The sequence below is a fragment of the Microbacterium soli genome (assembly GCF_039539005.1).
Lineage (GTDB): Bacteria > Actinomycetota > Actinomycetes > Actinomycetales > Microbacteriaceae > Microbacterium > Microbacterium soli.
This window is the reverse complement of sequence record NZ_BAABCP010000002.1, coordinates 168,508-226,178: the sequence shown is the minus strand read 5'-3', so window position 1 is coordinate 226,178 and position 57,671 is coordinate 168,508. Positions and strand designations below refer to the sequence as shown.

General features: G+C 67.8%; 48 protein-coding genes and 4 tRNA genes (2 of these 52 only partly in view). 31 read left to right on the top strand and 21 right to left on the bottom strand.

Going from position 1 to position 57,671, the window contains the following annotated elements:
• From ABD770_RS13205 to ABD770_RS13190, 4 genes are all read left to right on the top strand, one after another.
• On the top strand, nucleotides 1-1,268 hold the 3' portion of the coding sequence (locus ABD770_RS13205; protein ID WP_344820134.1) for a TRAP transporter large permease. Its footprint begins 40 nt before the window's first position; 1,268 of the gene's 1,308 nt are visible here — the last part of the coding sequence; its start codon lies beyond the left edge, outside the window; its stop codon occupies nucleotides 1,266-1,268.
• Nucleotides 1,269-1,331: 63 nt separating this feature from the next.
• A complete protein-coding gene (locus ABD770_RS13200; protein WP_344820133.1) occupies nucleotides 1,332-2,141 on the top strand; it encodes an enoyl-CoA hydratase-related protein in 810 nt (269 codons plus the stop codon).
• 109 nt (nucleotides 2,142-2,250) lie between these two features.
• Nucleotides 2,251-2,823, top strand: coding sequence for an MFS transporter (locus ABD770_RS13195; RefSeq protein ID WP_344820132.1), 573 nt, complete (start codon nucleotides 2,251-2,253; stop codon nucleotides 2,821-2,823).
• 33 nt (nucleotides 2,824-2,856) lie between these two features.
• Nucleotides 2,857-3,648 carry an MFS transporter gene (locus ABD770_RS13190; protein WP_425562771.1) on the top strand — a complete coding sequence of 264 codons (792 nt, stop codon included), beginning with the start codon at nucleotides 2,857-2,859 and terminating at the stop codon, nucleotides 3,646-3,648.
• A 543-nt stretch (nucleotides 3,649-4,191) separates the two neighbouring features.
• Here ABD770_RS13190 and ABD770_RS13185 read toward each other — a convergent pair.
• Nucleotides 4,192-4,863, bottom strand: coding sequence for a hypothetical protein (locus ABD770_RS13185; protein ID WP_344820131.1), 672 nt, complete (start codon nucleotides 4,861-4,863; stop codon nucleotides 4,192-4,194).
• A gap of 138 nt (nucleotides 4,864-5,001) precedes the next feature.
• On the opposite strand from ABD770_RS13185, the gene dxs reads away from it, so the two are divergent.
• Nucleotides 5,002-6,945, top strand: a complete 1,944-nt coding sequence (gene dxs / locus ABD770_RS13180) for a 1-deoxy-D-xylulose-5-phosphate synthase (protein WP_344820130.1) — start codon at nucleotides 5,002-5,004, stop codon at nucleotides 6,943-6,945.
• An 82-nt stretch (nucleotides 6,946-7,027) separates the two neighbouring features.
• Here dxs and ABD770_RS13175 read toward each other — a convergent pair whose 3' ends face one another.
• The 4 genes from ABD770_RS13175 to ABD770_RS13160 all read right to left on the bottom strand — a co-directional run bounded on the left by ABD770_RS13175 (nucleotide 7,028) and on the right by ABD770_RS13160 (nucleotide 12,224).
• Entirely contained in the window at nucleotides 7,028-9,169 is a 2,142-nt protein-coding gene (locus ABD770_RS13175; RefSeq protein ID WP_344820443.1) for a 3-hydroxyacyl-CoA dehydrogenase NAD-binding domain-containing protein, read from the bottom strand.
• 8 nt (nucleotides 9,170-9,177) lie between these two features.
• Nucleotides 9,178-10,383 (bottom strand): thiolase family protein, encoded by a 1,206-nt coding sequence (locus ABD770_RS13170; RefSeq protein ID WP_344820129.1) that lies wholly within the window; start codon nucleotides 10,381-10,383, stop codon nucleotides 9,178-9,180.
• 73 nt (nucleotides 10,384-10,456) lie between these two features.
• Nucleotides 10,457-11,650 (bottom strand): HRDC domain-containing protein, encoded by a 1,194-nt coding sequence (locus ABD770_RS13165; protein WP_425562770.1) that lies wholly within the window; start codon nucleotides 11,648-11,650, stop codon nucleotides 10,457-10,459.
• Nucleotides 11,643-12,224 carry a DUF3000 domain-containing protein gene (locus ABD770_RS13160; RefSeq protein WP_344820128.1) on the bottom strand — a complete coding sequence of 194 codons (582 nt, stop codon included), beginning with the start codon at nucleotides 12,222-12,224 and terminating at the stop codon, nucleotides 11,643-11,645. Before ABD770_RS13160 ends, ABD770_RS13165 begins: the two co-directional genes overlap by 8 nt.
• Nucleotides 12,225-12,249: 25 nt before the next feature.
• Here ABD770_RS13160 and ABD770_RS13155 point away from each other — a divergent pair, with 25 nt between their 5' ends.
• Nucleotides 12,250-13,425: an alpha/beta hydrolase family protein gene (locus tag ABD770_RS13155; protein ID WP_344820127.1), complete on the top strand. Its 1,176-nt coding sequence runs from the start codon at nucleotides 12,250-12,252 to the stop codon at nucleotides 13,423-13,425.
• A 65-nt stretch (nucleotides 13,426-13,490) separates the two neighbouring features.
• On the opposite strand, the gene ABD770_RS13150 is transcribed toward ABD770_RS13155, so the two are convergent.
• Both ABD770_RS13150 and ABD770_RS13145 read right to left on the bottom strand, forming a co-directional pair.
• The gene (locus ABD770_RS13150; RefSeq protein WP_344820126.1) at nucleotides 13,491-13,922 is read right to left on the bottom strand and encodes a SufE family protein; all 432 of its coding nucleotides are present in this window, start codon (nucleotides 13,920-13,922) and stop codon (nucleotides 13,491-13,493) included.
• Nucleotides 13,923-13,940: 18 nt separating this feature from the next.
• A complete protein-coding gene (locus ABD770_RS13145; RefSeq protein ID WP_344820125.1) occupies nucleotides 13,941-14,837 on the bottom strand; it encodes a sulfurtransferase in 897 nt (298 codons plus the stop codon).
• A gap of 135 nt (nucleotides 14,838-14,972) precedes the next feature.
• Between ABD770_RS13145 and zapE the strand changes: the two genes are divergently transcribed.
• Nucleotides 14,973-16,073, top strand: a complete 1,101-nt coding sequence (gene zapE, locus ABD770_RS13140) for a cell division protein ZapE (protein WP_344820124.1) — start codon at nucleotides 14,973-14,975, stop codon at nucleotides 16,071-16,073.
• Between the two features lie 17 nt (nucleotides 16,074-16,090).
• Here zapE and ABD770_RS13135 read toward each other — a convergent pair whose 3' ends face one another.
• Nucleotides 16,091-16,699: a YceI family protein gene (locus ABD770_RS13135; RefSeq protein WP_344820123.1), complete on the bottom strand. Its 609-nt coding sequence runs from the start codon at nucleotides 16,697-16,699 to the stop codon at nucleotides 16,091-16,093.
• Nucleotides 16,700-16,897: 198 nt separating this feature from the next.
• Between ABD770_RS13135 and ABD770_RS13130 the strand changes: the two genes are divergently transcribed.
• The gene (locus ABD770_RS13130) at nucleotides 16,898-18,133 is read left to right on the top strand and encodes an ammonium transporter (RefSeq protein ID WP_344820122.1); all 1,236 of its coding nucleotides are present in this window, start codon (nucleotides 16,898-16,900) and stop codon (nucleotides 18,131-18,133) included.
• 20 nt (nucleotides 18,134-18,153) lie between these two features.
• Nucleotides 18,154-18,759, top strand: coding sequence for a type II toxin-antitoxin system PemK/MazF family toxin (locus tag ABD770_RS13125; protein ID WP_344820121.1), 606 nt, complete (start codon nucleotides 18,154-18,156; stop codon nucleotides 18,757-18,759).
• A 37-nt stretch (nucleotides 18,760-18,796) separates the two neighbouring features.
• Here ABD770_RS13125 and ABD770_RS13120 read toward each other — a convergent pair whose 3' ends face one another.
• Nucleotides 18,797-19,618: a hypothetical protein gene (locus ABD770_RS13120; protein ID WP_344820120.1), complete on the bottom strand. Its 822-nt coding sequence runs from the start codon at nucleotides 19,616-19,618 to the stop codon at nucleotides 18,797-18,799.
• 66 nt (nucleotides 19,619-19,684) lie between these two features.
• A tRNA-Val gene (locus ABD770_RS13115) sits at nucleotides 19,685-19,757 on the bottom strand.
• A 204-nt stretch (nucleotides 19,758-19,961) separates the two neighbouring features.
• Between ABD770_RS13115 and ABD770_RS13110 the strand changes: the two genes are divergently transcribed.
• The 3 genes from ABD770_RS13110 (at nucleotide 19,962) to ABD770_RS13100 (ending at nucleotide 20,259) form a co-directional block, all read left to right on the top strand.
• Nucleotides 19,962-20,034, top strand: a tRNA-Gly gene (locus tag ABD770_RS13110).
• Nucleotides 20,035-20,089: 55 nt separating this feature from the next.
• Nucleotides 20,090-20,160: transfer RNA gene (locus tag ABD770_RS13105), tRNA-Cys, on the top strand.
• A 27-nt stretch (nucleotides 20,161-20,187) separates the two neighbouring features.
• Nucleotides 20,188-20,259: transfer RNA gene (locus ABD770_RS13100), tRNA-Val, on the top strand.
• Between the two features lie 278 nt (nucleotides 20,260-20,537).
• Here the strand turns inward: ABD770_RS13100 and ABD770_RS13095 are convergent.
• The 4 genes from ABD770_RS13095 to ABD770_RS13080 form a co-directional block, all read right to left on the bottom strand.
• A complete protein-coding gene (locus ABD770_RS13095) occupies nucleotides 20,538-21,602 on the bottom strand; it encodes an ABC transporter substrate-binding protein (RefSeq protein ID WP_344820119.1) in 1,065 nt (354 codons plus the stop codon).
• A gap of 89 nt (nucleotides 21,603-21,691) precedes the next feature.
• Entirely contained in the window at nucleotides 21,692-22,543 is an 852-nt protein-coding gene (locus ABD770_RS13090; protein WP_344820118.1) for an ABC transporter permease, read from the bottom strand.
• Nucleotides 22,543-23,361, bottom strand: a complete 819-nt coding sequence (locus ABD770_RS13085) for an ABC transporter ATP-binding protein (RefSeq protein ID WP_344820117.1) — start codon at nucleotides 23,359-23,361, stop codon at nucleotides 22,543-22,545. Before ABD770_RS13085 ends, ABD770_RS13090 begins: the two co-directional genes overlap by 1 nt.
• A gap of 203 nt (nucleotides 23,362-23,564) precedes the next feature.
• The gene (locus tag ABD770_RS13080; RefSeq protein ID WP_344820116.1) at nucleotides 23,565-24,626 is read right to left on the bottom strand and encodes a LacI family DNA-binding transcriptional regulator; all 1,062 of its coding nucleotides are present in this window, start codon (nucleotides 24,624-24,626) and stop codon (nucleotides 23,565-23,567) included.
• A 281-nt stretch (nucleotides 24,627-24,907) separates the two neighbouring features.
• On the opposite strand from ABD770_RS13080, the gene ABD770_RS13075 reads away from it, so the two are divergent.
• The 5 genes from ABD770_RS13075 to ABD770_RS13055 all read left to right on the top strand — a co-directional run bounded on the left by ABD770_RS13075 (nucleotide 24,908) and on the right by ABD770_RS13055 (nucleotide 36,039).
• Nucleotides 24,908-25,804 (top strand): creatininase family protein, encoded by an 897-nt coding sequence (locus ABD770_RS13075; protein ID WP_344820115.1) that lies wholly within the window; start codon nucleotides 24,908-24,910, stop codon nucleotides 25,802-25,804.
• Nucleotides 25,805-25,838: 34 nt separating this feature from the next.
• Nucleotides 25,839-26,504: a class II aldolase/adducin family protein gene (locus ABD770_RS13070; protein WP_344820114.1), complete on the top strand. Its 666-nt coding sequence runs from the start codon at nucleotides 25,839-25,841 to the stop codon at nucleotides 26,502-26,504.
• Nucleotides 26,501-27,778 (top strand): Tm-1-like ATP-binding domain-containing protein, encoded by a 1,278-nt coding sequence (locus tag ABD770_RS13065; RefSeq protein ID WP_344820113.1) that lies wholly within the window; start codon nucleotides 26,501-26,503, stop codon nucleotides 27,776-27,778. Before ABD770_RS13070 ends, ABD770_RS13065 begins: the two co-directional genes overlap by 4 nt.
• Before the next feature lie 40 nt (nucleotides 27,779-27,818).
• Complete coding sequence (locus tag ABD770_RS13060) at nucleotides 27,819-28,892, top strand: zinc-dependent alcohol dehydrogenase (RefSeq protein WP_344820112.1); 1,074 nt, start codon at nucleotides 27,819-27,821, stop codon at nucleotides 28,890-28,892.
• A 163-nt stretch (nucleotides 28,893-29,055) separates the two neighbouring features.
• The gene (locus ABD770_RS13055; RefSeq protein ID WP_344820110.1) at nucleotides 29,056-36,039 is read left to right on the top strand and encodes a PKD domain-containing protein; all 6,984 of its coding nucleotides are present in this window, start codon (nucleotides 29,056-29,058) and stop codon (nucleotides 36,037-36,039) included.
• Between the two features lie 39 nt (nucleotides 36,040-36,078).
• Here ABD770_RS13055 and ABD770_RS13050 read toward each other — a convergent pair whose 3' ends face one another.
• Both ABD770_RS13050 and ABD770_RS13045 read right to left on the bottom strand, forming a co-directional pair.
• On the bottom strand, nucleotides 36,079-37,740 hold the full coding sequence (locus tag ABD770_RS13050; RefSeq protein WP_344820109.1) for a class I adenylate-forming enzyme family protein: 1,662 nt from the start codon (nucleotides 37,738-37,740) through the stop codon (nucleotides 36,079-36,081).
• Entirely contained in the window at nucleotides 37,737-38,585 is an 849-nt protein-coding gene (locus tag ABD770_RS13045; RefSeq protein WP_344820108.1) for an SDR family oxidoreductase, read from the bottom strand. The genes ABD770_RS13050 and ABD770_RS13045 overlap by 4 nt, the downstream gene beginning before the upstream one ends.
• 171 nt (nucleotides 38,586-38,756) lie before the next feature.
• Here ABD770_RS13045 and ABD770_RS13040 point away from each other — a divergent pair, with 171 nt between their 5' ends.
• From ABD770_RS13040 to ABD770_RS13030, 3 genes are all read left to right on the top strand, one after another.
• Nucleotides 38,757-39,785, top strand: a complete 1,029-nt coding sequence (locus ABD770_RS13040; RefSeq protein WP_344820106.1) for an MsnO8 family LLM class oxidoreductase — start codon at nucleotides 38,757-38,759, stop codon at nucleotides 39,783-39,785.
• 149 nt (nucleotides 39,786-39,934) lie between these two features.
• Nucleotides 39,935-41,872: a threonine--tRNA ligase gene (gene thrS, locus ABD770_RS13035; RefSeq protein WP_344820441.1), complete on the top strand. Its 1,938-nt coding sequence runs from the start codon at nucleotides 39,935-39,937 to the stop codon at nucleotides 41,870-41,872.
• Nucleotides 41,872-42,441 (top strand): HIT family protein, encoded by a 570-nt coding sequence (locus tag ABD770_RS13030; protein ID WP_344820105.1) that lies wholly within the window; start codon nucleotides 41,872-41,874, stop codon nucleotides 42,439-42,441. Before thrS ends, ABD770_RS13030 begins: the two co-directional genes overlap by 1 nt.
• Before the next feature lie 18 nt (nucleotides 42,442-42,459).
• Here the strand turns inward: ABD770_RS13030 and pdxY are convergent, their stop codons facing one another.
• Nucleotides 42,460-43,311 (bottom strand): pyridoxal kinase PdxY, encoded by an 852-nt coding sequence (gene pdxY, locus ABD770_RS13025; protein WP_344820104.1) that lies wholly within the window; start codon nucleotides 43,309-43,311, stop codon nucleotides 42,460-42,462.
• A gap of 31 nt (nucleotides 43,312-43,342) precedes the next feature.
• Nucleotides 43,343-44,650, bottom strand: coding sequence for an aminotransferase class I/II-fold pyridoxal phosphate-dependent enzyme (locus ABD770_RS13020; protein WP_344820103.1), 1,308 nt, complete (start codon nucleotides 44,648-44,650; stop codon nucleotides 43,343-43,345).
• 79 nt (nucleotides 44,651-44,729) lie between these two features.
• Between ABD770_RS13020 and pdxS the strand changes: the two genes are divergently transcribed.
• From pdxS to ABD770_RS12970, 10 genes are all read left to right on the top strand, one after another.
• Entirely contained in the window at nucleotides 44,730-45,632 is a 903-nt protein-coding gene (gene pdxS, locus ABD770_RS13015; protein WP_344820102.1) for a pyridoxal 5'-phosphate synthase lyase subunit PdxS, read from the top strand.
• A complete protein-coding gene (pdxT, locus tag ABD770_RS13010) occupies nucleotides 45,626-46,222 on the top strand; it encodes a pyridoxal 5'-phosphate synthase glutaminase subunit PdxT (RefSeq protein WP_344820101.1) in 597 nt (198 codons plus the stop codon). Before pdxS ends, pdxT begins: the two co-directional genes overlap by 7 nt.
• 161 nt (nucleotides 46,223-46,383) lie before the next feature.
• Complete coding sequence (locus ABD770_RS13005; RefSeq protein ID WP_344820100.1) at nucleotides 46,384-47,148, top strand: YebC/PmpR family DNA-binding transcriptional regulator; 765 nt, start codon at nucleotides 46,384-46,386, stop codon at nucleotides 47,146-47,148.
• 74 nt (nucleotides 47,149-47,222) lie between these two features.
• A complete protein-coding gene (ruvC, locus tag ABD770_RS13000; RefSeq protein WP_344820099.1) occupies nucleotides 47,223-47,813 on the top strand; it encodes a crossover junction endodeoxyribonuclease RuvC in 591 nt (196 codons plus the stop codon).
• A 28-nt stretch (nucleotides 47,814-47,841) separates the two neighbouring features.
• The gene (gene ruvA / locus ABD770_RS12995; protein ID WP_344820098.1) at nucleotides 47,842-48,450 is read left to right on the top strand and encodes a Holliday junction branch migration protein RuvA; all 609 of its coding nucleotides are present in this window, start codon (nucleotides 47,842-47,844) and stop codon (nucleotides 48,448-48,450) included.
• Nucleotides 48,443-49,483 carry a Holliday junction branch migration DNA helicase RuvB gene (gene ruvB / locus ABD770_RS12990; RefSeq protein WP_344820097.1) on the top strand — a complete coding sequence of 347 codons (1,041 nt, stop codon included), beginning with the start codon at nucleotides 48,443-48,445 and terminating at the stop codon, nucleotides 49,481-49,483. Before ruvA ends, ruvB begins: the two co-directional genes overlap by 8 nt.
• Nucleotides 49,484-49,552: 69 nt before the next feature.
• Entirely contained in the window at nucleotides 49,553-49,957 is a 405-nt protein-coding gene (locus tag ABD770_RS12985; protein ID WP_344820096.1) for a preprotein translocase subunit YajC, read from the top strand.
• Between the two features lie 36 nt (nucleotides 49,958-49,993).
• Nucleotides 49,994-51,748: a protein translocase subunit SecD gene (secD, locus tag ABD770_RS12980; RefSeq protein WP_344820095.1), complete on the top strand. Its 1,755-nt coding sequence runs from the start codon at nucleotides 49,994-49,996 to the stop codon at nucleotides 51,746-51,748.
• Nucleotides 51,748-52,737: a protein translocase subunit SecF gene (gene secF / locus ABD770_RS12975; RefSeq protein ID WP_344820094.1), complete on the top strand. Its 990-nt coding sequence runs from the start codon at nucleotides 51,748-51,750 to the stop codon at nucleotides 52,735-52,737. The genes secD and secF overlap by 1 nt, the downstream gene beginning before the upstream one ends.
• A 64-nt stretch (nucleotides 52,738-52,801) precedes the next feature.
• The gene (locus ABD770_RS12970) at nucleotides 52,802-55,054 is read left to right on the top strand and encodes a RelA/SpoT family protein (RefSeq protein WP_344820092.1); all 2,253 of its coding nucleotides are present in this window, start codon (nucleotides 52,802-52,804) and stop codon (nucleotides 55,052-55,054) included.
• Here ABD770_RS12970 and ABD770_RS12965 read toward each other — a convergent pair.
• The 3 genes from ABD770_RS12965 to ABD770_RS12955 form a co-directional block, all read right to left on the bottom strand.
• Nucleotides 55,033-55,614: a hypothetical protein gene (locus ABD770_RS12965; RefSeq protein WP_344820091.1), complete on the bottom strand. Its 582-nt coding sequence runs from the start codon at nucleotides 55,612-55,614 to the stop codon at nucleotides 55,033-55,035. The two genes, ABD770_RS12970 and ABD770_RS12965, sit on opposite strands and share 22 nt — an antisense overlap.
• 68 nt (nucleotides 55,615-55,682) lie before the next feature.
• Entirely contained in the window at nucleotides 55,683-56,969 is a 1,287-nt protein-coding gene (locus ABD770_RS12960) for a DUF349 domain-containing protein (protein ID WP_344820440.1), read from the bottom strand.
• Between the two features lie 117 nt (nucleotides 56,970-57,086).
• Nucleotides 57,087-57,377 (bottom strand): hypothetical protein, encoded by a 291-nt coding sequence (locus tag ABD770_RS12955; protein ID WP_344820090.1) that lies wholly within the window; start codon nucleotides 57,375-57,377, stop codon nucleotides 57,087-57,089.
• A 106-nt stretch (nucleotides 57,378-57,483) separates the two neighbouring features.
• Between ABD770_RS12955 and ABD770_RS12950 the strand changes: the two genes are divergently transcribed.
• A protein-coding gene (locus tag ABD770_RS12950) for a replication-associated recombination protein A (RefSeq protein ID WP_344820089.1) crosses the window boundary here: on the top strand, nucleotides 57,484-57,671 show its start. It continues 1,144 nt past the right edge of the window; 188 of the gene's 1,332 nt are visible here — the first part of the coding sequence; the start codon lies at nucleotides 57,484-57,486; the stop codon falls past the right edge of the window.

Below are 57,671 nucleotides of genomic sequence, written 5' to 3'. Positions count from 1 at the left end.
CGCTCGCCATCCCGTCCGTCGTGGGCGTCCTCGCGCTACGGCCGCGGGCCGTCGTCACTATGCTGCAGACGATGCCCTACGACGAGGTCGCATCATGGTCGCTCAGCGTGATTCCGCTCTTCGTGCTCATGGGCTTGCTGCACTGGCGGTCTGGCATCACCGATTCGCTCTACGGGGTTGCGAACAAATGGTTGGGCTGGCTACCCGGCGGTCTTGCCATCAGCACCAACTTTGCCGGCACCGGCCTTGCCGCGATGAGCGGATCCACGATAAGCACTACCTACGCGCTCGCACGCATCGGTATTCCTCAAATGCTCAACCAAGGGTATGACAAGAGGCTCGCAACGGGAGCAGTGATCGTCGCGGGTCTTCCGGGCCAGCTCATCCCGCCGAGCGTGTTCTTGATCGTCTACGCCGGCATCGCTGAGGTGCCCGTCGGCCCCCAGCTGATGGCCGGCTTCGGCCCGGGCATCCTTGTCGCGCTGCTGATGGCCGTCATGATCCTTGCATTCTCCATCCTGAGACCCTCAATGGCCGGTCGCGGCAAAGGCGCGGATCGTGAGCCTTCCACGTGGAAGGACCGCTGGACGAGTCTTGGGAAGATCTGGCCGCTGCCGGTGCTCATGGTCATCATCATCGGCGGAATGTTTAGCGGAATCCTCACGGCGACCGAAGCAGGGGTGGCCGGAGCGCTTGGAGCGCTGGTCATTACGCTCTTCGCTCTCCGAGGCAAGAAGCCGATGAAGGCCGTGCGAGTCGCAGCAGTTGAGAGCGTTTCCTCGGTGGGTTCGATCTTCATTTTGATCATTGGCGCCGCGATGTTCGGCACCATGCTCTCTCTTACGGGACTTGGGGTCGCATTCACCGACTGGGTGATCGCTATGGGGCTCGGGCGGGTCGAGTTGCTTCTGGTCATCATGGTCGCGTACCTGGTCCTAGGGATGTTCATGGATCCGCTGTCGATCCTTCTACTGACCGTGCCGATGCTCATTCCGACTCTGGAAGCAATGGACATCTCGTTGCTTTGGTATGGGGTGTTCTGCGTGTTCCTCGGCGAACTTGCAATCCTCACTCCACCGGTCGGCATGCTCTCGTTCATCGTGCACAAGATCGTGCAATCGCCGGACGTGAACATGGGGCAGAAGATCACCTTGGGGAACGTCTTCGCGTCGGTAGGCTGGTTCCTTCCGATGGCGATCGTCGCCTGCATCATCTTGATCTTCGTTCCCGATATCGCGCTTTGGCTACCGGAGATGATGGCGCGGTAGTCCGAGGACTGCATCTTTGAGAGCCACGAGATTCGACCCAGAAATATGAGAGGAAAGCACTCCATGAATGATCAAGTCCAGCCCGGCGACGAGGTGCTCGTCGAGCGCCGCGGTCACACGATGCTCATCACGATCAACCGGCCGGAGGCGCGCAACGCGTGCAACCAGGCGGTATGGATCGGCGTGGGCGACGCGCTCGAGGAGGCGGAGCGCGACGACGACATCCGCGCCATCGTCATCACCGGTGCCGGGGACAAGTCGTTCTCCGCCGGCGCGGATCTGAAGGCGATCGCCCGGGGCGAGCAGATCGTCCCCGACGGGAAGTACGCGGAGTGGAGTTTCGCCGGCTTCGCCAACCATCCGGTCAAGAAGCCGACGATCGCCGCGGTGAACGGCACCGCGCTCGGCGGCGGCATGGAGCTCGTGCTGGCGGCCGACCTCGTCGTCGCGAGCGAGACCGCCATCTTCGGCCTGACCGAGGCGAAGGTCGGCCTCGTCGCGGCGGCCGGCGGAGCGTTCCGCCTGAGCCAGCGCATCGCGCCGGTCGTCGCCATGGAAATGCTGCTCACGGGCACGCCCATCGACGCGGAGCGCGCACTCGCGCTCAACCTCATCAACCGGGTGGTCCCGCAGGCCGAGGTCGTCGACGCCGCCATCGCCCTCGCCGAGCAGATCGGGGAGAACGCCCCGCTCTCGGTCCAGGCGCACAAGCGCCTCGCGCTCGGCTACACGGTCGACGGCGAACGCCCCGCGGATGCCGCTGGCTGGGCGGCGACCGAGGTGCTGATGAGGGAGGTTTCGGCTTCGGAGGACGCCAAGGAGGGCCCCCGGGCCTTCGCGGAGAAGCGCAAGCCGAACTGGTCGGGACGGTAGTCCCACCGAACTGGTCGGGACGGTAGTCCCACGGCGTTGCCCCGCGATCGCTGGATCGGGGGCAACGCCGTTCTCAATGAAGAAAGGCGGGACGTCGAACATGCGTGTCGTGCCTGCGCCCCCGTGGCTCATCACCGGGGTTATCGCGCTGAGCGGGCTGGCGGCCTCGCTCAATCAGACACTCGTCATCCCGCTCCTGCCGGGCTTCCCACGCGCCCTCGGCATCACGGGCGACGATGCCGGCTGGCTCATCACCGTCACCCTCATGATCGGCGCCGTCAGCGTGCCGGTCATGTCCCGCCTCGCGGACATGTACGGCAAGCGCCGAGCGTTGCTCACCTCCCTGATCCTGCTGACCGTCGGATCCGTGATCTCCGCGTTCGGAGCCGACTTCGTCACTCTCCTGATCGGGCGCGGCTTCTCCGGCTTCGGCATGACCCTCATCCCGATCGGCATCAGCGTGCTGCGCGACGTGCTCCCCTCCAACCGGCTCGGAACCGCGGTCGCCCTGCAGAGCGCCACGCTGAGCATCGGGGGCGCCATCGGCATGCCGCTCGCGGGGGTCCTCAACGACACCCTCGGCTGGTCCTCCGTGTTCTGGGTCACCGCGGGCGTGACGGCCGCCCTCGTGATCGCCACGATCGTGTTCGTGCCGACCACGCCGATCCGCACCGGCGGCTGATTCGATTACGTCGGCGCGGTCTTCTTCACCGTCGTGATCGCGGCGCTGCTGCTCGTGATCTCCAAGGGGCGCACGTGGGGATGGACGAGCGCTCCGAGCCTCGCCTGCGTCGCGGTCGTGGTCGTCGGGCTCGCGCTCTGGATCCCGTTCGAACTGCGGAGCGCGAATCCCCTCGTCGACCTGCGATCGACCCTGCGCAAACCGGTCATGCTCACGAACGTCAGCGGGCTCCTCGTCGGCTTCAGCATGTTCGTCAACAACCTCTTCGCGATGCAGCAACTGCAGCTCCCGCCGGCCACCGGCTACGGCATGGGTCTCTCGGTATCCGAGAGCGCGCTCTGGCTCTTCCCGATCGGCATCGCGTCCGTGTTCCTCTCCCCGGTCAACGGCTACCTGCTCGGCAGGTTCGGCGGAAGGCTCGTCCTCGGGATCGGCGCGGGAATCGCGATTCTCGGCTTCGTCATCCGCATCTTCGCCTACGGGAGCCCGCTCGAGATCACGATCGGATACAGCGTGACGACGCTCGGCATCTCGATGGCGTACGCGGCGATGCCGATGCTCATCATGTCCGCGGTGCCCCAGAGCGAGACGGCGTCGGCGAACGGTTTCAACGCGCTCATCCGCATGGTCGGCACGTCCACGTCCAGCGCCACCGTCGCGGCCGTGCTCGCCGGTACGGTCCTCATCGAGGGCGTGCTGTATCCGCGGTGGTCCGAGATCGCGGCGGTCAACGTCCTCGCGCTCGTGCTGATGGTGTCCGTGGTGGTGCTCGCGTGGTTCCTGCCGAGGTACGCGCGACCGGGCGGCTCGACCCGAGGGTCGTGATTCGCGGCGCCCCGACGAGCGCACGCCTCTCCGAGCCCTGCGGCCGAGCGCCGCCGCCCGAAGTCCTGCACGTCTCGCCGGTGGATCGTGTCCAGGCTCATCCCGTCTCCGCCCAGTGAGATGACAGCGGCAATACCGCGCCACGATCGTACTGGCCGAAAGCAGGCCGGCTATGGGGCTGATGATGAGTACACTGTGTGTCGTCCTGGTCGAGGCCCAGGTATGCGGTCGGGTCGAGGCGCCCCTTTCGCAGGCGCCGGTCGGCGATCCCGGCAAGCCGGTGCCTGAGGGTGAATATCGCATCCCCGGGGCCAGCCATCAGCCGCTGTCATGAACGCAACGAACCTTCATACGGTTTCATGGTTGCTGGCATGATCTCAATTCTCACTTTCGTGTCAGATCATGACCTCCGACAAACCCAGGCCGATTCACATAGTTTGCGAAGCACGTTCCAGTACGTTCTCCGCTCGCTGGTCTGATCCGCGGCGAGACACGGCGCCCCGTCCGGCTCATGCCGGGCGGGGCGCGCTGCTTCGACGTGGGCTACGAGAACATCTGGCGGAGGACGTCGACGTCTCCCGCATCGATCTCGCTCTGGATCTGCGCTCTTGTGTCGGCATTGACGAACATGCCGGACAACGTGTCCTGCCAGATCTTCCGCAATGTGGCGACGTCACCCGCGTCGGCGGCCGCACCCATCGCCTCGATGGCCTGCTGGTACGGGATCTGGGCGAATCCCGGCTCCGCGTCGCGCGGGTTGTAGTAGGGCACCACGGGCACGGCGGGGTCGTGGAAGATCCGCAGCACCTGGTCGGGGTGGATCGTGCGCGTGTGGTTGAGCTCCGCCAGCGAACCGGCGTTGCGGATGCAGAGGCGTTCCCCGATCGCATCCGGTGCGTCGCCCGCGGCGACCGTGTACGTGACGATCCGTCCTTCGGAGTCGTGGCCGACCGCACCGGCCGCGAGTGCGCGCGCACCGCGGTCGTGGACGTCCCCGACGAGCCGCTGATCCGTGCCCGCCGTGGTCCAGCCGAGCGCATCGCAGCTGTCCGGGTCCGGCGGCGGCTCGACCTCGGGAGTCGGAGCCGTCACGACCTCCGCGGCCTCCGCCGGCGGCGGCGCGGAGGTCGCCGCGGGAGTCGGAGGCGCTGTGCACGCGGTCAGGGCCAGCGCGACGGCGGTGGCGGAGAGGACGGCCAGTGGACGAATGCTCATGCCTGCCACCCTGACATGACAGCCGACGGCCGGAGGCGCGGCCCGCCGCATGCCGAACACTCAGCGACTCGGAGATAGACTGAACGGGTTCGCGCGGATCGCCGGCCCGCGCCATCGTCGAATCGCGGAGGAGCGCCCATGCCGATCCTGCCGACCATCACCGGTCCCAGAGACCTCGATCGACTCGCCCCGGAGGAGCTGACCGAACTCGCCGCTGAGATCCGGACCTTCCTCGTCGAGAACGTCGCCCGCACCGGCGGGCACCTCGGGCCCAACCTCGGTGTCGTGGAGCTGACCATCGCACTGCACCGGGTGTTCGCGTCGCCGGAGGACCCGATCATCTTCGACACCGGCCACCAGTCCTATGTGCACAAGCTGCTCACGGGCAGGCAGGACTTCTCCCTGCTGCGATCCCGGGGCGGTCTGGCGGGGTACCCGCAGCGCGCGGAGAGCCCGCATGACGTCGTGGAGTCTTCGCACGCCTCCAGCTCGCTGAGCTGGGCGGACGGCGTCTCCCGCGCGCTGACCGCGACCGGCAGGGGGGACCGTCATGTGGTGGCCGTCGTCGGCGACGGGGCGCTGACCGGCGGCATGACCTGGGAGGCGCTCAACAACATCTCCGACGACAACGAGCGCAACCTCGTCATCGTCGTCAACGACAACGGTCGCTCCTACGCGCCGACCATCGGCGGCATGTCCCGGTACCTCAACAGGGTGCGCACCGCGGCCGCGTACCGCGAGATGCATCGCAAGTCGGATCGGCTCTTCCGCGCATTCGGTCCGTTCGGCAGGGCGCTGTTCCGCGGAGTCAGAGGCGGGACCCGCGGGTTCCTGTCGCGCTTCACGAACAACGTCGCGCTGTACTCCAACCTCGACATCAAGTACCTCGGCCCGGTCGACGGGCACGACATCCCCGCCCTGCTGGAGACCCTCAGTCTCGCGAAGGACTACGGGGCACCCGTGATCGTCCACGTCATCACGGAGAAGGGACGCGGCTACCAGCCCGCCCGCGATGACGTCGCCGACCAGTTCCACGCGGTCGGGCGGATCGACCCGAAGACGGGCGACGCGCTGACCGCGTCGACGGGCCGGTCGTGGTCCTCCGTGTTCGCCGACGCGCTGGTGGAACTCGGAGGCCGAGACGAGAAGATCATCGCCATGACCGCGGCTATGCTGCGCCCCACGGGCCTCGCGCCGTTCGCCGAACGCTACCCGAATCGCGTCTACGACGTCGGCATCGCCGAGCAGCACGCCGTCGCCTCGGCAGCGGGACTGGCGTTCGGGGGGCTTCATCCCGTCGTGGCCGTCTACGCGACCTTCCTGGGCAGGGCGTTCGACCAGGTGCTGATGGATGTCGGGCTGCACCGGGCCGGAGTGACGTTCGTGCTGGATCGTGCCGGGGTGACCGGCCCCGACGGGCCCAGCCATCACGGCATCTGGGACCTCGCCATGCTGCAGATCGTGCCCGGCATCCGCATCGCCGCCCCGCGGGACGCGACACGGCTGCAGGAGCTGCTGGGTGAAGCGACGGCCGTCGACGACGCTCCCACGGTGATCCGATACCCGAAGGGCACCGTGCCGGAGGGTCTCCCCGCCATCGAGCGCATGGCGGACGGCGTCGACGTGCTCGCGAGGGACGAGACCGAGGACGTCCTGCTGGTCGGGATCGGGCCGTTCACCGCTCTCGCACTGGATGTCGCCGCGCGGCTGCGCGCGCAGGGGATCGGTGCGACGGTCATCGACCCGCGCTGGGTCATCCCCGTGCAGCCCTCCGTGCTGGAGCTCGCAGCACGCCACCGGCTGGTGATCACGCTCGAGGACGGCATCCGCGTCGGCGGTGTCGGTACGCGCGTCCGGCAGGTGCTGCGCGAGGCGGGCATCGACACGGCGGTGGACGAGCTGGGCGTGCCGGACGAGTACATCGCTCACGCGACTCGTGACCAGATCCTGCATGATGCCGGTCTGACGGCCGCGAAGATCGCTCAGGACGTCGTCGCCCAGGTGCTCGGAAAGCGCGTCCCCGTGGCGCGTCAGACGGGAGAGACCGGCGCCATCGAACTGCCGATCCACGACCGCGGCTGAGTCTCACGTCTCGGAAGAGGAACCTCCGCAGAGCGCAGAAGGGGCCGCCCCGAGAAGGGCGACCCCATCCAACCAGCGCTGATCAGTCGTCGATCCCGCGGATCGGCGGAGTGTGGAAGGTGCCGCCGAACACGCGCTCCGAGGCTCCCTCGCGGTCGAGGTACGGCGAAGCGCCGCCGTCGATGAACGGCCAGCCGGCGCCCAGGATCAGGCACAGGTCGATGTCCTGGACCTCCGGAACCACGCCCTCGTCGAGCATGATCCGGATCTCCTGCGCCAGACCGTCCTGCACCCGACGCAGGATGGTCTCGGCGGATGCCGGAGAGGAGCCGGTCTGGCCCTTGAGCGCCTTCTCCGCGGCCTTCGTCCAGCCCGTCACCCGTCCGCCCTTGTCCTTCTCCACCACCGCGTCCAACTCGGCGAGAGCGTGGAAGTTCTCATTGGCGTAGAAGCGGTCGGGGAAGGCGCGGACCATGGTGTCCTGCACGTGCGCCGCGACCTTCCAGCCGACCAGATCGATCAGCTGGAACGGGCCCATCGGGAGCCCGAGGGGCCCGAACGCCTTCTCGACCGCGACGACCGGCGTGCCCTCGTACACGGCGCGCGCGGCTTCTCCCATGACCTTGGCGAGCAGGCGGTTCACGACGAAGCCGGGCGCATCGGCCGTCAGCACGGCGTTCTTGCCCAGGCCCTTCGCGACCACGAAGGCCGTCGAGAGGGCCGCATCCGTGGTGGCATCCGTCTTCACGATCTCGATGAGCGGCATGACCGCGACCGGGTTGAAGAAGTGGAAGCCCACCAGACGCTCCGGATGCGCGAGCTGGGAGCCGATCTCCGCGACCGAGAGCGAGGATGTGTTGGTCGCGAGGATCGTGTCATCGGTGACGATCTGCTCGATCTCGCCGAACACCGCCTGCTTGACGGCAACCTCCTCGAAGACCGCCTCGATCACGAAGTCGCAGTCCGCGTACAGGCTCTTGTCGGTGGTTCCGGTGACCAGGCCGCGCAGCTTGTTGGCCGTGTCGCCGTCCAGACGGCCCTTGGCCTCGAGTTTGCCGATCTCGTCCTGGATGTACGCGACGCCCTTGTCCACGCGAGCCTGGTCCAGGTCGGTGATGAGCACGGGCACCTGCAGCTTTCGCACGAACAGCAGGGCGAACTGGCTGGCCATGAGGCCCGCACCGATGATGCCGACCTTCGTGACTTTCTTCGCGAGCGCCTTGTCGGGCGCACCGACAGGGCGCTTCGCACGCTTCTGCACCAGATCGAAGGCGTACATCGAGGCCGCGAACTGGTCGCCGGTCACCAGTTCGGCCAGTGCCTCGTCCTCGCGGGCGAAACCCTCCTCCTTCGTGCCGCTCTTCGCCTTGTCGAGCAGTTCGAGCGCCGCGTAGGGCGAGCGCGGCACGGTGCCGATCTTCGACTCGAGCATGCCGCGAGCCATCTTGATGGCGACCGGCCACTTGACCGTGCGCTCGATCTTGCCCGGGGCGTTCCTGCGCTCGACCTTCCTGCCGCCGAGCACGGCGTCCGCCCAGGCCAGTGAGTCCTCCAGGAAGTTCGCGGCGGGGTAGATCTCATCGAACAGCCCCAGCTCGAAGGCCTGCTGAGGCTTCAGCATCCGGTTCTGCTTGAGCGGGTTCGAGATGATCACCTCGAGGGCGTTCTCGATGCCGATCAGGTTCGGCACGAGGTAGGCGCCGCCCCAACCGGGGATGATGCCCAGGAACACCTCGGGCAGCGCGAGCGCCGCGGCCGAGGCATCGACCGTGCGGTACGTCGAGTTCAGCGCGATCTCCATGCCCCCGCCGAGCGCGAGTCCGTTCACGAAGGCGAAGGAGGGCACGCCCAGATCGGAGAGCGAGCCGATGACCTTGTGTCCCAGCTGCGCGATGAGACGGGCGTTGTCCTTGGAGCCCACGCGGCTGATGCCGGACAGATCGGCGCCGGCGGCGAGCACGTACTGCTTGCCGGTGATGCCGACCGCCTGGATCTCGCTCGCGGCCGCACGCGCCCTGAGCCCTTCGAGCGTCTCGCCGAGCTCGGTGAGGGTCGCGGGTCCCAGCGTGTTGGGCCGAGTGTGATCGCGCCCGTTGTCGAGGGTGATCAGGGCGAGCACCCTGCCGGAGGCGAGCCGGATGTCGCGCACGGGGGAGTGCGTGACCACCTCGCCGTCGGTGAGAGCAGTGATCGGGGAGAAGTCGATGTCGTCGTAGTTGGTCATGTCCGCCATCACTTCCGCTTCTTGCCGTCGTAGAACGGGTTCTCCCAGATGACCGAGCCGCCCTGACCCAGCCCCACGCACATGGCGGTCAGGCCGTAGCGCACGTCAGGACGCTCGGCGAACTGCGCCGCGAGCTGGATCATCAGTCGCACGCCGGTCGCGGCGAGCGGATGCCCGAGGGCGATCGCCCCGCCCCACTGGTTGACACGCGGGTCGTCGTCGGCGATCCCGAAGTGGTCGAGCAGGGAGATGACCTGGATCGCGAAGGCCTCGTTGAGCTCGAACAGGCCGATGTCGGAGATGTCGAGCCCGGCCTTCTCGAGGGCCTTCTCGGTCGACGGGATCGGGCCGATGCCCATGATCTCGGGCTGGACTCCGGCGAAGGCGAAGGACACCATCCGCATCTTCGGCGTGAGGCCGAGCTCCTTGACGGCTCGGTCGCCGGCCAGCAGCGACATGGTGGCGCCGTCGGTGAGCGGCGAGGAGGTGCCCGCCGTGACGCGGCCGTGCGGGCGGAACGGCGTCTTCAGACCGGCGAGGTCCTCCATGGTGGTCTGCGGTCGGCGTCCCTCATCCTCCGTGGCCAGACCCCACGCTCCGTCTGCGCCCTTGATCGCGATGGGCACCAGGTCGGGCTGGATCTTGCCGGCGTCGTACGCGGCCTGCACCTTGTGCTGGCTGAGCATGCCGAAGCGGTCGGACCGCTCCTTCGTCAGATGCGGGAATCGGTCGAAGATGCGCTCCGCCGTCACTCCCATGTTCAGAGCACCGGGGTCCACCATCCGCTCCGCGACGAAGCGCGGGTTCGGGTCGGCGTTGCTGCCGATGGGGTGACGCCCCATGTGCTCGACTCCGCCCGCCAGTGCGAGGTCGTACATTCCGATGCCGATCGAGGCGCCCATGGTCGTCACCGAAGTCATGGCGCCTGCGCACATGCGGTCGATGGCAAGACCCGAGACGCTCTGCGGGAGGCCGGCGAGGATCGCGACCGAGCGACCGAGGGTGAGGCCCTGATCGCCGGTCTGCGAGGTCGCGGCGATGGCGACGTCGTCGATGCGGTCCGCGGGGACGGAGGGGTTGCGCTCCATCAGACCGATCGTCGCCTTCACGGCGAGGTCATCCGCCCGGGTGTTCCAGTACATTCCTTTTTCGCCGGCGCGCCCGAACGGCGTGCGCACTCCGTCGACGAAGAAGACGTCCGAGATCTCGGCCACTCCTGCCTCCATTGGTTGGGTTGAACCCAGCCTAGGATCCTGCGCCCGGGCTCAGGAATCGGTTGGATCGAATCTACGAAGCCGCGGGGATCTCTCCGGAAGCAGCTTGATGAGCTTCCACAAATGCATCAGCGATCTTCTGTGCGGTACGTGCAATCTGCCACGGCCGTGCACCGAGGGATTCGAGGGCGGATCCGATGGCGTCGGCCGTGAACGCGGGCGGCTGCCAGGCGACCCTTCGCAAATGGTCCGGGGTGAGCAGATTCTCCGTCGGCATGTGAAGCTTCGTCGCCAGAGCCTCGACGACGGGGCGAGCGGTCTTCAGCCGCAGATCGGCTTCGGGATTCCGATCCGCCCAGGATCGTGCCGGGGGCGGCGCATCGCTGGGAACCCGCTCCCGCGGAAGCTCTTCAGTACGGCGACCGCGCTCGATGGCATCCCACCACCGATCCAGCTGCGTCCGGCTGGCGCGCCCCGTGAACTCCTTCAGCCCCGCCAGAGCGGACTTGCTCGCAGGTGCCGCGAGGACGGCAGCGAGCAGCGCACGGTCGGGCACCAGTCTTCCCGGTGACACGTCGACCTCCTTCGCATACTCCTCACGAGCGGTCCACAGTTCCCTCGCCACCGCCAGCTGGCGGGCACCGCGCACCTTGTGGAGGCCGCTGAGCCGCCGCCACGGCTCAGCGCGCGGGGGTTTCGGCGGCTTGGTGAGCGTCGCATGGAACTCCTGAGCCGCGATCTCGGTCTTGCCCGCCTCCGCCAGCTGCTCGGCGAGGATATCGCGAACGCGGATGAGGTGGAGCACATCCAGTGCGCCGTACTCCAGCCATGATTGGGGGAGCGGACGAGTGGACCAGTCCGCCGCCGAATGCGCCTTCGCGAGGGTGATGCCCAGAGTGCGCTCGACGACGGCAGCCAGCCCGACGCCGTCACAGCCCAGCAGACGCGATGCGAGTTCCGTGTCGAAGATGCTCGGCGGCTCCAGACCCAGCTCGCGCAGAGACGGGAGGTCCTGGCTGGCGGCGTGGAACACCCACTCGACATCACCGATCGCCGCCTGGAGCGGCATGAAATCACCCAGAGCGGGCGGATCGAACAGGAAGACGCCGGCGCCCTCCCGGAACACCTGCACGAGGTAGGCACGCTGGGAATAGCGGAAACCCGATGCCCGTTCGACGTCGACGGCGACGGGGCCGTGGGCATCGGTGAGCGCTCGGCAGGCTTCCTCGAACTCCGCGTGGTCATCGATCACGGAGTATTCAGGCACGTTCCACCCTTCTCGCGCCGAGCACGGCGACATCCTCGGACCCCGGCGGAAGCCCCGCCAGCATCCCCACCAACTCCGCCCATGCTTCCACATGCGGCCGCAGCGGAGTGTCAGGTGTCCAGGATGCGCGCAGTTCGATCTGAGCTCCGTCCCGATCCGCGGCGAGGCCGCCGAAGCCCTTCGAGAGGATCTTCGTGGTGGTACCGGATTCGGAGTGGTAACGCGCGTCGTGGGAGTCGAGTGCATCCATCAGCCAGGACCAGGCGACATCGGCCAGCAGCGGATCCGTGCCGATCTCCGGCTCCAGCGGCGCCTGGGCGAAGGCCACGACGCGCCACGGGCCGCCCCAGGCAACCGGCTCCTCGGGGTCGTGGAGCAGGACGAGACGGCCCGTGCCGTAGACGGAGTCGCCGTGATCGTCGGGACGCACATCCGCCGCCAGGGCCAGGGAGAACGGTGCGAGCCCCGCCGGCGACGGGATCTCCCGCACGACGATGTCGGCGCGGAACGACGTCTCGCGCAACTGACTCGCCGCGGCCTCGAAGACGGCGGCGGCATCCGGGTGAGCGGTCACGTGGACAGGCTAGAGTCAGGAGACGATGAAGAGTCTCAGGCACGCCGTAGCTGTCGTCCTCCCCCTGCTGCTGGCCATCGGTGCGGCGGCGGCCGTCACGGTGCTGGCCACGGCGCGGCGCGTGGTCACCCCTTCCTCGCGCCGCAACGACACGCGCATCATCGCCGTGGACACGGGTGCGCAGACCATCGAGCTGGATCGGACGCTGGACACCGAGTTGCCGGGCCGCTACGGCCTGTTCACGACCGGGACCTACGACTACGTGAAACTGGGAGCCGTGCTCGGCGCCAGTGCGCACACGGTGCGGCGCAAGCTGCTCACCCAGATCGCTCCGGGGTCCCGGATCGATCGTGATGCCGCGTTCAGCGGCTGGTACTACGTGAGCCCGCAGGAGCTGCACCTTCCCTGGGAGGACGTTCTGATCGGGACGCCGGCCGGTCCCTGCCCGGCGTGGTTCTTCCCCGCATCGGTCAGCGGCGCCGCACCCGCGGACATCTGGGTGATCCAGGTGCACGGGCGGGGGACGACACGCGCGGAGTGCCTGCGCGCCGTGCCCGTGTTCCATCGCCTCGGGCTGCCGACACTGGTCGTCTCGTACCGCAACGACGGAGAGGCCCCGCCCTCCCGAGGGGGAAGCTATGCTCTGGGCGCCTCGGAATGGCACGATGTGGATGCGGCCATCGGTCACGCGCTGCGTCACGGCGCGCAGCGCGTCATCCTCATGGGATGGTCGATGGGGGGCGCGATCGTCCTGCAGGCGGCGGTGTCATCCGCGCACCGAGGACGGATCGCCTCGCTCATCCTCGATTCCCCGGTCGTCGACTGGCGGACCGTGCTGCGCTTCCAGGCGCGTGAGGGTGGTCTGCGCGAGCCGCTGCCCGCGCTGGCGATGGGCGCACTGGAGAATTCGTTCACGGCTCGTCTGAGCGGTGCGGAGCACGCCATCGCATTCGACCGCCTGGACATGGTGTCCCGTGCCTCTGAACTCGAGACGCCGATCCTGCTGCTGCACAGCGACGACGACGGGTTCGTGCCCTCCGACGCGTCGCACGCGCTGGCGGCTGCGCGGCCCGACCTGGTGACGATGCCGACGTTCACGGGGGCGAGGCACACCAAGCTGTGGAACTACGACCAGAGCAGCTGGACGTCGGCGATCGTCGACTGGCTCACAGCGCGTGCGCTGGTCTCCGAATCCCACTGAGCGCAGGCCGCTGAGCGCATGAACTTGCAGGCCGGGCGGCGAGCTCGAACCTGCGGGCGCTGTGGTCAGCGCTTCCTGGCGACCTGTCGCTGGGCGCGCACGAGCATGCCCGTCATCCCCGCGATGCGCAGTGGCGAGACGGACTTGGTCAGCCCGATCGTCTGCGGGTAGTCGCCCGGGATGGCCAGCACCTCGTCGGCAGTGAGACCCGTGAGCCCCTGCACGAGGATGCTTGCGAAGCCGCGCGTCGTGGGCGCCTCCGGCGGCGCCGTCGCATGCATGGCGACGACGCCGCCGGTGACCTCGATGTTGATGAACACAGGGGACTGGCACTCGGCGACGCGCTCGTACATGTCGACACGGTCGGCGAGGTGCTCGGGCACCGGAGGGAGCTCGGCGGAGTACTCCAGCAGAAGCTCCAGGCGGTCCTCTTCGGACAGCTCCAGGAACTCCTCACGGACCTCGGCCAGACGCTCGGGCAGATGTGTGTCAGTCACCCTGCGATTCTCCCACGATCAGAGGGAACCGGGCTCGGTGCCGGCGACGATCGGCACACGCACCGCGCTGCCCCACTCCGTCCAGGATCCGTCGTAATTGCGCACGTTCTTGAAGCCCAGCAGATGCTGCAGAACGAACCACGTGTGGCTGGAGCGCTCACCGATGCGGCAGTAGGCGATGACGTCGTCGCCCTCCTTGAGGCCGGCGCCATCCTGGTAGATCGCCTCGAGCTCGGCACGGGTCTTGAATCCGCCGTCCTCGGCGACTGCGCGGCTCCACGGCACGCTCTTCGCGGTGGGGATGTGACCTCCGCGCAGAGAGCTCTCGTCGGGGTAGGCGGGCATGTGGGTCCGCTCGCCGGAGTACTCCTCGGGCGAGCGCACATCGATCAGCGGTCCCTTGCCGATGAACTTCAGCACGTCCTCCTTGTACGCGCGCAGCACGGAGTCGTCGCGCTCGACGACGGGGTACTCGGTCACCGGGCGGACGGTCTTGTCCTTGGTGAGCTCGCGGCCCTCCGCGATCCACTTGTCGCGTCCGCCGTCCAGCAGGCGCACGTCCTCGTGTCCGAACAGCGAGAACACCCACAGCGCGTAGGCCGCCCACCAGTTGTTCTTGTCGCCGTAGATGACGACGGTGTCGTCGCGGCTGATGCCCTTCCGGCTGAGCAGTTCGGAGAATCCCGCCCCGTCGACATAGTCCCGGACGACCGGGTCGTTCAGCTCGGTGTGCCAATCGACCTTGACGGCGCCGGGGATGTGCCCGGTCTCGTACAGCAGCACGTCCTCATCGGATTCGACGACGACGAGGCCGGGCTTGCCCAGGTTGGCCGCGAGCCATTCGGTGGTGACGAGTCTGCCGGGCTCTGCGTACTCGGCGAACTTTGCGGATGTGTTGTCGTACTCGACAGTCACAGGGTGCTCCTTCTGATTCAGGACGCGATGCGGTCAGGCGACGGCTAAAATCGAACCGTCCCCTTTGACCATAGATCCGTTCGGGCGGGTGCGCATCCGGATCGCACGAGTATGACTTCAGATCTCAGGAATGTGATGACCCAGCAGAACAGCACGGGTGTCGTGCACCTCACCGAGCGCACGCCCAACGTCACCGGACCGGAGATGCTGGCGAGCCTGACCCCACCGCCGCAGTTCGGTCGGGCCACCTTCGACAGCTACCGGGCCGATGCCTCCTATCCCTCGCAGCAGGCCGCGAAGGAGACGCTGCAGCGCTTCGTCGGCCTCCGCGGTCCGGACCGCGGCGCCGCGAAACGGGGCGGTCTGTTCCGTCGGGCGCCGAAGCCTGCGCCGATGAAGCCCGGAGTCTATCTGGACGGCGGATTCGGGGTCGGCAAGACCCATCTGCTGGCATCCGTCTACCATGCGCTGCCCGCGCGTCGGAAGTACTTCGGCTCGTTCATCGAGTACACCGCCCTCGTCGGCGCACTCGGCTACCGCAACACGGTGGATCTTCTCAGGGGAGCCGATCTGCTGTGCATCGACGAGTTCGAGCTGGACGACCCCGGCGACACCATGGTGATGACGCGGCTTCTCGGAGAGCTGGTGGCCTCCGGGACGAAGCTCGCCGCCACCTCCAACACGCCGCCGAACGCCCTCGGCGAGGGCCGCTTCGCCGCGCAGGACTTCCTGCGGGAGATCCACGCGATGTCGGACAGCTTCGAGACGCTGCGCATAGACGGCGTCGACTACCGGCAGCGAGCGATCGACGGCAGCTCCGTCGTGCTCGACCAGTCGCAGTACACCCGCTGCATCGCAGACGGCGCTGCTCACGGCCTCGCATCCGACGACGCCTTCGTGGATGTGATCCGGCACCTCGCACAGGTGCATCCGTCGCGATACATCCGGCTGATCGACGGACTGCGACTGGTCGGCCTTCGTGACGTCCGGGTTCTCACCGATCAGTCAGAAGCGCTGCGCTTCGTCGCCTTCGTCGATCGGGTGTACGACGCGCAACTGCCCGTCGCGGCCACGGGGGCTCCGCTGGACGCCGTGTTCGCGGAGGAGATGCTCAGCGGCGGCTACCGGAAGAAGTACCTTCGGGCGATCTCCCGCCTGAACTCTCTCACGCACGCGCTCGAAGAGACTCGAACCGCCGAAGCCGTCGGAGCCTCCGAGAACCCCTCGGGCGTCTGAGAAGACGCCGTCGGCCGCTACGCGCCCGTGCCGTCCGCATCGGAGTCCTCGGACCCGTCTGCGCTCACGTCGTCCTCAGCCGTCTTCTTGACGGCGGAGATCTCGAACTCGAGGGTGATCTTCTCGGAGACCAGCACGCCGCCCGAGTCGAGCGGGGTGTTCCACACCAGTCCGAAGTCGCGTCGGTTGAGGCGTCGGGATCCCTCGAAGCCCGCGCGCAGCTCGCCGGCCGCACCGGTCTCCACGCCGATCAGTGCCAGGGGGATCATGACCTGCTTGGTGACGTCGCGGATCGTCAGGTCCCCCGTGACGCCGAAGGCGCGATCATCGACCTCTTCGATGTGCGTGCTGACGAACGTGATCTCCGGCCATTTCTCCACATCGAAGAAATCCGGGCTGCGCAGGTGGTCATCGCGCTGTGCGGCACGGGTGTCGACACTGGCGGCCTGCAGGGTCACCTTGGCCCACGAGTTCTCCGGGTGCTCGGTGTCGACATGCAGCCGACCGCTGACCTCGTTGAAGGCACCGCGAACCGTGGTCACCATGGCGTGCTTGGCGGAGAAGCCGATCCGGGTGTGCGCCGGGTCGAACACCCAGTCGCCATTGACTTGTTCGAGATCGATCACGCGATACTCCTGTGCTCGTGCTCCCGACGGGACGACGAGAGGCCCGTTCGAGGATAGCAAGCGAGCAATCGGATGGCTGTGTAATCCGATCGTCATCTTCAGCATCCCGCTGTAACAGGTTCGCAACACGGCAGGACGCGACCGGAAACATCCGCCGTGCAGACTCGCCTCATTCGAACCGAAGGAAAGGGGAGCGGTATGGATGCTGCGGGCAACATCTCGTGGGCGATCACGGCGACCGCCCTGGTGCTGCTGATGACGCCGGGAGTGGCGTTCTTCTACGGAGGCCTCGTCAAGGCCAAGAGCGTGATCAGCATGATGATGATGAGTTTCGGGGCGATCGGACTGATCGCCGTGCTGTGGGTGCTGTACGGATACTCGATGAGCAGCGTGCAGGATCCGGCGCACTTCGCGGGGGATCCGTTCGCCGACTTCGGGCTCGCCGCGACTGCGGCAGGAGGCGGATCCAACGTCGCACTGCTGAGCATCGCGTACGGCGCGACCTTCGCCATCATCACCGTCGCGCTGATCTCCGGATCGATAGCCGATCGGGCGAGGTTCGGACCGTGGCTGATCTATGTGGGCGTGTTCGGTACGGTCGGATACTTCCCGATCGCCGCCTGGGTGTGGGGTGGCGGATGGATCATGAACCTGGGCCCCACACTGTTCGGCGTGGACAGCGGCATCGCCGTGATCGACTACGCGGGCGGCACGGCAGTGCACATCAACGCCGGAGCCGCGGCGCTCGCGCTGGCGCTCGTGCTGGGCAGGCGGATCGGGTTCCAGAAGGGCATCCAGAAGCCGCACAACGTTCCGCTGACGCTACTGGGCGCGGGGCTGCTGTGGTTCGGCTGGTTCGGGTTCAATGCCGGCGCGGAATGGGCGTCGCCGGGCATGGGGCAGGTCGGGCTGATCGCGATCAACACCCTCGGTGCGTCCGCCGCCGGCATTCTGGGGTGGATCGTCATCGAGAAGCTGCGAGACGGCAAGCCGACCTCGGTCGGCGCGGTGTCGGGTCTGGTCGCGGGTCTGGTCGCCATCACGCCGGCGTGCGCGAACCTCACGCCCGGATGGGCGCTGCTGCTGGGCGCTCTCTCCGGGATCGCCTGCGCGCTGGCCGTGGAGCTGAAGTACAGGTTCGGTCTCGACGACTCGCTCGAGGTGGTGGGTCTGCACCTGGTGGGCGGGGTGCTGGGAACGGTGTACCTGGGCTTCTTCGCCTCAGGACAGGGGCTGCTCACGGGCGGGGATGCGCGTCTGCTGACCGTGCAGGTGATCGCGAGCGGGGGAGTGATGCTGTACTCCTTCATCGTCTCCTTCGCCATCGGGTATGCGATCGAGAAGACCGTCGGGTTCCGGGTGACGAGCGAGGCGGAGGTCGCGGGCGTCGACCAGGCCGTCCACGGGGAGGAGGGCTACGCGCTGGTCGGATGAAGCACGGCTAGGGTGGGTGCGTGAGTTCGACGAAGCGCATCCTCTCCGCCGTGGCGGGCGCGGTGGTCCGGATGCTGGTGAAGGAGGGCTCTCAGCGGCCCGCCTCCCGGCGGCGTCCGAACGCCGTGCTCCGACCGCGGGAACGACCTGGCTCTCGGGCGGCGGGACGCGGTCCACGGCATCCGGACGAAGGGGCCTCGCCAGGGCAGGCGGCAGGGTCGCAGACCATCCAGGTCGACCCGGAACGGGTTCCGGCTCTCAGTGTCGCGTATGCGCCGGTGCGCAACGACGTCCCCAACGCCGGCGAGGTGATCTGGACCTGGGTGCCCTACGAGGAGAACGACGGGCGCGGCAAGGACAGGCCGGTGCTGGTCATCGGGCGTCAATCCGCGAACCGGGTGTACGCCGTCCGGATGACCAGCAAGGCGCATGACGGCGATCGCGATTACCTGTCGATCGGCTCCGGCGGATGGGACTCGAGGGGACGCGAGTCCTGGGTGGACATCGAGCAGCTCTACAGCGTGCATGACGACGGGATGCGGCGGGAGGCGGCGGCTCTCGACCGTGCGCGTTACGACCGTGTCGCTCAGGCGCTCGTCAGGCGGTACGGCTGGGCGCGTGCCTGAACGGCTCCTGACCCGCCGTGGTGACGGGTGAGGTGCGTCACCACGGCACTGCTGTCAGGACGATCGCGGTGATCGCGCCGCCGAGTGCGAGGATGCCGATCGGGATGCCGACGGCGAGCCAGACGATGCGGGGCGCCCGCTGCCGCAGACGCCGTCCCGGCTCGGCGATGTCGTAGGCGAGATCGGCGGGATCGTGATCGTCGGCATAGAGCACCGTGCGGTCCCAGGCTTTGGCGGCGAGGATGCGCCGCAGCCGCTCGAAGCGCTCCCAGGTGGCGACATCGGCGAGGTCGAAGCCGCCAGGACGGTAGACGACCAGGTGATCGTCGCGGATCTCGACGTCCAGGTCGCCGGTCTCGTCGATCAGCAGGGCCATGAAGTCGGGAGTGAACACGTACAGGGCGTCGGTCTCGTAGCCGTTCGGGGTGTAGAGACGGAAATGGGAGTCGAAGTCCCCTTCGAGGGACAGCCGCTGGTCGGCCCGCGGACGTTTCAGAAGGCTGGAGAACGGCCCGCGATCGTTGGCGGTGGCATCCAGCACCATGTGCGGCATGCGCCGGGGGAGTCGGATGCTGAGATAGCCGAGGTCGATGCTCGCCTGCGGAATGCTGATGCTGACACTGGTCGTGACCGTCCATGCGCCGCGCTTCTCGACGCGCCGGGCCGTGCGATCCCCGCCCGTGATCCGACCGGCCTCCCAGCGGTCACCTCTGATGCGGTTGTGGACGGTGCCCTGAGAGACCTGCTCCCACAGGCTGTGCCCGAGGGCGGGAGGGTCGGCGGTGGGTTCGTAGCTCCATCCGTTCGCGGCCGCGAAGCCGGGCAGGTCATGGGGGAGGAGATCTACGGCTCGGATCATCGTCTCAGCATCCCGTGACTCGGATGGTCGGGTCGAAGGCCATCACCGTCGCGGGTGCCATCGGTGTGGGCGATGCCGGACTCGAACCGACGACCTCTTCCGTGTGAAGGAAGCGCGCTACCAACTGCGCCAATCGCCCCTGCGGGCTGTGCCGTTCACGTGGGCACAGCACAAGAGCATACCCGACTCGGAGGCCGGATCCGACACCGGTGGAAGCGCCGGGCGTGGCGCCGTTGTCCCGGTCAGGATGACACGCCCGGATACGAGAGACGGTTTGGTGATGGCTCGATACTGAGCTAATGTATTCCCAGTGCCGGGGACGCCGGGACGACAAATGAAGAGTGCGGATGTAGCGCAGTTGGTAGCGCACAACCTTGCCAAGGTTGGGGTCGCGAGTTCGAGTCTCGTCATCCGCTCGAGTGCTGGACCCCGGCCTCGGGGTTTCAGCATGTGGGTAACGAATCCACCTCTGGTGGCGTGGCCGAGTGGCTAGGCACCGGCCTGCAAAGCCGTTTACACGGGTTCGAATCCCGTCGCCACCTCTCAGCGATAACTGAACAGCCTTTCAGGCGCGATTGGCGCAGCGGTAGCGCGCTTCCCTGACACGGAAGAGGTCACTGGTTCGATCCCAGTATCGCGCACAGACGAAAACCCCGGTCATCCGGGGTTTCTGCTTCCGGTGAGACAGTGGCACGGCCGACGCGCGTTCGGCACTCTGACGCGGCGTCGTTCAGGCCCGGGTGGGAAAGCGCCGAAGAGGACGGTGCGGACGTTCCCGCACGGAGCGCCCCGTCATCCTTTGCAGGATCACGGGGCGCTCGGCGCGTCGGCCGGGGGAAGCCGGCGCGGCGCCGGCTTAGCCGACAGGAGCGCGGAATGACGGGCTCATCGCGCCGTGCCATCGGACACGAGCCGGGTCTCAGGAGCGGCCGTCGATGCTTCCGAGGTTCTCGACCGCCTTCGTGATCGGGCCGCGATCGACGAGTCCGGACACGTCCGTCGTGGCTCCCGGACGCAGCGTTCCGAGTTCATCCATCCGCTGCAGCGTGTAGTCGATGTTCTCCTGGTCGAGGCCCTCGTTCTTCGCGAAGGCCTCGATGTCCTCCATGTACACCGTCCAGGCCTGCGTGATGATGTCCTCGCTGAATCCGGTCTCCTCGGCGATGACCGGCACGACCTTGGCCTCGTCGTCGTACATCGTGCGGTGGGCCTTCGTCAGCGCCTGGGTGAACCGCACGGCGGCGTCGGGATTCTCCTTCAGCCAGTCCTGACTGGCGAAGTAGGTGCCGTAGAAGTACTTCGGCTCGATCTGGAACAGGTTCACGAGGGAGTGCAGATCCGGGTCCTTCTCCTCCGCGGAGATGAGCTGCTCGGGCTGGAGGATCCCGGACTGTATCTGCCCCGCGACGAGCCCGGAGACGATCGCATCCGCGTTGGTGGGCACGTAGGACACATCGCTCTGCGAGAGATCGACACTCTCCAGCACCATCCGCGTCATGACTTCGCGGAAGGATCCGATCTCCTGTACCCCGAGGTTCTTGCCCGCGAGCTCAGCAGGGTCGGTGATCGACTTCGAGGTCACCATGTCGACGACGAGACGATCGGCGTAGCTGGCGATGATGTTGAGGTTCGCCCCGGTCACGTAGGCGTTGATGACCGGCTCGATGCTCGCGCCTCCGATGTCGAAGGATCCGCTGACCACGCCCTTGACGGCATCCCCGCCGGCCTTCAGGTTCGTGGTCTCCACCGTCAGCCCGAGCTCGTCGAAGTAGCCCAGTTCCCGTGCGACGGCGATGTCGGAATTCGAGAAGCTCGTGACGCTCGTCGGCAGAGCCAGACGGATCGTGACGGGAGCGAAGGTCTCCCCGGGATCGTCCCCCTCATCGACGGGCGCGGGGGTGGGGCCAGAGCAGGCCGTGGCGACGAGGGAGAGACCGATGGTGAACACCGCCGCGGTCAGACCCCTTCCGAATGTGATTCGCATTTTTCCTCTTCCCTGCTTCGAATCCGGATCCGCCCGTCATCGGGCCACCGGATGTGTATGAACGAACTGCTCCTCCTGGACGAGCGGCGTCAGGTCGTCGTCCGCCGCCACGGCGCCATCTTTCCTTCGACCACGCCGAGCAGCGAGGTGAGGACGACGCCGATGAGCGACAGCAGGACGATCGGCACGAACATCCGCGCCGTCAGGAAGCTGTTGGCATTGGTCACGATCAGGTTTCCGAGGCCGGTGACCGCGGTGAAGAACTCCGCGACGATGATGCCGATCAGCGCACGACCGATGGCCAGGCGCAGGCCGGTGACGATGTAGGGCAGAGCTGACGGGAGCAGGAGATCTCCCCAGAGGCGACGCTCGCTCGAGCAGAACGAGCGGGAGACCTCGAGGAGGTCGGGATCGACCTCCTTCACGCCACGCATCGTGTTGATGAGGACGGGGAAGATCGTGAAGAAGAAGACCACCACGACCTTGGCGACGTCACCGTAGCCGAACCAGATCACGATCACCGGGATCAGCGCCACGGCGGGAACCGCGTACAGGGCGTTGAGGGGTATCTCGATCATCGCGTCGAAGGTCTCGCTCCGACCCGCCCACAGTCCCAGGATGATGCCCGCGATCGAGCCGATGAGAGCGCCGATGATCATCACCAGCAGGGTGTGGCCGGTCGCGGCGAGCAGCGTGCCGTCCTGGATCATGTCGACGAACGCGCGCGCGATCGCGGTCGGATACGTGAAGAGCACCGGGTTGACCGAGCGCCCGTAGAGCTCCCAGACGATCAGCAGGACGATCGTGGAGATCGTGGCGATGAGATTGCGTCGGTTGCTGCTGAGCGAGTGCGGAGTCGTGCTGTGACGGCGCCGCTTCGACGACCGCCCGCTCCTGACCGCCACGACGGTGGCCGTGTCCGTTCCGATCCGGGCGTGCATCAGGACAGTCCCTTCGCCGGAGCGGAGGCATCGTTGCCGGGAGCCGCCGGCTGCTCCTCGCCCGCCGGCGGCGGGCTCTGCAGGGTCTCCCAGAGCCGGGCGCGGAGTGGGGCGTATTCCGGATGCGATCGGATGGTGCGCGGGTTGCGCGGACGCTCGATGGGAACCTTCGTCTCCAGAAGGACCCTCGTCGGGGGACCGCCGAGGACGACGATGCGATCCGCCATGAGGATCGCCTCATCGAGGTCATGGGTCACCAGCAGGGCGTTCATGTCGCTCTGGCCGTCCCACATGTGGAGGATCTCCGCCTGGAGGATCTCGCGGGTGATGGCGTCCACTGCGCTGAGCGGTTCGTCGAGCAGGAGCAGCTCCGGCTCCATGCAGAGCGCACGCGCGATGCCGGCGCGCTGCTTCATCCCGCCGGACAGCTGGAACGGGTACTTGCGTCGGCTCTCGGTGAGGTGCATCATCTCGAGCAGCCGATCCACGCGTCCATCCGGATCGGGCCGGCCGAGCACATCGAGGCCGTAGGAGACGTTCTTCTCCACGGTCTTCCAGGGGAAGAGCCCGAAGTGCTGGAAGACCATCGCCACGCGGTCCTCGGGGCCGAGGATGGGCGTGTCGTGGAGCGTGATCGTGCCGTTGTGGTGCGGGATGAGCCCGGCGATGGTGCGCAGCAGCGTCGTCTTCCCGCATCCCGACGTGCCGATGATCGCGACGAACTCGCCCTCCTCGGCCCGGAGGGACATATGCTGCATGATCGTCGTGTCGCCGAGGTGGACTTCCAGATCGTCTGCGACGAGGCTTGCGTGCGCCAAGAGGACTCTCCTTCGGGTGCTCTCGCGCCGAGGAACGGACCCAAGACGGGCGGAGGCCGGTCCTGCGCGGGGTAATGGCTTTCAGTAACCGTTTTCATCAACAGTATTCGCACGACGGGATTTGTCAAGAGCCACCTGGGAGGGCTCACCGGCTGCGCGGCTCCTCAGGCGGCGCGCGATGAGGCGTCCGAGGGCCGGGTCCTTCAGTGGGACGAGACGGCTGGAGAGGCCAGGCCTCCGTGCGAAGAATGCAGCGTGGCCCCGCAGCTCTCACGCACGATGAGGCGTGTGGCGACGCGGATTCTGCGGCGGACGGTGCGACCGTCTGCCGCGTTGATGTCCTTGACGAGCGCCTCCATCGCGCGTACGCCCAGTTCCTGAGCGGCGACGGACACGGTGGTCAGCGCAGGGCGGAGGAAGGCCGACATCGGCACATCGTCGAAGCCGACCAGTGCAACGTCCTGGGGAACGCTCAGGCCGAGGTCCGCGATCGCCGCCATGGCGCCCAGCGCCATCCTGTCGTTCGCTGCGAAGATCGCCGTCGGGGGATCGGGAAGGCGCAGGAGTCGCTGGGCCGCCGCATGGCCGACGGCTTCACTGAAATCCCCGTCGACGATGAGCTCGTCATCGACCGTCGCTCCGGATGCCTCGATCGCCTGGATGTAGCCGCGTCGTCGCTCCGTGACGGTCGTCGAACTCGTTCCCGCGGCGATGAAGCCGATCCGGGAGTGCCCGAGGGCGAGAAGATGCTCGGTGGCGTCGCGTGCCGCACCGACGTTGTCGATGCGCACGGTGGAGAACGACTTCGAGGGGCGTCCGACGAAGACGACCTTGGTGTCGTAGGTCGCGACGGATGAGTCCGAGAGCTGGATCTCATCACCGCCTCCGATGATCACCAGGCCATCGACGCGCTTGAGCAGCAGCGCCTCGAGGTAGGACGCGGCCTTCTCCGGCATCCTGTCGGTGCTGCAGAACATCACGGTGAAGCCGTTCGCATTGGCCACGTCCTCGACACCGCGCGCGACTTCGGGGTAGTAGGGGTTCGAGATGTCCGGCACGACGATGCCGATGAGTCCGCTCCGCTTCAGCAGCAGCCGACGCGCGTTGTCGTTCGGACGGTAGCCGAGGCGGACGATCGCCTCGAGGACGCGTTCCCGGGTCTCCGGACGAACGGGATAATCGTTCGCGGATCCGTTCGCGACACGGGAGACGGTCGCGACGGAGACGCCTGCTGCCTTGGCCACGTCCCGGATCGTGATCGCCATCGCTACAACCTTTTCTGTAATCCATTACTGCCGCGTCTGCTCGCGGCGCGGTGTGATCGATCCAGTCTAACGCGGCCGGCGTCTGCTCCCGGCGGCGCGCCGAGAACCCCCCTGACGGCGGGCACGCCGTCAGGGACGGGCGGGAGCGTGGATGACGCTCGCCGGCGGACGCCTGGTCCGAGGAGGATCGCACGATCTCGAACCCACCTTGTGCGGCTCGGAGTCGAGTGCTACATTCCGGATGTAACCCTTTACTGAAACCGATAACTAGGAGGATCGAAATGAGCGATCTGGATTACGTGAGCCAGGACGCGGACAATGCGTCGCGCAAGCACAACATGCTGTCGATGTCCTTCGCGGAAGTCGCCGAGCGGCTCAAGGAGAAGGATCAGGACACTGTGCTCATCTCGCTGGGAAGCACGGAGAAGCACGGGGCGCACATTCCGCTGGGAACCGACAGCTACGTGACGATGGAGGTCGTCAAGCGCACGGCCGAGGCCACCGACATCCTCTACACGCCCCTGATGCCCTTCGGGTACTCGCCGCATCACATGGGCCGGCACCTCGAAGGTGCGGGAACGATCACCCTGCGGGCGGAGACCTACCGCAGCATCATGCACGACATCGGACGCAGCCTCATCTTCCACGGATTCAAGCGTCTGATCTTCGTGAGCCATCATGGCTCGAACGTCAAGCCGATCGACGAGGTTCTGCGCCAGCTGCGCTACGAGACGAACGCCTACATCTCGTACTACAAGACGCCGACCGAGCGCGACGCGTCCTTCCTCGACGACATCTTCGAGAACCCGCCGGAGGAGACGCCGGGGTGGCACTCCAGCGAGCTGGAGACGTCTGCGCTGATGGCCGCCGGCGAGGAGCTCGTGCACATGGATCGGGCTGTCGAGGATCGAGCTCACGTCCCCGCGTACATGACCGACGAGTTCACGAAGTCCGACGGCACCGCGACGGTCAAGTTCCTCGGCTCCGAGAACATCTGGGTGCCGATGGATCATCACGAATACTGCGACACCGCCGTGATCGGCAACCCGTTCCGCTCCTCACGGGAGAAGGGACTGAGGATGCTGGACCGCATGTCCGAGCACCTCTCGGCGTACGTGCGCGAAGTGCGCAAGTTCCCCGTCGAGACCACGAACACCGATTACCCGGGCCGCGCCTGAGTTCGGGCCCGCCGGATTCGAGAGAGGCATCGTCATGACTTCGGACGTGTCCCCGACGGTTCTCCGCCTGTTGCGCGAGGAACTGGTCACCATCTCGCGGCGCGCATACGAGCGCGGACTGGTGCCCGGCCTGAGCGGGAACAACAGTCTTCGCGTGCCGGGCACCGACCTGGTGCTGATCAAGGCGACCGCGTGCTGCCAGGGCGACATGACGGTCCAGGACACCGTGCTCGTGACGACGTCGGGCGATGTCCTGGACCCGGGGCGGAAGCCCTCGAAGGAGTGGCAGTTCCATCTCGGGATCTATCGGGAGCGGCCGGAGATCGGTGGCGTCGCGCATCTGCACCCGCCGTATTCGGTCGCCTTCTCGGTGGCGGGCCGAGTGCCCAAGCTGGTCAACGCGGCAGCTCGGGGACACCTGCGCGAGCTGGGCATGGTTGACCTGATGCCCGCCGGCTCGATAGAACTGGCTCACGCGATCATCCACGAGTTCGAGAACCCGGAGGTTCACGGCGTGCTCATGCGCGAACACGGCACTGTCACGATCGGCCCTGACCTGCGCACGGCTTACCACCGCACCGAGTACCTCGAGGACAACGCGAGGATCGCGTATCTGGCCGCTCAGATCGCAGGAGTGCGGCCGGAGGACATCCAGCTCGCCGTGGACGTCGACCCGCTCGCCGAGGTGAACGACGGATGACGTTGACCGTGGCGGTCGTGGCGACCGTCGACACCAAAGCCGCGGAGACCGAGTTCATCCGCAGCGAGCTCACCGCTCGCGGTTGCCGCGCCGTCGTCGTCGATGTCGGGCTGCATCGGGATCGGATGGTCACGGGGCCGGACGACGTGGATGCCGAGGAGGTCGCCGCGATCACCGGCAGCTCGGTCGACGAGCTGCGCTCTCACGCGCGTCGCGACCATGCGATGGCCACGATGGCCGCCGGTGCCGCGGACTTCCTGAAGCGCTGGCGCGGCGAAGGGGCGTTGGACGCGGTGCTGGGAATCGGCGGCAATCAGGGCACCGCGATCGCCGCCGCCGCGATGCGAGAACTCCCCTTCGGCGTGCCGAAGTACATCGTCTCGACCGTCGCCTCCGGGAACATCCGCGGCTACGTCGGAGACTCCGACATCGTATTCGCGTTCTCGGTCGGCGACCTGCTCGGCGGCCCGAACGCCGTCACCGGCCCGATTCTGAGGCAGGCGACCGCAGCCGTGGTGGCGATGGCCGCGTCCGCATCGGACACGGTGTCCTCGGATACGACGGCGTTCCGCCCGCACGGTCCACGGGTCGCGATCACCGCCTTCGGCAATACGCAGACCGCTGTCGATCATGCCATCGCGGAGTTCACGCGCGCGGGGGTGCAGGTCGTCCCGTTCCACGCATCCGGGGCATCGGGATCGGCGATGGAGCGCTTCATCGCGGAGGGCATGTTCGACGGCGTGCTCGACATGACCACGCACGAGCTCCTCGCGGAACTGTATCCGGATGACATCTACACCCCCGTCCGTGCCGGGCGATTGACAGCGGCCGGCACGGCCGGTCTCCCTCAGGTCGTCGTGCCGGGCGGTCTGGAATACCACTGCTTCGCAGCGGCCGAGACCATCCCCGCCGCCCTGCGCGACCGCGCCACTCATCACCACAACCCGAACAACACGAACGTGCGCTCATCGAGTGAGGAGCTGATCGCGGTCGCACGCACCATGGCGGAGCGGTTGAACGCGGCGACGGGACCGGTGGCCGTCATGATCCCCCTGCGCGGCTGGTCGCAGGTCGGATCCCCCGGGGGCATCCTCCACGACCCGGAGACGAACAGCGCCTTCATCCGGGAGCTCGAGAGACGTGCGGGCGACGGACTGAGCATTCGCGAACTGCCCATGGCCATCAATGACGACGGATTCGGCCAGCAGGCGGCTCGGCGCCTGCTGGCGCTCATGGGAATCGGCGCCGAGCCGAAAGAGACAGGAATGAGGTAGCGCCGTGGCGCAGACACAGGACACCGTAGAATTCCCACCCGTGCCGAGCGCACTGCCGCCGACGATGCGCGCCGCAGTGCTCTTCGGGCCGGGCAACCTGCGCGTCGTGGATCGGGACGTGCCCCGTCCGGGTCCCGACGAGGTGCTGGTGCGGGTCGCGACCTGCGGCGCCTGCGGAACGGACCTGAAGATCCTCGATGGACACTTCCCGCAGATCCCGCCGTACGGCCAGTTCACGCCGGGGCATGAGTGGACCGGGACCGTCGTCGACGTCGGGGCGACGGTCGATGAGTTCGCGGTCGGCGACCACGTCTGCATCGAGGCGCATCGCGGATGCGGTCGCTGCGACAACTGCGTCGTAGGTCGATACACGGCGTGCCTGAACTACAACAACCGCGCCAAGGGGCACCGCGCGACGGGAATGACGGCGGATGGCGGGTTCGCCGAGTACGCGGTCCACCACGTCTCCGCGCTCTATCGGATGCCCGAGGGACTCACCCCGGAGGATGCCGTGCTCATCACGACCGCCGGCACGAGCCTGTACGGTCTGGACCACCTCGGCGGCTACATCGCCGGCGACAGCGTCGTCATCTACGGCCCCGGCGCCGTCGGCATCATGGCGGCGCAGGTGTGCCGAGCACTCGGCGCCGGCACGGTCATCCTCGTCGGCACGCGGCAGTCCCGCCTGGATCGTGCGCGCGAGCTGGGCATCGAGCATGTCATCAACTCCCGTGAGACCGACCCGATCGAGGCGATCAAGGCGATCCTCGGCCCGGAGGGCGCGGATCTGACGATCGACGCATCCGGTGCGCAGCCGGTTCCTCAGCTGTGCGTCGAAGGCACCAAACGCGGCGGCAGCATCCTGTTCCTCGCGTTCTATCACGACAAGGTCGAGTTCGACCTCAGCGCGGCGATCCGCAAGGACATCACACTGCACACCTCACGAGGCGAGGGCGGGAACAATGTCAGGCGCGCCGTCTCCCTCGCCGCTCAGGGCGCGCTGCACTGCAAGGAGCTCGTGACCCACCGCTTCTCCCTCGAGGAGATCGGCGAAGCGTTCCACGTGATCCGCGATCGCATCGGCGACCCCATGAAGGTGGTCATCACTCCCTGACCGCAGAAGTCGGGGTGTCTGTGCAGATGCTCTGACCGCTGAACGAATTATCCTCCTCGACCTTTAATCGGTCAAGGGCACTTCTTGCGGCCTTCGCGCTTCTTCGGCTATCTTGGCGTGCATTGCGCTGGGGCGACAGGCACCGGCGTCGAGGGGGACGTTGATGAGGACACGACTGCGCGCAGCCGGTGCGGCCGTCACAAGTACGATTCTGCTGTTGTCGCTCGCGGTGGGCATGGCGCCCGCGGCATCGGCGAATGCCGCGAATTTCCAACTGAACGGAAGCGTCTTCGGCCCCAACTCCTATGTGACGATCGACATCGGCACCCTCACCAACGACTGCGATCGCTTCGGGAGCACGTCCGACATCTACGTCGTGCCCGCCGGCTCGGTGGGCGAGGGCAGCGCCCTCAGCGACGCATCGGGCTCCCCGAACACTCTGATGGGAACGGGCCTCGGCGGTGGGGTCTTCGATGAGTTGATCGCGATCACGGAACCCGGCGGCACCCTCGGTCCCGGGATCTACGACATCGTCGAGGACACCTGTCAGGACGGGATCTTCAACGGCACCGACAGCATCCTCCGCAATGCCTTCGAGGTGGTCATCCCCACTGACATCCCCATCCTCCCAGACCTCCGTATTCAGGAGATGAAGGCGGGCGCCACTGCGCAGGGAGAATTCTGGGCGCGGGCGGCGATCGATCACTCGATCGTGTTCGCCGCGATCACCACCTACCAGCTGACCAGTGTGACCAACTGGGTCGACTTCTACATGACCTATGTGTGCGAGGCGATGCCGACGATCGAGGGCAGTCCGGTCACGCCGTGGTGCCCCACTGTCGGCATCATGGACACCATCCAGCTCGAGCTCGATGCGGTCAAGCTCCTGGTCGATCGTGCTCTTTACTACCGTGGTATCGCCGCCGACCCACCCGACCCTGATTTCGCCGAGCCGAGCCTCCCCGAGGCGCGTGATTACCTTGAGCCCGAGGCCGACGGGGCACTCGCCGACACGATTGCGAGCTACGGCAACCGCATCATGGATGTCAACGTTCTCTCCGCCGCCTTCCTCGGCTCCCTGGAGAAGTACCAGGGCGCCGCCCTGGAGGATGACGCCGTCGCGGCCCTCATGCACGCCCGCGACATCCAATCCTATGCGCGGTTGTTGAACACGGCGCTGTCGAACGAGTACTCCGCCTTCACCCGCTTCAACTCCCCGACGTACAACGGCGGGGTGAACGCGAATCTCGCACTGAATCGGATGCGCGACCAGCTCGCCTCTCTTGAAGCCGATGGCTTCGGCGCCGAGGACGAGCGCATCCTGCGCAACCTGGGTGCGACACCCGCGGAGATGCAGGAGATGGCAGAGACGCTTCTCGACCAGTTCGGCAGTGAGGACGTCCCCGCATCGATGACGGCAGTCGTCAACGCGCTCGCGAGCGTCAACAACCAGATGGCTGCGGCCTATACCAATCTCGGGAACGCGATGAACGACGTGATCTCCGAACTTGAGGATGTCGTCGCGGGGCGTGGGGAGACGCCGCGTCCGAGCATCGTGGGCATCAACGGCATCAATGCCACGACCACCATCGACACCCCGCGCACGCTCACCGTGAACTGCCCGACCTGCGAAGATGTCGAATGGGATCTCGACGGTGACGGCGCCTTCGACGATGCGACCGGCCTGAGCACCAGTCATGTCTTCACACGGACCGGAGGCCTCATCATCGGGGCCCGCGGAGTGAACGCCGAGGGCGGCGAGTCCACCCGGTTCGTGTGGACCGAGGTGAGGAGCGCCAACCGGGCACCACAGCACACCGCCGTCACCCCGGGCAGCGTCGTGGTGGAGGCGCCGATCGGATCCGCGCAGGAGTTCTCCGTCACACCGACCGATGCCGACGGCGACGTGCTCACCACGCGCTGGTTCCTCGACGAGGACGAGGTGGGAGCCGGTACGGAGTACTCCTTCGCACCGACTGCGGCGGATGCGGGCCGCGCACACAACCTGGTCGTACTCACCGACGACGGGCAGGGTCGCGCCGCGACGACGAACTGGGTCATCCTCCCGCTGCTCGCCGATGAGGACAGCGACGGTTGGACCGTCAATGCCGACTGCCGCGACGACGATGCGGCCATTCACCCCGGCCAGGCGGAGATCCCCGGCAACGGTATCGACGACGACTGCGACCCGACGACGCTCGACACCGGTCCACCGGTGCCCTCCATCGGCGTGTCGGCGTCCCCGGCGATCGTGGGCGAAGAGGTCGTCTTCACCGACTTGTCGAGCGACCCGGACGGCCCGATCGTCTCCCGCAGCTGGGACTTCGACGACGACGGCGTCGAGGACTCCACGGATGCCGAGGTATCACACACCTACACCGCCGCGGGAGACGTCACGGTGACGCTCACGGTCGAGGACGAGGACGGCAACGTCGAGTCCCTCAGCAAGATCCTCACCGTGACCGAGCGTCCGGTGGCGGCCTTCTCGTTCTCTCCCGATCCGGCGCTCGTCGGCAACCCGGTGACGTTCACCGATGCGTCAACGGATGCGGACGGCGTCACGGCCTGGGAGTGGGACTTCGATTACGACGGCACGACGTTCACCGTGGACTCCACAGACCGGAATCCGACGCACGCGTTCGGGGAATCCGTCGACGTCGCCCTGCGCGTCACCGACGCGCTCGGTGTGGCGTCCCCGATCGTGCACCACACGATCCCCGTCTCCGGGCCGCCGGTCGCCGCCTTCAGCCCGCTCCCCGAGACGGGCCTGGGCGACGTCGCGCGCGTCGAGCACGGTGGCGCGGCGGTGCTGTGGACGAGCCAGAGCGGCGCGGGAACCGGCGCCGCAGAGATGATCGACACCGACTATCCCTCTGCGGAGATCGGATGGACCACCGGGAACGGGTTGACCACCGATCAGAGGGCGGTCATCGACCTCGGCGGTGGGCGAGAGGGATGGCAGATCGAGGCCGTCGGGCTGCAGGCGGGATCAACATCCACTCAGCGTCCGCAGAACGTGCGCTTCAGTCTTTCCGGCACCTCCACCACCACCGGGTATGCGACGGTGCGGGAGGGCGTACTCGAGAACAGCGCGGACCTTCAGATCCTGGAGCTGAGCAGACCGCAGTCCGGGCGCTGGCTCATGTACGAGCCGCTCGACAACCGGGGTGGCGCGACGACCACGACTCTGCGCCTGCAGGCGCTGACCGGTCAACTCGGCGGGGCAACCGTCACCTTCCAGGACCGCTCGACCGATGGCGACGGGGACGACGACATCGTCTCCTGGGAGTGGTCCTTCGGCGACGGCACCACCTCGACGGAGCAGAGCCCCACGCACACGTTCGATGCCCCGGGCGACTACCCGGTGACGCTGACCGTCACGGATCGGGATGGCCTGAGTACCTCCAAGACCCTGAGGCAGCGCGTCGTCGCGCCGCTTCAGGCCCAGCCGTTCACCGTGCCGGTGAACCTGGAGGAGGGGCGCACCGGCTCGTTCAGCGACGTCACAGAGGCGACGCTGACCGACCGGGCGATCGTGGAGCGCGTCTGGGACTGGAACGACGGGACGACGCGGCTCGGAACGGTGGGGCCGCCCAAGAGCTTCGCGGACAACGGCACCTATGACGTCACACTGACCCTGGTCGACAGCATCGGCATGACCTCGCAGGTCGTGCAGACGCTCACCGTCACCAACCAGGATCCGACGGCGACGGCCGGCGCGGACATGCGCTCACCGGTGCGCGAGGTGTCGTCGGGAGTCTTCGGGGCGACATGGACGCCGACACCCAACGTCTTCGACCCCAGCTCCGTCGACCGGGAGTCGCTGACCTGCACCTGGGAGTGGGGCGACGGCACGGCGGCGGATGTGGTCCAGCCCTGCAACACCACCACCGGACGCGTGCCGCACGTCTACGGGCTCGGCGAGTACACCGCGACCCTCACCGTGGCGGACAAGGACGGCGGCACCGCGACGGACACCGCCGAGATCGTCGTCGAGCAGGCCCACACCTACCTCAGCGTGAGCCCCGTGCCGGGGACGGCGTCTGAGGATACGGTCACCGTGCGGGTGAAGCTGTGGAACGCCGACGGTCCCTACACGGCGATCGCCGGTGCAACCGTGGACGTCGCGCTGGGTGCGGAGTCGAGGACCGTGACCACGGACGCCGTCGGCGAGGCGCTGATCGTGCTTCCCCTCGGCGCGGATCGCGAGCTAAGGGCGGAGTTCGCCGGTTCGAGGCTGTATCACCCCGCTTCCGATACGGCCACCATTCCGCTGGTTCAGCGCCCCCCGGGCGACATCGTCTTCACCCTGGACGAGTCCGGGAGCATGGGAGCCGTGCAGCAGCGCATCCGCGACAATGTGGTGCGCATCGCGAACCAGCTCGCCGAATCCTTGGATTACCGGATCTCGGTGATGGGCTTCGGCAGCGGGTTCCCCGCCGTCGAGGGGCGTCCCGGTCATCTCCCCCGGATCATCGTCCCGGCGACCGATGACCTTCAGGAGGTGTCCGATGCGGCGGCGGCGCTGACCACCGGCGGCGGCACCGAGCCGGGCATCGACGCCATCGTGGAAGCGCTGAGCCCGAACGTCGGCCTGCGCCCAGGCGCGGGGACATGCATCGTCCTGGTGGGTGATGAGTCCACGCAGCAGGAGAACCACACGGTCGAGGACGCCGCGCAGGCCCTCGCCGACAACGATGCGCTCCTCTTCTCGATCGTCACCGTCAACAGCGGCACCGCGGATTACCAGCAGCTCGCCCTCGACAGCGGCGGCGCCGTCTTCGAGGTCGACGAATTCGCCGATGACCCCGAGCCCGTGCTGCAGGCACTGCTGGCCTCCTGTGCCACGGCGCTCGTGCAGCGCCCCGACCTCACCGTGTCGATCGACGACGGACGCGCCGATCTCAGCCCCGGGGAGACGGTCTCGTACACGACGACGATCACCAACGTCGGCGCGGTGGGCGCCACGGACATCGCGGCGACGGTCGAGCTGCCCGATGGGGTGAGCTTCGTCTCCGCCGAGGACGGCGGCACCGCCTCGGGGAACACGGTCAGCTGGCCGCTGTTCGACCTCGCATCGCTCGGAAGCACCACCCGCACTCTGACGGTGACGGTGTCCGACACCGCGGCTGCAGGGGAGGAGATCACCCTCCGCGCTGAGGCGTTCGATGATGGCGCGAACGGCAACGACCTCACCCCGGCGAACAACGTCGATGAGGACACCGACACGATCCTCGCCCTGCCGACGCTCACCGTGGTGACGACTGTCATCAACGATGACGGCGGCACAGCCGAAGCGAAGGACTTCGATGCCGTGGTGACCGGCGTCGCGGGTCAGGTGTCATCGGATGCCGGTGATACGGCGGGAACGGTGCACGCGTTGACCGTCGGGGACTACACGGTCGGTTCGACGGGTCTCGCCGACTACACCACGGCCTACGGCGGCGACTGCGCCGCGGACGGCACCGTGAGCCTCGCCATCGGCGTGGATGCCACCTGCACGATCACGCACGATGACATCCCCACAGCGCAGCCCGAAGGCACGCTCACCGTTATCACCACCGTGATCAATGATGGCGACGGCACCGCAGGAGCGGAGGACTTCCGCGTCACGATCGATGGCCCGAGCGGTCCGACGACCTCGGACGGAGACGCGGATGGGACGACGCACACGGTTCTGCCCGGCGACTACACCGTGGAGACCACGAGACTGCCCGGGTACGACACGACCATCGGCGGTGACTGCCTGGCCGACGGAACGGTCTCCGTACCCGACGGCGGCGTCCGCACGTGCGTCATCGTCCATCACGACACCGTGGCACCCCCCGACGACGGGGTGCTGACGATCGTCGTCACCGTCATCAACGATGACGGCGGCACGGCATCGTCGTCCGACGTCACCGTCACGGTCACCGACCTCGGAGGAGCGACCCAGGAGGAGGCCGGAGACGAAGCGGGCAGGAGCCGCACAGTGGCTCCGGGGTCCTACAGCATCTCCTCTTCGCCGCTGCCGGGCTACACCGACTCCCTCGGCGGCGACTGCGATGCCGCGGGCGAGGTCACGGTGGCCGCCGGTGCTCACGTCACCTGCGTGATCGTGCTGAACGACATCGCACCCCCACCGCCGCAGAAGGCCCGACTGACGGTGTTCACCGAGGTGATCAACGACGACGGCGGATTCGCAGCGGCGCCCGAGTTCCAGATCGTCCTCGGCGACGGGACGGCGCACCTGTCCGCGGATCCGGGCAATCCGGACGGAACCGTGCACTCTCTGGATGCCGGCGAGTACGTGCTCAGCGCGGGTGCTCACCCCGGATACACGATGACGATCCGAGGCGACTGCGCTTCGGACGGCGCCATCGAGCTGGATGCCGGTCAGGAGGCCTCCTGCACGCTGGTCTTCGACGACATCCCCGTCGCCCCGCCCGTGATGGGCGTGCTCACACTGGTCACCGAGGTCTCCAACATGCACGGAGGCTCCGCTGTCCCGTCCGATGCCACGATCGCGGTGCGCGGCTCCGACGTCGACGAGAGCGCTCCGGGCGATGCCACAGGCACCGAGCGGACGCTGATCGTGGGGTCGTACACCGTGACGGCGAGCCCGTTGCCGGGATACGGATACGTCATCGAAGGCGATTGCAGCGCCACCGGAGAGGTCGAGCTGACCGTCGACGGGGCAACCTGCACGGTCACCTACTCTGATGTCCCCGGCACGCTCACGGTCGTTCTGATCACTGACGACTCCGCGGCCGCCGAACTGACGGTGGATGGGGTTCCGACACGGTTCGGTGACGCGACGCCGCTGGCGGCCGGAGAGCACACGGCCGCCGTGACCGCGCCGGAAGGCTACGCCATCGCCATCGCAGGAGCGTGCGCTTCGGACGGAATGGTGTCGCTGGGCCTTGATGAGCATCTGATCTGCGAGGTCCGGGTCGTCGCCCCCGAATCCGAGAATCCGGGCGACGTGCCGGGGGAGGCGGATCCGTCGCCCGGCGTTCCGGGTTCGAAACCCGGAGACGGGCACGACGGACTGCCGCGCACCGGAGGCACGGCACCGATCGGTGCGCTGGTGCTGGGAGGCGTGCTGCTTGCGGTGGGGGCGATCGTGACGTTCCTGCGTCTCCGGCGCCCGGGAGGAAGGCGCTGATGACGCCGCCCTGACTCCGGACGGCAGCGGACCGCGGGGTCAGGGGGTGACGAAACGGCCCGACGCGGCGTCGGCGACGGTCTGCTCCTTCATCTTGAAGTGCTGCTTCTTGCCGGTGGCTGTGTACGGCAGCTCAGTGACGAAGGCATATCGGCGCGGGCGCTTGTAGTCGGCGAGCTTCACGCTGTTGCGCAGGTACGCGTCCAACTCCGAGGCCGCGGCGGCGGCATCCGTCAGGCTGCCCTGGCGAGGCTGCACGTAGGCGACCACGATCTCACCCCACTTCTCATCGTCCAGGCCCACGACGATTGAGTCGGCGACCCCCTCATGGGAGGCGAGAACCTCCTCGACCTGGACGGGGTGAACGTTCTCCCCGCCGGAGATGATCATGTCGTCCTTGCGGCCGACCACCGTGACGATCTCGTTCTCATCCCAGGTGGCCAGATCGCCGGGATACACCCAGCCATCCCGGAACTTCTCGGCCTGCTCCTCGGGGTTGTCCAGATACGCATAGCCGGACTTGACCGACCGCATGATCACCTCTCCGATCTCCTGCCCGTCCTTGCGGGCATGCTCATGGGGAGCGGAGATGCGACCGGGCTGCACGGTGACGACGGCCACATCGTCATCGAGGCAGGCTCGACCTGCTGCGCCGGCGGCGGCCGGCAGATCTCCGGGACGGAGGTAGGTGTTCCAGAACGCCTCGGTGGTGCCGTAGCCGTTCGCGATACGGGGTGAGAGCACGCGCTGATAGCGCAGGGCCGCGTCCCGGCTGAGCGGCGCGCCCATCGTGACGATTCCGCGCAGCGATGACAGATCACGCGGATGCGCCTCCTGCTCCTCCGCAAGGCGCTCCAGGTTCGTCGGCGCGCCGATGACGTAGGTCAGGGCGTGCTCCTGCACGGCGTCCAGCACGGTCTCCGGGTCGAACTGGGGGAGGGTCACCACCTCGGCGCCGACGAAGAAGGCCGTGTTCGGACCCGCGCAGTAGTTTCCTCCGCGATGGAACCAGGGGGACATGTTCATGGTCCTGTCATCGGGACCGAGGGGGAAGTGCATCGTCACGTCGTGTGCGGTGAGCATCTCGTTGAAGCTGGTCAGAGGCACCGCCTTCGGCATGCCCGTGGTGCCGCTCGTGTACAGTCTGCTGGTCTCGTCCCAGGTGCTCGCGCCCTCGGGGGCGCGGAACGAGGGCGTCTCGTCCGCGAGCAGCTCCTCGAAGCGGATGGCGCCGTCGATGGGCTCTCCGCCCACGGCAGCGATGATGTCCGGACGATGCGCGGCGATGCGCAGCGCTTCGGCGGCGGCGTCGGCCTCCGTGCCGTCGTACACGAACACCGCGGGCCGTGCCTGATCGAGGATGTGCGCGGTCTCGGCCGGTGCCAGCCGGAAGTTCATCGGCGAACTCACGCCGCGCAGGCCCTGCGCGGCGATGTACAGGAAGGCGAACTCGGGGGTGTTCTTGAGCTGATGGCAGATGATGTCACCCACTCCGACGCCGTGCGCGCGAAGACCCTCGACGAGCGCACCGGTGGAACGACCGAGCTCGGCGTAGGTCCAGGAACGACCCGAGGGCGGGTCGGTGAGTGCGGTGCGGTGCGCATAACGATGCGTGTTGCGGGCGAAGGCCGCCGCCCAGGTGAAGTGACTCTCGAAGACGCGCTTGAGCTCGCTCGGGTCGTAATCGGTGTTCCCTGTCATCTCTCCTCCTCCTGCGCCGGCGACTCTGCTCGACGCTCGTTCTCGCTCCTCGGGTTCCGTGAGGCGGGGATCGCCGCAGCATCCATCTCGCCCCAGAACGGCGGTGCGACGATGGTCAGCCCGCCGTCGACGACGATTGTCTGACCCGTGATGTAGCCGGCGCCCGGGGACAGCAGGAAGCGCACGGTCCGCGCCATCTCCTCGGCAGTGCCCGCACGGCCCAGCGGCACGCGGGCCGTCACCTCCGGCAGGTCGGGCATGCCGGGCTGCCGGTAGAAGTGGTGCAGCGAATCGGTGTCGATCAGGCCGCCGTTGACGGCGTTGACCGTGATGCCGCGGGGACCGAGCTCGGCGGCCAGGTGTCGCACCCAGGACTCCAGCGCGGCCTTGTCCGCGCCGAGGGCACCGTACGAGGGAAAGGCGCGCTGCGCACCGTAGCTCGTGATCGCGACGATGCGTCCGCCTGCGGTCATCGTCTGCACGGCGTGCTGCGCGAGCAGCACGAAGGAGCGCACGTTCGTCGCCCAGGAGCGCTGCAGGTTCGCCGCCGTGAGACCCGCGACCGGCTTGAACGCGGATGCGGCGGCGTTGGCCACGACGAAGTCGAAGCTCGACCCTCCGGCGAAGGCGGCTGCGATGTCGTCGGCGCTCTCCAACTCGACCCGGATGGCACGAGCCGAGCCGCCCGCGTCGCGGATGCCGTCGACGACAGTCGCCGCGCTGTCGGCGTCACGTCGGTAGGTGATCGTGACCTCGACCCCGTCGGCGGCCAGGAGCACGGCCAGGCGCGCGCCCATCCCGCGCGAACCGCCGGTGATCAGCGCGGACGGAGCGGAATCAGCCATGCGCACTCCCACGTGTCAGATCGCGGCCAGCATAGTCCTTGCGCCGGTGCACGGCTACGGGTGTCGTGGGTCGACGGTCCGCCCCTCGGAGCGCGGTCGAGCCTCGGAGCGCCTCACCGGCATGCGATAGCGTCGGGGGAAGGTGCAGGACGTTGCGGAGGAGCCCGTGTCATGAAGCTGTCCATCGTCGATCTGGGAACCGTCGAGCCGGACACCACCGAGACGGAGGCGCTCGCCGAATCGCTGGAGACCGCAAGGCACGCAGAGGCGCACGGCTTCCACCGGATCTGGTTCGCCGAGCACCACCTGTCGCCGTCGGGCGCCTCGCACCACCCGGAGCTGCTGATCGCGGCGGCCTCGGCCGTGACCTCGCGGATCCGCGTCGGCTCGGGAGCGGTGCTGATGAACCACTACAGCCCGTTCAAGGTCGCCGAGATGTACCAGCAGCTGGAGGCGACGACCCCCGGCCGCATCGATCTGGGTATGGGCAGGGCCACCGGCGGCCCGGTGGTGGACCTCGCCCTGCAGCAGAACCGGCAGCAGCCGCATCAGGCCGATCACCAGCAACAGGTTCTCGAAGCGCTCGCCTGGCTCTACGACGCCTTCCCCGAGGACCATCCGTTCCACGGGCATCCGCTCTCGCCCTCCGTGCCGTCACGACCGCAGACGTGGTTGCTGGGGTCGAGCCTGAACGGGTCGAGCCTTGCCGCGGGGCTGGGTATCGGGTACACCTTCGCAGGATTCATCAATCCGGCTGCCGCGGCCACCGCAATGCGTCGCTACCGTGCAGAGTTCCAGCCGCAGGGCTTCGGTCTGGCGGAGCCACGGTCCATTCTCGGAGTGAACGTCACGGTCGGCGAGACGACGGCGGAGGGCCGGTACCTGGCCGGCTCGCCCAAGGGCTTCTACGCGCGACTCGCACGGATCCGCAGCATGAGCGAAGCAGGCAGGGTCATGGTCCCGACCCCGCAGCAGGCGGAGGCGGAGATGACCCAGGCGGAGAAGGACGAACCCACCGAGATCGTCGACGGACGCTGGCCGAAGTTCGTCGCCGGGGGCCCTTCGGACGTCCGGGCCACGCTGGAGCAGATGGCGCAGGAGAGCCAGGCCGACGAGATCATGATCCAGGACATGATCGCCGATCCGGCACTTCGCCGCCGGTCGCATGAGCTGCTGGCGGATGCCTTCGGCCTGAGCTGATCACAACGGGAAGGATGACGCGGCGCACCCGTTCGGACGAGTAATCTGGAACAGACCCCGGATGGAGATTTTCTGTGCCTGAGAACGCCCAGCCGAACGCCGACGCGCGTGACGGCTTCGCCCTGTTCACCGATCGTTCCGTCGTCGCCATGCGCGTCAACGGTGTGCTGAAGGACCTCGCCGCCACCGTGACCGACACCGACGAGGTGGAGCCGGTGACCATCGACAGTGCAGACGGTCTGAACATCCTCCGCCACTCGACCGCGCACGTCCTCGCGCAGGCCGTGCAGCGCATCCGTCCTGCCGCCGACCTCGGCATCGGTCCCTTCATCACGGACGGCTTCTACTACGACTTCGGTGTCGATGATCCGTTCACCCCCGAGGATCTCAAGGCGATCACGAAGGAGATGCAGCGCATCATCCGCGAGGGCCAGCGCTTCACCCGCCGGGTCGTCACCGCGGACGAGGCGCGCGCGGAGCTCGCGGACGAGCCGTTCAAGCTCGAGCTGATCGACCTGGCCGGCGGCCCCGGTTCCGGTGCGGACGCCGCAGAGGGCGCATCCGTCGAGGTGGGCGCGGGGGAGCTGACCATCTACGACAACGTCACCAAGGACGGCGACGTCGCCTGGAAGGACCTCTGCCGCGGGCCTCATGTGCCCAGCACCCGGATGCTCGGCAACGGCTGGGGGCTGACCCGTGTGGCCGCCGCCTACTGGCGGGGCAGCGAGAAGAACCCGCAGCTGCAGCGCATCTACGGCACGGCCTGGCCCAGCAAGGACGAGCTGCGCGCCTATCAGGAGCGTCTGGCGGAAGCCGAACGGCGCGATCATCGCAAACTCGGCATCGAGATGGACCTGTTCTCGTTCCCCGACGAGATCGGCTCCGGCCTGGCGGTGTTCCACCCCAAGGGCGGCATCATCCGCTACGAGATCGAGGAGAACCTGCGCAGACACCTGCTACGCAACGGCTACGACCTGGTCAACAGTCCCCACATCACCAAGAAGGACCTGTTCATGACCTCCGGTCATCTGCAGACCTATGCCGACGGCATGTTCCCCCCGATGCATCTCGACGAAGTGGTGGACGATGACGGCACCGTGACCCGTCAGGGCCAGGACTACTACCTGAAGCCCATGAACTGTCCGTTCCACAACCTCATCTACCGGGCCCGCGGACGCAGCTATCGCGAGCTCCCGCTGCGCCTGGCGGAGTTCGGCACGGTGTACCGCTACGAGAAGAGCGGCACGCTCTCCGGCCTCACCCGTGTGCGGGGTCTGACCCAGGACGATGCCCACATCTACGTCGCCCAGGACCAGGTGCAGGACGAGCTGACCGCCAACCTGAACCTCGTGCTCGATCTGCTGCGCGACTACGGCCTGAACGACTTCTACCTCGAGTTGTCGACGAACGAGGAGGGCGACGACAAGTTCCTCGGCGAGCCCGAGCAGTGGTCCAGCGCCATCGAGACGCTGCGCGAGGTCGCCCTGGCCTCCGGCCTCGAACTCGTGGCCGATCCCGGCGGGGCGGCGTTCTACGGCCCGAAAATCTCCGTGCAGGCGCGGGACGCCATCGGCCGGACCTGGCAGATGTCCACCATCCAGCTCGACTTCAACCAGCCCGAGCGCTTCGACCTGGAGTACACCGGCCCGGACGGCGCCAAGCACCGTCCGGTGATGATCCACCGTGCGCTGCTGGGGTCGGTGGAGCGCTTCTTCGCCATCCTGCTCGAGCACTACGCCGGCGACTTCCCGCTGTGGCTCGCCCCTGCACAGGTCGTGGGCGTGCCGGTGGCGGATCAGTTCGGTGGCTATCTCGACGACGTGATCGGCCGTCTCAGGGAGTCCGGTGTGCGCGCCGAGGTCGACCACTCCGACGATCGGATGCAGAAGAAGATCCGCAACCACACCACCGCGAAGGTTCCGCTCCTGCTCATCGCAGGGGAGCAGGACCGGGCGGCGGGCACCGTGTCCTTCCGGTTCCGTGATGGCTCGCAGGAGAACGGCGTGCCCATCGACACGGCGATCGATCGCATCCGCACGGCCATCGCCGCGCACGCGCGGGTGATGACCGCGGAAGACCTCGCCTGATGTCCGCCCCTGCGGATCCGGGCCCCGTGACGGACTCCGGGTCGTTGGAGGATGCCGCTCGTCTGGTGGGCGTGCCGGACGAGTTCCAGCGACTGTGGACCCCGCACCGCATGGCTTACATCCAGGCCGGGCCGGAGCCGCTGCGGCAGGAATGCCCGTTCTGCGAGGCTCCGCGGCATCCCGACGAGGAGCGGCTCATCGTCGCCCGGGGGGAGACCGCATACGTGCTGCTGAACCTGTTCCCGTACAACTCCGGTCACCTGCTGGTGTGCCCGTACCGTCACATCGCGACGTACGACCGGGCGACGCCCGAGGAGGTCGCCGAGATCGGCGCGCTCACGCAGACCGGGATGCGCGTGCTACGTGAGGTCTCGCACTGCGACGGGTTCAACCTGGGGATGAACCAGGGGCATGTGGCCGGTGCGGGCGTGGATGCGCACCTGCATCAGCACATCGTGCCGCGCTGGTCATCGGATGCGAACTTCTTCCCGATCATCGCCAAGACCAAGGCGCTTCCGCAGCTGCTCGGCGAGGTGCGTGAGGCCGTAGCGAACGCCTGGCCGCGCTGACGGCCGGCGTCGCGCGCGTCAGCGCACCCGGTACGCGGTGAATTGCAGGCGCGGGTTCGCGTAGGCCTCCTGCGATTGGATCAGCTGCAGCTCGCGCTCACCGGAGTCGAGGGTGTTCTGCAGCAGGTCGAAGACGCTCGACACGGTGCGCTCCAGGGCGAGCCTCGCATCACCGGTCTCGACGTAGTGCGCGGTGAACAGCGCCGCCGTGACGTCGCCGGAGCCGTTGGCCTTCAGGGGAAGCCGCGGTGTCGCCACCAGCCACGCACCCTGCCCGTCGACCGCGAGCATCTCGATGGTGCCCTCCTCACGATCGGGGCGCTCGACCGAGGTCACCAGCACCACGGAGGGTCCCATGGCCGTCGCGGCGTCCACGGACGCCAGCGTGGACTCCAGGTCGGCGGGTTCCGTGCCGGTCAGGTAGCCCAGCTCGAACTGGTTGGGCGTGATGATGTCGGCGACCGGCACCACTTTCTCGCGCAGCAGCTCGGGGATGGCCGGTGCGACGAAGCACCCCGACTTGGCGTTGCCCATCACCGGGTCGCAGGCGTACACGGCGTCCGGGTTCGCCGCCTTGACCTTCGCGACCGCCTCGACGATGACGTCGGCGATGCCTTCGCCACCCTGGTAGCCGCTGAGCACCGCGTCGATGTGCGGCAGCACGCCGCGCTCCTCGACGCCGGTGATGACATCGCGCACGTCGTCCGGGGCGATCATCGGACCGCGCCAGGCGCCGTAGCCGGTGTGGTTGGAGAAGGTGACCGTGTGGACCGGGAGCACCTCGACGCCGATGCGCTGCAGAGGGAAGACGGCGGCCGAGTTGCCGACGTGGCCGAAAGCCACGGCCGACTGGATCGAGAGGATCTTCATCCTGTCATCCTCTCATCCTCGGCGGCGTCGCTCAGCGTGCGGCGGTCTCCAGATCACGCAGCAGGCGGGCGGTGTCGTCGTCGTCCAGATCATGCACGGTCAGCCGCAGACAGTCGGATGCCGGGGATGCCTCGTCGATGCGGAACTCGTCGCCCGTGCGCACCAGCCAGCCGCGACGCATGAGGCGCGCAGCGGCCGTGCGCGCCGGCACCGGCAGTCGCACCCACACGCTCAGCCCGTCGGAAGACGGCGTCCGCATGCCGCGCTCGACCAGAGCATCCGTGAAGGCGCGGTTGCGCTCGGCGTAATGCGCGGCGGCCTTCGCGATCTGCGCACGCACGCGAGGATCCGACAGCTGCGCGTGGGCGAGCCGCTGCAGCAGGTGGCTGACCCAGGTGGTGCCGGGGTTGAGGCGCAGGGCGAGGCGCTCGGCCGTGGTGGGATCGGTCGCCGCGAGCGCGAGGCACATGTCCGGTCCGAGGAACTTGGACACCGAGCGCAGCAGCGCATAGCGCCGGTGATCTGGTCCGATCAGCGTGGAATACGGGTGCACGGAGAGCATCGAGAAGTGATCATCTTCGATGATGAGGACGTACGGATGCGGGCGCAGCACCTCGCGCAGAGCTGCGGCGCGCGCGGGGGAGAGGCTGACCCCGGTGGGGTTCTGCGCTCGCGGCGTGCTGATGATCGCGCGGGCACCGGCATCCAGTGCCGCACGGAGGCCCTCGACCGTCATCCCCTCCTCGTCCACAGGGATGGGCACCGCGCGGTAACCGCCCAGGCGGACGGTGTGGATGCTGGCCAGGAAGCACGGATCCTCGAGGGCCACGGCATCGTCGCGCATGAGAGCCTGCGCAAGGAGTCGCTCGACGGCGTCGACCGCGCCGCTGGTGACGGTGATGCGCATGTCACTGCGGGGCAGGTCGCTGCGCATCCATTCGTGAGCCCACCGCTCCAGCTCGGGGTCGATGACGGGCTCCCCGTACAGGACGGGCCTGCCAACCAGTGCGGAGAGTGCTGTAGCCGGGTCGGGGATCAACCGGGGATCGGGGTTGCCCGAGCCGATGTCCTGCAGCACGGTGTCGGCCGCGATGCCCTCCTGAGCGACGTGGGCGGCCCCGGCCATGAGCGTGCCGCCGCGCCCCTTCGACACCACGAGACCCGCGTGAGCGAGTTGGCGGTATGCGGCCACGGCGGTGTTCCGGTTCACGCCGAGCGTGGCCGCCAGCTCGCGGACAGGGGGGAGAGCATCGCCGGGGCTGAGCAGCCCGCGCTCGCGCAGCGCTCGCACGCTGTCGGCGATCTCGGCTGCCGTGGTGCCTGCGATCTCGACGTTCATCGTCTTGATTCTAGAGTGCTATCTTTTGACATAGGTCAATCAACCGTTTGTACTCATCCGATCCCGCCGAGGAGACACGATGGCAGCCACCGAGCAGACACCCACCACCGGATCCCAGCGCGTCAAGCGCGGACTCGCCGAGATGCTCAAGGGCGGCGTCATCATGGACGTCGTCACCGCCGAGCAGGCCAAGATCGCCGAGGACGCCGGCGCCGTCGCCGTCATGGCCCTCGAACGCGTCCCCGCGGACATCCGCGCCCAGGGCGGCGTCTCCCGCATGAGCGATCCGGACATGATCGACAGCATCATCGAGGCGGTCTCGATCCCCGTCATGGCGAAGGCCCGCATCGGTCACTTCGTCGAGGCGCAGGTGCTGCAGGAGCTCGGCGTCGACTACATCGACGAGTCCGAGGTGCTCTCACCCGCCGACTATGTCAACCACATCGACAAGTGGGGCTTCACCGTTCCCTTCGTGTGCGGTGCGACGAACCTCGGCGAGGCACTGCGCCGCATCAACGAGGGCGCGGCGATGATCCGCTCCAAGGGTGAGGCGGGCACCGGCGACGTCTCGGAGGCCATGAAGCACATCCGCAAGATCCGCGGCGAGATCGCCGCCCTCGGTGCACTGTCGAAGGATGAGCTGTACGTGGCGGCCAAGGAGCTGCAGGCGCCCTACGAGCTCGTCGCCGAGATCGCCGAGACCGGCACGCTGCCGGTGGTGCTGTTCGTCGCCGGCGGGGTGGCCACACCGGCCGACGCCGCGATGATGATGCAGCTGGGCGCCGACGGCGTGTTCGTCGGTTCCGGCATCTTCAAGTCCGGCGACCCGGCGGCACGGGCTGCGGCGATCGTGAAGGCCACCACCTTCCACGACGACCCCAAGGTCATCGCCGACGTCTCCCGGGGTCTCGGCGAGGCCATGGTCGGCATCAACGTCGCCGACCTCCCCGCACCGCACCGTCTCGCCGAGCGCGGGTGGTGAGCACGCCGCGGGTCGGTGTGCTCGCACTGCAGGGGGACGTGCTCGAGCACGTCGCCCTGCTCGAGCACCTCGGCGCCGAGGTCGTGCGGGTGAGACGACCCGAGGAGTTCGCGCTCGTGGACGGCCTGGTCATCCCGGGCGGCGAGTCCACCGTGATGGACAGGCTCTCGCACCTGTTCGGGCTGGCCGCCTCCATCCGCTCCGCCATCGGCGAGGGCATGCCGATGCTCGGCACCTGCGCGGGGCTCATCATGCTCTCCGATCGACTCGTGGACGGGGTGGAAGGACAGCGGACCTTCGGCGGCCTGGACGTCGTGACCAGGCGCAACGCGTTCGGCAGGCAGACGGAGTCCTTCGAGGCCGAGCTGGACATCCCGGCGCTGGGCGCCGAGCCCGTGCACACGACGTTCATCCGCGGCCCCGTGGTCGAGGAGGTCGGGGCGGATGCCCGGGCGCTGGCGACGCTCCATGACGGGCGCGTCGTGGCGGTGCAGCAGGGCGACCTGGTGGGGATCAGCTTCCATCCGGAGCTCTCCGGCGAGCCCCGGTTCCATCAGCACTTCCTGGACCGGGTCGCGGCGCGCGGCTGAATCCTCTCCGCGCGCGCTGACTTCGCCGGATGCATCCATCTTCCGGCACCATCGACATGAGAGGCACGGGATCCGTGGCCTGACGGCGGAAAGCCCTCGATTCGTTAGACTGTAAGACGCCCTGGAGGCGACTGCGGGGCACACGAGACGAGCGGAGACATATGTCCGGGCATTCCAAGTGGGCCACGACCAAGCACAAGAAGGCGGTCATCGACGCACGCCGTGCCAAGTCGTGGGCCAAGCTGATCAAGAACATCGAGGTGGCGGCCAAGCTCGGTGGTGCCGACCTGGACGGCAACCCGACGCTCTTCGATGCCGTGCTCAAGGCCAAGAAGACCTCCGTCCCGAAGGACAACATCGATCGCGCGATCAAGCGCGGCGCCGGCATCGGCGGCGAGGCCGTCGAGTACACGTCGATCATGTACGAGGGATACGGGCCGAACGGGGTCGCGTTCATGATCGAGTGCCTCACCGACAACAAGAACCGCGCAGCGGCGGAAGTGCGCACGACGCTCAGCCGCAACGGCGGCACACTGGCCGACCCGGGATCGGTCGCCTACAACTTCACGCGCAAGGGCGTCATCGTGGTGGGCTCGGAGGGCACCACCGAGGACGACGTCATGATGGCGGCCCTCGAAGCGGGCGCCGAGGAGATCGAGGACCACGCCGAGGGCTTCCAGGTCATCACCGAGGCGAACGACCTCGTTGCGGTGCGCTCCGCGCTTCAGGAGGCCGGCATCGACTACGAATCGGCCGACGTCGAATTCGTCCCCAATCTGAAGGTCGAGATCGACGCCGACACGGCTCGCAAGGTCTTCCGGCTGATCGACGCGCTCGAGGACAGCGACGACGTGCAGAACGTGTTCACGAATTTCGATCTGACCGCCGAGGTGCAGGCCGAACTCGCGGACGACGACGAGGAGTGAGAGCCGCCGACAGGCTTCCGAAGGCCCCGGGCGCGCCTGCGCCCGGGGCCTTCCTGCGCACGTAGCCTGGGGGAGTGAGCACTCTGCGCGTACTGGGCATCGACCCCGGCCTGACCAGGTGCGGCGTCGGCGTCGTCGACGTCGACCGCACACGGCGCGCGACCCTCGTCCATGTCGGAGTCGTGCGCACACCACTGGAGGCCGATCTCCCCGCCCGCCTCGCGGCCGTCGCTGCGGGCATCAGAGAGGTCATCGCCGAGCATCGGCCGGATGCCGTCGCCGTGGAGCGGGTGTTCGCCCAGCACAATGTGCAGACCGTGATGGGCACGGCGCAGGCATCCGGCGTGGCTCTCCTGGTCGCGGCTGAGGCGGGACTTCCCGCCGACACGCACACACCGAGCGAGGTGAAGGCCGCCGTGACCGGGTACGGCTCGGCGGACAAGAGACAGGTGCAGTCGATGGTCGCCCGCATCCTGCGTCTGGACGTGCTGCCCAAGCCCGCCGACGCCGCCGATGCGCTGGCGATCGCCCTCTGCCATGCCTGGCGGGGCGGCGAGACGGCGCGGGCGGTCGCCGGCGCGCTCACGCCCGCACAGCGGGCCTGGACCGACGCCGAGCGGAGCACACGGGTGCGTGATCGGCGTCTTGGACCCGTTCACCGGTGAGCACGCGGAGGCTCGATAGGGTGGACGCATGATCTCCTCCCTGCGCGGCACGGTGCTGCATGCCGCCCCGGACCGCGTCGTCGTCGAGACCGGAGGGGTCGGGTTCTCGGTGTTCGTGCCCGCCGACGTCGCCCACACCGCGGTCGTCGGCCAGCAGCTGAGGCTGCACACGAGCCTCATCGTGCGCGATGACGCGCTGACGCTGTACGGCTTCGCCGACCGGGACGAACTGGAGGTCTTCGGGCTGCTGCTGAGTGTCACGGGAGTGGGCCCGAAGTCCGCGCTCGGCGTGCTCTCGCACCTCACCGTCGACCAGATCGCCGAAGCCGTCACGGGCGAGGACGACGCGCCGTTCCGCCGGGTGTCCGGCATCGGGCCCAAGACCGCCAAGCTCATCGTCCTGCAGCTGGCGGGCAAGGTGCAGGCGCACGTCGCGAGTGCACCGGCGACGGCGGCGAGCACGGCTGTCATCGATCAGGTGACGGCCGCGCTGGTCGGCCTCGGCTGGAAGGAGAAGGTCGCGGCGGAGGCATCCGCGCAGTCCGCCGAAGACGCGACGGATGCCGAACGGGAGTCCGTCTCCGCGCTGCTGCGCCGCGCCCTGGCCGCCATGGGACCGGGAGCCGCGCGTGGCTGAGGGCGCGCAGGATCACCCCACGACCGGGCAGGCCCTCGACGAGACCGAGCTCGCGATCGAGGGCGCGCTGCGCCCATCCAGCCTGGGCGAGTTCGTCGGCCAGCCGAAGGTGCGCGGCCAGCTGCAGCTGCTGTTGGAAGCCGCCCGCATCCAGGAGCGTCCAGCCGATCACATCCTGCTGGCAGGGCCTCCGGGGCTCGGCAAGACGACGCTGGCGATGATCGTCGCCCACGAGAGCGGGCGTCCGCTTCGCCTCAGCAGCGGACCTGCCATCCAACATGCCGGAGACCTGGCGGCCCTGTTGTCCAGCCTCACCCCCGGCGAGGTGCTGTTCATCGACGAGATCCACCGCATGGCCCGCTCCGCCGAGGAGATGCTGTATCTCGCGATGGAGGACTTCCGCATCGACATCATGGTCGGCAAGGGCGCCGGCGCCACGAGCATCCCGCTGGATCTCGCGCCGTTCACGCTCGTCGGCGCCACCACACGGGCAGGGTTACTGCCCAACCCGCTGCGGGACCGGTTCGGGTTCACCGGCCACCTCGAGTTCTACGACGAGAGCGACCTGGAGCAGGTGATCTCGCGCTCGGCATCAGTCCTCGGCGTGGGGCTCCCCTCGGATTCCCTCGCGGAGATCGCGAGACGCTCGCGCGGTACGCCGCGGATCGCGAACCGGCTGCTGCGCCGCGTGCGCGACTACGCGCTCGTGCACGGTGGCGGAGACGAGGGCACGCTCGAGGATGTGCGCGCCGCGCTCGAGCTGTACGACGTCGACGCCATCGGCTTGGATCGCCTCGACCGCGCTGTGCTGAACGCCCTCGTGCGACGCTTCCGCGGCGGTCCCGTCGGGCTGAGCACACTGGCGGTCGCCGTCGGCGAGGAGGCCGAGACCGTCGAGAGCGTCGTGGAGCCCTATCTCGTGCGCATCGGCTTCCTCGGGCGCACGCCGCGCGGTCGGATCGCGATGCCGGACGCCTACCGGCATCTGGGGATCGCGCACCCCGAGGGTTCGGCATTGCTCGATGACCTATAATCGCTGAAGACTTCACGGACCCTCGCGCATCGACGCGTTCGGCATGCACCTCGAAAGGCTCTTGCTCTCATGGAAATCATCCTCTTCGGACTTCTCGCCGTGATGCTCGTGTTCATGTTCATGAACTCGCGCAAGCGCCAGAAGCAGATGAAGGCGCAGCAGGAGGAGAAGGCTGCCAAGACCGTCCCGGGGGCGAAGGTCCTCCTGCAGGGCGGGCTCTACGGCACGATCGTGTCCTACGACCCCGTCGACCTGGACAGGCCCGCCGAGGTCGAGCTCGCACCCGGCGTGGTCATCGAGGTGCACAGCCAGGCGATCCTACGTGTGGTCGACCCGACCGAGTCCGTGGAGGAGGACGAGGACGACGAGGCGGACGAGTCCGCGGCGCAGAGCTTCGACGACGGCATCGAGTCGATCAAGGTGGAGACGCCCGAGGAGACGAAGGCCCGTCTCGAGCGCAACAACGACAACTGACGCACGGCGTCTCCTCTCACCCGGAAAGCTGACCACGTGGCATCCACATCCCCCACCCGTCATGCCTGGCGGGTCCTCCTCGGCCTGCTCATCGTCACGGCTGTGCTGTTCGGCATCAACGCCCTCGGCGTCTATGTCTTCAAGACGGAGGCCGGAGAGCCGGCCAGCTCGTGGGCACCGGAGCTCGCGCTGGACCTGCAGGGCGGCACGCAGATCATCCTGCAGGCCAGCACGCCGGACGGTGCCGCACCGAGCAACGAGCAGCTGAACCAGGCCGCCGCCATCATCCGTCAGCGCGTGGACGCCTCCGGCGTCGGCGAGGCCGACATCACGACGGAAGGCGGGCGCAACATCGTGGTCCAGATCCCCGGTCCGGCTGATCAGGCGACCAGGGACAGGATCCAGGCCAGCGCCAAGCTCGAGTTCCGCGCTGTTCTGGCGGCCTCCGGTCCGGCGAACGAGTTCGTCGGCGAGGACGGCAAGAGCACGCCGTTCCCTGCACCCGATCCGACGCTGGAGGCGACGCCCACCGCGACGCCGACGGATGCCTCCGACCCGGCCTGGCTCACCCCGAAGCTGCAGGCCGAGTTCCAGGCGTTCGACTGCAGCGCCGAGCAGGACGGCAATCCGCCGGAGGACCAGCCGCTGATCGCCTGCGAGGAGGGCGACCAGGGCGTCTTCACGGCGAAGTACATCCTCGGACCGATGGAGCTGGACGGCACCGTCATCAACGACGCCACGGCCGGCCGCGAGCAGCAGTCCGGAAAGTGGACGGTCAACCTGTCGCTGGACGCCCACGGCACGAAGGTCTTCGGTGAGATAAGCCAGCGTCTCAACGCCAACCGGCTCGCTCAGCAGAGCCCGCGCGACCAGTTCGCCTTCGTCCTGGACGGCAAGGTGATCTCGGCACCGGTCATGCAGGCCACGATCCTCAACGGCAAGCCCAGCATCTCCGGGAACTTCACGCAGGAGAGCTCGAAGGCCCTCGCCGATCAGCTCAAGTACGGCGCCCTGCCGCTGAGCTTCTCGGTGCAGAGCTCGGACACCGTCTCGGCGACGCTCGGCTCGCAGCAGCTGCAGTACGGGCTCATCGCGGGCCTCATCGGTCTCGGACTCGTCGCGATCTACTCACTGCTGAGTTATCGGGCCCTCGGCTGGGTGATCATGGCGTCGATCGCCGTCATGGGCGTCCTGACGTACATCTTCATCGCCATCCTGGCCTGGCGGATGGGCTTCCGACTCTCTCTCGCGGGCGTCGCGGGACTGATCGTCTCGATCGGATTCACGGCCGACTCGTTCATCGTCTACTTCGAGCGAATACGTGACGAGCTGCGGGACGGGAGGACCATCACCGGCTCGATCGAATACGGCTGGGATCGCGCGAAGCGCACGATCTACATCGCGAAGTCGATCAACATCCTCGCGGCCGTCGTGCTGTTCATCCTTGCCGATGCCACGGTGAAGGGCTTCGCGTTCACACTGGGGCTGACCACGCTGATCGACGTCTTCATCTTCGTCATCTTCACCCACCCGGTGATGCAGATCCTCGCGCGGACGGAGTTCTTCGGCGGAGGTCATCCGCTCTCCGGGCTCAACGCCGAGGCGCTCGGCGCCCCCGCCAGAGCTCGCACGGAGTTCCGCACGGTCGCGACGGGATCGAGCGGTCGTGCCGCGCGCAGCAAGGGCGCTCGGGGAGAAGCCGAGAGGCGCCAGACCATCGCCGAGCGCAAGCGCGCTGAGGCCCTTGTCGCCACGGGATCCGCGGATGCCGGGAAGGAGTCCGACGTCTGATGGTTTCCATGAACGAATTCGGCAACAACCTCTACTCCGGGAAGACGTCCTTCCCGTTCGTCGGCAAGCGCCGGCTGTGGTTCATCATCGCGGTCCTTCTGGTGGTGGGATCGGTACTGGTGCCGCTGGTGCGCCCCATCCAGTTCTCCATCGAGTTCACCGGCGGCTCCCAGTTCATGGTCGTCTCGCCGGCCTCGACGGACCAGAACACCGCCACGGATGCCGTCCGTGCTGTGGTTCCCGAGGCTGCGACCCGTGTCGTGGTCGTCAACGACAAGGACATCCGCGTTCAGACCGACCAGATGTCGCCGAACCAGACCCAGGAGGTCAAGGCCGAGCTGGCGAAGGCCTACCAGGTGCCGGTGGATGAGGTGGCCGACTCGTTCATCGGTCCGGCCTGGGGAGAGAACGTCACGCGCCAGTCGCTGTGGGGCCTGGCGATCTTCCTCGCGCTGACCTTCCTCATCCTCGGCATCTACTTCCGCACCTGGAAGATGTCGGCGGCATCGATCATCGGTCTGCTGGACGTGCTGATCATCACCGTGGGCATCTATGCGCTGGCCGGCTTCGAGATCTCTCCGGCGGCGGTGATCGGGTTCCTGACCATCCTCGCGTATTCGCTCTACGACACGACCGTCGTGTTCGACAAAGTGCGCGAGAACACCACGGAGGACGCCGATCAGACCAGTCGGACCTTCGGGGAGTCGGTGAACCTCGCGGTCAACCAGACTCTGGTGCGCTCCATCAACACATCCATCGTGGCGGCGCTGCCGGTCGGCGCGATCCTGTTCATCGGCGCGCTGTGGTTCGGCGCGGAGACGCTGTCCTCGATCTCGCTGTCGATCTTCGTCGGCATCCTCGTCGCGACGTACTCCACGCTCTTCGTCTCCGCGCCGCTGTACGCGGCATTCCGGCAGGGGGAAGAGGAGATCATCGCGCACGACAAGAAGGTGCTCAAGGCGCGCGAGCGCGCCGCCGTCTCGGCGTGATCCCGGAACCGGAAGTCGGGTCCGCTCCCGCGTAGGATGGGGTGATCGCGGGGACGGGAGCACAATGGCGGATTCGCAGGTCGCATCGCAGGGTTCTAGCCTGCGCAGGCTGGTGCCGCGCATCTTCTCGCGCGCACCGCGTGTCAACGACCTCGACAACCTGATCCGCACCGTCAGGGCGAATCACCCCCGCGGCGATCTCCCCGTGATCGAGCATGCCTACCGCATCGCGCGGGAGAAGCACGAGGGGCAATTCCGGCAGAGCGGCGAGCCGTACATCACGCACCCGCTGGCGGTCGCCCAGATCCTCGCAGACCTCGGGCTCGGCCCGCGGGCCGTCGCGGCGGCGCTCCTGCACGACACAGTGGAGGACACCGGGTATGCGCTGACGGAACTGACCGAGGAGTTCGGCGATGAGGTCGCGATGCTCGTCGACGGCGTCACCAAGCTCGACAAGGTCAAGTACGGCGAGAGCGCCCAGGCCGAGACCGTCCGCAAGATGATCGTCGCGATGTCCAAGGACATCCGGGTGCTGCTGATCAAGCTCGCCGACCGGCTGCACAACGCCCGCACCTGGGGATTCGTCCCGCCGGAGAAGGCCGCGCGCAAGGCCAAGGAGACGTTGGAGATCTACGCGCCGCTGGCGAACCGACTCGGCATCCAGACCATCAAGTCCGAGCTCGAGGATCTGTCCTTCGCCGTGCTGCACCCGAAGATCTATGCCGAGATCAGCAGCCTCATCGCCCAGCGCACCCCGCAGCGGGAGAAGTACCTGCAGCAGGTGATCGAGGCCATCGATCTGGACCTGCACGAGCTCCGCATCCGCGGCAAGGTGTTCGGCCGTCCCAAGCAGCTCTACTCCGTGTACCAGAAGATGGTCGTGCGGGGCCGCGAGTTCGACGACATCTACGACCTCATCGGCATCCGCGTGCTGGTGAACTCCGTGCGCGACTGCTACGCGGTCCTCGGTGCCATCCACGCCCGCTGGACGCCACTCCCCGGACGATTCAAGGACTACATCGCCACGCCCAAGTTCAACCTCTACCAGTCGCTGCACACGACGGTGATCGGGCCGTCCGGCCGAACGGTGGAGATCCAGATCCGCACGCACGAGATGCACCAGCAGGCGGAGTTCGGCGTCGCCGCGCACTGGATGTACAAGGAGCGGATGAACGGCGGCAAGGTCGACACCCGCAAGACGGATGCCGACATGGCCTGGCTCGCGCACATCTCCGACTGGCAGGCCGAGACCGCCGATCCCAGCGAGTTCCTCGACTCGCTGCGTTTCGAGATCGGCGCCAAGGAGGTCTACGTCTTCACCCCGAAGGGACGCGTGATCGGGTTGCCCTCCGGGGCGACGCCGGTCGACTTCGCCTACGCCGTGCACACCGAGATCGGGCATCGCACCATGGGGGCGAAGGTCAACGGTCGACTCGTGCCCCTGGAGTCGGAGCTGCGCAGCGGCGACGTGGTCGAGGTGTTCACGTCGAAGAACCCCGACGCCGGACCCAGCCAGGACTGGCTGAGCTTCGTGAAGAGCACACGGGCGCGCAACAAGATCCGCGGCTGGTTCACGAAGGAGCGGCGCGAGGAGGCCATCGAACAGGGCAAGGAGTCCATCGCCCGCGCCATGCGGAAGCAGAACCTGCCGCTGCAGAGGCTCATGAGCCAGGGCTCGGTCGCAGAGGTCGCACGACAGCTGCGCTATGAGGACGTGTCGGCGCTGTACGCGGCGGTGGGCGAGGGGCACGTCTCCACGCAGTCCGTCATCGAGAAGGTCACCGCGCTCGTCGCAGCCGAACCGGACACCAGCACGGGGGCGATCCGCCTTCCCGCGCACGCGTCGACCCGGGAGGCTCGGGCATCGGACTCGGGCATCCTCGTGCGCGGTGCCGCCGACATCCTCGTCAAGCTCGCCCGCTGCTGCACCCCTGTGCCGGGCGACGACATCGTCGGCTTCGTGACACGGGGGAGCGGTGTCTCCGTGCATCGCGCGGACTGCGTCAACGTCAAGGCCCTCGGCGGCGACTCCGAGCGCTTTGTCGAGGTCGAGTGGGCGCCGACCACCAAGAGCGTGTTCCGCGTGCAGATCCAGGTCGAGGCGCTGGACCGCTCCGGCCTGCTGTCCGATGTCACGCGGGTGCTCAGCGAGCATCACGTGAACATCCTGTCGGCGACCGTCACCACGACGGACGAGCGGCTGGCGCTGAGCCGGTTCGTCTTCGAGATGGGCGACTCCGTGCATCTGGACCGGATCCTCAACGCGGTTCGTCGGATCGACGCCGTCTACGATGTCTACCGGGTGACCTCCTCCTGACCGTCGTGGGCGCCGGTCTGCGCCGCGAGCGCTGTGAGGATGCCCAGCGCACGCCGGCGTCCCGGACGTCGTGGTGTGCGCTCCAGACGCTCGCACAGCTCGTCCATGAGCCCGGGCCTCACCCGTATCAGCGCGTGCAGCCACGACTGGCCAGTGCCCCTCAGAGCCGCCGAGTAGACGAGCTCGGCGGCCGTGGCCAGCGGCGTGGTCACGGCGACCCCGGCGATGCGCTGCACCTCGTCGGGATCGATGCGCCTCTCGTGATACACCATGCGCGGGGAGTGCGTGACCCGTCCACGGGTCGGTGCCATCCGCCGAACGTGGTGCAGGGCGGGTGGCCCGTCTCCGGCCCCATGGATCCACGCGGCCGTGGCACCGCATGCCGCCATGTGCGCGGGGATGAGGACGGCGACGCCGGCCGCCCTGGCATCCGCCTCCTCCACGGTGTCCGCCGGCATGAATCCCTCGCCGATCTCCACGACGTGGCCGTCCAGGCGCGCGGAGCCCAGCTCGGCGAGCGAGAGGCGGCCGCCGGGCAGGTACAGGAGGGCGGGATGCATGCACAACAGTATGAGCCGTGCGGCCCGGGAACGGGACGGCACGGCTCATACTGTGGATAACGGACGGATCAGCCTCGCAGCGCGTTCAGCCAGGAACGGCGTGCGGCGAGAGCCTCCGTGGCCTCCTTGACGGCCTTCGCATCACCGGACGCCTCGGCGGCGGCCAGTTCGGCCTCGAGCTTGGCGATCGCGTCGAGGAGCTGCGAGCTCATGTCGCCGACACGGGCCTTGGTCTCGGGGTTGTTCTGCTTCCAGTCGACGTCCTCACGGGTCTTCAACGCCTGCTCGATCGTGCGCATCCGGTCGTCCAGAGCGCGTTCGCGATCCCGGGGGAAGATGCGGCCGACTTCGTCCCACTGCCGCTGGATGCGCGTGAGCAGAGAGCGAGCGCGCTTGAGGTCGGGTTCATCCGCGACGGCCTTGGCTTCCTCCAGAAGCGCCTCGCGCGCGGCGATCCTCGGCGCCGAATCCGCCTCGTCCGCCGCGGCCTGCTCGGCACGGGCGGCGTACAGCGCGTCGCCGGCGGCCTTGAACCTCGCCCACAGCGCGTCGTCGGCCTTGCGGCCGGCGCGTCCTGCCGCCTTCCACTCGTCCAGCAGACCCCGGTACGCCGGGATCCCGTCGACGCCACGCGGCGCCAGTGCCTCGGCGCGCTCGACGAGCCGGGACTTCGCGTCGCGAGCCGCGCGATGCACCTCGTCGAGCTCGGAGAAGAACGCGCGGCGGGCTCTGTCGACGGTCGAACGGGCCTCACGGAACCTCTTCCACAGCTGCTGGGCGATGCCCTTGGGAAGCCGGGGACCAGTGCGCTGGTGCTCCTGCCAGGCGTCGAACAGCTCGGTCATCTCGGCAGTGACCTGCTTCCACTGCACCTTCGTGAGGTCGCGTGCGGCGATGGCCTCGGCGCGCTCGGCTATGGTGGTGCGCTCGGCGATCGCGGCATCGAGCGCCTCCTTGGCGGCCGCCGCCTCCTGAGCGGTCGCCTCGGCGAGCGAATCGATGAGCACACCGAGGCGGTCGCGGAGTCCTGCGAGATCGCCCACTGCGGCGGCATCGGTCACCTCGGTCAGCAGACTCCTGGCCTGCTTGGTGAGATCGGACGCGGCGCTGCCGCCACTCTGCGCGCGCGTCTCGAGCGTGCCCAGCTTGACGGCCAGCTCGTCGAACTTGCGGGCGTAGTACGCCAGCGCCTCCTCGTGGGTCCCGTCCGGATACTGCCCGACGGGGCGCCAGGCATCCCCTTCGCGAACTTCGACGGTGCCGTCCTCGGTGACGCGACCCCATTCGGACGCGTCCGACACGAGAGGAGTGGGAACCACCGGGGCGACGGCGGGAACCGCACTCACCCGCGGCATCGGCCGGCGGGGCGGGGACGGAACGGGAGGCGTGGGCTTGGGTGTGTTGTCGTCAGACACGGTGTCTCCTTGCGCGGTGCGCCCGCGGGAGTGGAAAAGGGCTCCGCTCAGCCTAGTTCACTCGCCGGGAGTCTGTGAGGATGCGGGCATCCCTGTGGTCGGCGGCGCCGCCGTCGGCGCGGAGGAGTGCGCGGAGGGCGTCGGGTCGGGCGCCGTCGCCTGCGCGTGCAGGGTCTGGCTGACGATCGCGGCGATCACGATCAGACCGCCTGCCACGGAGACGATGACCGTGTCCCTGGCCCGCCGACGCATCCGGCGCTCATGCCACTGCCGTCTGGCGACGTACAGTCGTGCTCGCTCCGCTTCCTTCCTGCTGCGCTGTGCATCGCGAGACCCGCGAACTGCCATCTCGTTCCTCCCGTAGACCCAGTCGGCAATGCCGTCGGTGCGAGCCTACCGGCGAAGGGGATGGACGCGGTGCGGCGGTGTCCGCGGTCGCGACTAGCCTGGGACCATGACCTCACCCGCCTCTCTGCTCTCCGGGCAGACCCCCCTGGCCGTGCGCATGCGGCCCGTGGCGCTCGAGGAGGTCGCGGGGCAGAAGCACCTGCTCCGAGCGGGATCGCCGATCGTGGCGCTGGCGGACCCCGAGGCGAGCTCGCCCGGCGCGGTCTCGATCATCCTGTGGGGCCCGCCGGGTAC

Coding starts and splice junctions, on each gene's coding strand:
- ABD770_RS13200 (WP_344820133.1), top strand. CDS start 1,332: ATGAATGATCAAGTCCAGCCCGGCGACGAGGTGCTCGTCGAGCGCCGC.
- ABD770_RS13185 (WP_344820131.1), bottom strand. CDS start 4,863: ATGAGCATTCGTCCACTGGCCGTCCTCTCCGCCACCGCCGTCGCGCTG.
- dxs (WP_344820130.1), top strand. CDS start 5,002: ATGCCGATCCTGCCGACCATCACCGGTCCCAGAGACCTCGATCGACTC.
- ABD770_RS13175 (WP_344820443.1), bottom strand. CDS start 9,169: ATGACCAACTACGACGACATCGACTTCTCCCCGATCACTGCTCTCACC.
- ABD770_RS13155 (WP_344820127.1), top strand. CDS start 12,250: ATGAAGAGTCTCAGGCACGCCGTAGCTGTCGTCCTCCCCCTGCTGCTG.
- zapE (WP_344820124.1), top strand. CDS start 14,973: ATGACCCAGCAGAACAGCACGGGTGTCGTGCACCTCACCGAGCGCACG.
- ABD770_RS13130 (WP_344820122.1), top strand. CDS start 16,898: ATGGATGCTGCGGGCAACATCTCGTGGGCGATCACGGCGACCGCCCTG.
- ABD770_RS13120 (WP_344820120.1), bottom strand. CDS start 19,618: ATGATCCGAGCCGTAGATCTCCTCCCCCATGACCTGCCCGGCTTCGCG.
- ABD770_RS13095 (WP_344820119.1), bottom strand. CDS start 21,602: ATGCGAATCACATTCGGAAGGGGTCTGACCGCGGCGGTGTTCACCATC.
- ABD770_RS13090 (WP_344820118.1), bottom strand. CDS start 22,543: ATGCACGCCCGGATCGGAACGGACACGGCCACCGTCGTGGCGGTCAGG.
- ABD770_RS13080 (WP_344820116.1), bottom strand. CDS start 24,626: ATGGCGATCACGATCCGGGACGTGGCCAAGGCAGCAGGCGTCTCCGTC.
- ABD770_RS13075 (WP_344820115.1), top strand. CDS start 24,908: ATGAGCGATCTGGATTACGTGAGCCAGGACGCGGACAATGCGTCGCGC.
- ABD770_RS13070 (WP_344820114.1), top strand. CDS start 25,839: ATGACTTCGGACGTGTCCCCGACGGTTCTCCGCCTGTTGCGCGAGGAA.
- ABD770_RS13065 (WP_344820113.1), top strand. CDS start 26,501: ATGACGTTGACCGTGGCGGTCGTGGCGACCGTCGACACCAAAGCCGCG.
- ABD770_RS13055 (WP_344820110.1), top strand. CDS start 29,056: ATGAGGACACGACTGCGCGCAGCCGGTGCGGCCGTCACAAGTACGATT.
- ABD770_RS13050 (WP_344820109.1), bottom strand. CDS start 37,740: ATGACAGGGAACACCGATTACGACCCGAGCGAGCTCAAGCGCGTCTTC.
- ABD770_RS13045 (WP_344820108.1), bottom strand. CDS start 38,585: ATGGCTGATTCCGCTCCGTCCGCGCTGATCACCGGCGGTTCGCGCGGG.
- ABD770_RS13040 (WP_344820106.1), top strand. CDS start 38,757: ATGAAGCTGTCCATCGTCGATCTGGGAACCGTCGAGCCGGACACCACC.
- thrS (WP_344820441.1), top strand. CDS start 39,935: ATGCGCGTCAACGGTGTGCTGAAGGACCTCGCCGCCACCGTGACCGAC.
- ABD770_RS13030 (WP_344820105.1), top strand. CDS start 41,872: ATGTCCGCCCCTGCGGATCCGGGCCCCGTGACGGACTCCGGGTCGTTG.
- pdxY (WP_344820104.1), bottom strand. CDS start 43,311: ATGAAGATCCTCTCGATCCAGTCGGCCGTGGCTTTCGGCCACGTCGGC.
- ABD770_RS13020 (WP_344820103.1), bottom strand. CDS start 44,650: ATGAACGTCGAGATCGCAGGCACCACGGCAGCCGAGATCGCCGACAGC.
- pdxS (WP_344820102.1), top strand. CDS start 44,730: ATGGCAGCCACCGAGCAGACACCCACCACCGGATCCCAGCGCGTCAAG.
- ABD770_RS13005 (WP_344820100.1), top strand. CDS start 46,384: ATGTCCGGGCATTCCAAGTGGGCCACGACCAAGCACAAGAAGGCGGTC.
- ruvA (WP_344820098.1), top strand. CDS start 47,842: ATGATCTCCTCCCTGCGCGGCACGGTGCTGCATGCCGCCCCGGACCGC.
- ABD770_RS12985 (WP_344820096.1), top strand. CDS start 49,553: ATGGAAATCATCCTCTTCGGACTTCTCGCCGTGATGCTCGTGTTCATG.
- secF (WP_344820094.1), top strand. CDS start 51,748: ATGGTTTCCATGAACGAATTCGGCAACAACCTCTACTCCGGGAAGACG.
- ABD770_RS12970 (WP_344820092.1), top strand. CDS start 52,802: ATGGCGGATTCGCAGGTCGCATCGCAGGGTTCTAGCCTGCGCAGGCTG.
- ABD770_RS12965 (WP_344820091.1), bottom strand. CDS start 55,614: ATGCATCCCGCCCTCCTGTACCTGCCCGGCGGCCGCCTCTCGCTCGCC.
- ABD770_RS12960 (WP_344820440.1), bottom strand. CDS start 56,969: ATGCCGCGGGTGAGTGCGGTTCCCGCCGTCGCCCCGGTGGTTCCCACT.
- ABD770_RS12955 (WP_344820090.1), bottom strand. CDS start 57,377: ATGGCAGTTCGCGGGTCTCGCGATGCACAGCGCAGCAGGAAGGAAGCG.